Genomic DNA, 55,132 nt, shown 5'->3' on the forward strand with positions numbered 1-55,132 from the left:
TGCTTCCCGCAGCGAAATCAAGGAGGAGCCGAAGGCGGGGGACATTCGCGGAGGGAAGTACCCGGTGGCCTGTGCACACGCCCCGAACCACGGACCACCGAAATCCGTGGGCGATTCAACGCCGCACGCGCTCTCTTTCACTGCCAGAATCGACGCAAGCTTCGACGTCGAGCCTGACAGACAAGAAGAAGGAAAGAGAAGGACGCCATGCACCGAATCGTCGCCCAGGGCAGCAGCCTTGTCGCTGCCGGCTTGCTGGCCACCGCCGGTATCGCGGCCACGCCGGCCGCCGCGCCCGTTGCAGCCGTTGCACCAGCAGCCGCCCCCGCCAACCCCACCAATCCCGTCACCCACCTCGCCGAAGTGGAAACCGCCGTGCGCGCCTGGGCCGCCGCCTGGTCCGCGCGCGACGTGGAGCGCTACCTCGCGGCCTACGCGAGCGACTTCACCCCCGCGCGCGGCCAGACCCGCGAGCGCTGGGAGGCCGACCGGCGCGCCCGCATCACGGGCAAGTCGCGCATCAGCGTGGGCATCGAGGGGCTGGTGATCAGCGTCCAGGGCACCTCGGCCAGCGCGCAGTTCCGGCAGGTCTACAGCGCCGACGCGCTCACCGAGACCGACCGCAAGACCCTCGAGCTGCAGCGCGTGGGCACGCGCTGGCTGATCCGCAAGGAGAGCGCGGGCAACTGACGCGCACCCCCTTGTCCCTGTAAGGCAAATGGTTCACGAAGATGTCACCACTTGCAACGATGCTGCAGCCTTCGACCTCCGAAAGCTGTGGCCGCCATGTTCCCCACCAAGACCGAGAAGGCACGCGACGAACTCCAGGCCGGGCAGCGCACGCTCAGCCAGCGTGAGCGCGCCCTGCTGCTCATGGCCGACGGCCGGCGCTCGCTGACCGACTTCAGCCCGCTGTTCCCCAGCCGCGTCGAGGCCGAACAGGCGATCCACGGGCTGATGCAGCGCGGCTACCTGCAGGTCGCGCGCCCGGTCGCGCCGCCTCCCGCACCGGCCCCCACGCCCGTCCCCGCCGCCGAGCCGATCCAGGTCGCCACCTCGGCCGACAGCTTCGACGGCAAGCGCTCGCTGGCCACCACGCGCATGTTCCTGTTCGACATCTGCGAGCGCATGTTCGTGCGCCGCGACCCGCGCTTCGCCAACCAGATGCGCGACGCCCTGCGCGAGGCCCGCGACCGCGAGGCCATGCTGACCATCGCCGCGCTGATGCTCTCCGAGATCGAGAAGGCCGCCGGCCCCGAGCGCGCCGACTCGCTGCGCGAGCGCATCGACAAGCTGCTGCCGCCGGCCGAAACCGTGCACTGAGCCGCCAGCCCCGGCCCCGCGATCCACTACACTCGCCGGGTCAGGAGAGAGCCCCGCGCGACGGGGCCGCCGAAGGCGCAGGGGTTCCCCGAACGCTCAGGCAAAAGGACTGACAAGACGCCGGCAACCACCGGCGTTTCCTTGCTGGAGAGAGGCCGTGGCATTGCATGCGGCCCACCGAAGGAGCAAACCCCGATCGTGGGGCGAATCTCTCAGGTAAAGCGGACAGCAGGGGTGGCCCGTGGCGTTGCAGCCATGGATTTCGACTGCCCCTTTGGAGTGCCCCGTGGCTGCTTCCTCCGCTTCCGACGCCCAACTTCTCAAGACCCCGCTGTACGACCTCCACGTCGAGTTGGGCGCCCGCATGGTGCCCTTCGCCGGCTATTCGATGCCCGTGCAGTACCCCGCCGGCCTCATGGCCGAGCACAAGCACACGCGCGATGCGGCCGGCCTGTTCGACATCTCGCACATGGGCCAGCTGCGCCTGGTCGGCCCCGATGCCGCCGCCGCGTTCGAAACCCTGATGCCCGTCGACGTGGTCGATCTGCCCGCCGGCAAGCAGCGCTACGGCCTGCTGCTGAACGACGAGGGCGGCATCCTCGACGACCTGATGTTCTTCAACGAAGGCAACGGTTCGCTCTTCGTGATCGTGAACGGCGCCTGCAAGGTGGCCGACATCGCCCACATCCAGGCCAGGATCGGCGCGCGCTGCCAGGTGCAGCCCCTGCCCGACCACGCGCTGCTGGCACTGCAGGGCCCGCAGGCCGCCGTCACGCTGGCGCGCCTGTCGCCCGGCATCGAGCGCTTCGTGTTCATGACCGGCGGCGCGGTGCAGATCGGCGGCATCGCCGCCTTCGTCACCCGCAGCGGCTACACCGGCGAAGACGGCTTCGAGATTTCGGTGGCCGGCAAGGACGCCGACGCCCTCGCCCGCCTGCTGCTCGCACAGCCCGAGGTGAAGCCCGTCGGCCTGGGCGCGCGCAACTCGCTGCGGCTCGAAGCCGGCCTGTGCCTGTACGGCAACGACATCGACACCACCACCACCCCGGTCGAAGCCTCGCTCAACTGGGCCATCCAGAAGGTGCGCCGCGCGGGCGGTGCGCGCGAAGGCGGCTTCCCGGGCGCGGCCAAGGTGCTGGCCCAGCTGGCCGCCGTCGCCTCGGGCGCGGCCGGCCACACCGACCACAAGACGCTCACGCGCAAGCGCGTCGGCCTCGTGGCACTCGAACGCATCCCGGTGCGCGACGGCACGCTGCTGCAGTCGCTCGAAGGGCACGACATCGGCGCCGTCACCAGCGGCCTGCTCGGCCCCACGGCCGACCGCTGCGTGGCCATGGGCTACGTAGCCGCCGCCTTCGCCGAGCCCGGCACGCGCGTGCAGGCCATCGTGCGCGGCAAGCCGGTGCCGATGGAGGTCTCGACCATGCCTTTCGTGCCGACGCGCTACTACCGCGGCTGACCGCAACTCAACACCGCAGACCCGGCTAGGCTCTGCACCCCGATTCCATTTTTTCCACGAGGAGTTTTTTCATGAGCATCAAATACACCAAGGACCACGAATGGGTGGCGGCCGAAGGCGGCGCCGCCACCGTCGGCATCACCGTGCATGCGCAGGACGCGCTGGGCGACGTGGTGTTCGTCGACCTGCCTGAAGTGGGCAAGACCTTCGCGCAGGGCGAGGTCGCCGGTGTGGTCGAGTCGGTGAAGGCCGCCGCCGACGTGTTCATGCCCGTGTCGGGCGAGATCACCGAAGTGAACGAAGCGCTGCGCGCCGACCCGTCGCTGGCCAACAGCGACCCGCTGGCCGCCGGCTGGTTCTTCAAGGTCAAGCTGAGCGAGCCCGCGCAGCTCGACGCCCTGCTCGACGCCGCCAGCTACGACAAGTTCGCCGCCGAATCCTGATCCGCTGAACAGCAGCTTCCTCGCACCTTCGTTCCTTCTCCCCCGAGCCTTCACCGCCATGCCGATTCCCGCCCTTCCCTCTTTGCAAGAACTAGAGAACGCCGAAGAATTCCTCGCCCGCCACATCGGCATCGATGCGGCGGACGAGGCGCGCATGCTGCCGGTGATCGGCTCGGAAACGCGCGCGGAGCTCATCGACGGCATCGTGCCGGCGGCCATCCGCCGCGCCCGGCCGATGCGCCTGCCCGCGCCCGTCACCGAGGCCGACGCGCTGGCCGAGCTGAAGACGCTGGCGTCGAAGAACAAGGTGTTCAAGAGCTTCATCGGCCAGGGCTACTACGGCACGCACACGCCGGGCGTGATCCTGCGCAACATCCTGGAGAACCCCGCCTGGTACACCGCCTACACGCCCTACCAGGCCGAGATCTCGCAGGGCCGCATGGAAGCCCTGCTCAACTTCCAGACGATGGTGTGCGACCTCACGGGCATGGCCATCGCCAACGCCTCGATGCTCGACGAGGCCACGGCCGCCGCCGAGGCCATGACGCTCGCCAAGCGCAGCGTGAAGAGCAAGAGCAACGTCTTCCTCGTGTCGGGCGACTGCCACCCGCAGACCATCGAAGTCATCAAGACGCGCGCCGCGCCGCTGGGCATCGAGGTGAAGGTGAGCACCGTGTCGGAAACACTGCCGCACCTGATGGTGAGCGGCGAGTTCTTCGGCGTGCTCGCGCAGTACCCCGCCACCACCGGCCACGTGCACGATCTGCGCCCGCTCGCGGGCCACGCGCACCAGTGCGACGCCGCCTTCATCGTCGCGGCCGACCTGCTGGCGCTGACGCTGCTGGTCGCCCCCGGCGAGTTCGACGCCGACATCGTCTGCGGCACCACGCAGCGCTTCGGCATGCCGCTGTGCAACGGCGGCCCGCACGCCGCCTACCTGGCCTGCCGCGATTCGTTCAAGCGCTCGCTGCCCGGCCGCCTCGTCGGCGTGAGCGTCGATACGCACGGCCAGCCCGCCTACCGCCTTGCGCTGCAGACGCGCGAGCAGCACATCCGCCGCGAGAAGGCCACCTCGAACATCTGCACCGCGCAGGTGCTGCCGGCCGTGGTCGCCAGCATGTACGCCGTGTACCACGGCCCCGACGGCCTGACGCGCATCGCACAGCGCGTGGCCGTGCTCACCGCCATCCTCGCCAAGGGCCTGTCGCAGATGGGCCGCGAGCCGGTGAACACCACCGCCTTCGATTCGCTGACGATCCGCACCGGCGACGACACGGCCGCGATCATCGAGCGCGCACAGGCCGGCGGCGTCAACCTGCGCCAGCGCCTGCAGCAGCACCTGGGCATCTCGCTCGATGAAACCACGACGCGCGCCGACATCGAAACCCTGTGGGCCCTGTTCGTGCCCGCCGGCACCGCGATGCCGCGCTTCGACGAGCTGGCCGCCAACACCACGCCGCTGATTCCCGAAGACCTGCGCCGCACCAGCGCCTTCCTCACGCACCCGGTGTTCAACACCCACAAGAGCGAAACGGCGATGCTGCGCTACATCCGCAGCCTGTCGGACAAGGACCTCGCGCTCGACCGCAGCATGATCCCGCTGGGCAGCTGCACCATGAAGCTCAACGCGACCAGCGAGATGATCCCCATCACCTGGCCCGAGTTCGCCAACATCCACCCCTTCGCGCCCGCCGACCAGCTGCAGGGCTACGCCCAGCTCGACGCGCAGCTGCGCGCCTGGCTGTGCGAGGCCACCGGCTACGCGGGCATCAGCCTGCAGCCCAACGCGGGCTCGCAGGGCGAGTACGCGGGCCTGCTGGCCATCAAGTCCTTCCATGAAGCCAAGGGCCAGGGCCACCGCAACATCTGCCTGATTCCCTCCTCGGCGCACGGCACCAACCCGGCCAGCGCCCAGATGGTGGGCCTGCAGGTGGTGGTGACGGCCTGCGACGCGCAAGGCAACGTCGACATGGACGACCTCAAGCGCGCCTGCGAGAAGCACAGCGCCCACCTGGCCGCCGTGATGATCACTTACCCCAGCACGCACGGCGTGTTCGAGACCCGCGTGAAGGAGCTGTGCGAGCTCGTGCATGAACACGGTGGCCGCGTGTACGTCGACGGCGCCAACATGAACGCGCTGGTCGGCGTGGCCGCGCCGGGCGAGTTCGGCGGCGACGTGAGCCACCTGAACCTGCACAAGACCTTCTGCATCCCGCACGGCGGCGGCGGCCCGGGCGTCGGCCCGGTCTGCGTGGTCGAAGACCTCGTGCCCTACCTGCCGGGCCACGCCACGGCCGGCGTGCCCTCGAACGGCGTGGGCGCCGTGTCGGCCGCGCCGCTGGGCAATGCGGCCGTGCTGCCGATCAGCTGGATGTACTGCCGCATGATGGGCGCCAAGGGCCTGCAGGCCGCCACCGAAACGGCCATCCTCAGCGCCAACTACATCAGCGCCCGCCTGAAGGACCACTACCCCACGCTGTACGCGAGCCCCAACGGCCACGTCGCGCACGAGTGCATCCTCGACCTGCGTCCGCTCAAGGACACCAGCGGCGTCACCGCCGAAGACGTGGCCAAGCGCCTCATCGACTACGGCTTCCACGCGCCCACGCTGAGCTTCCCCGTGCCCGGCACGCTGATGGTGGAGCCCACCGAAAGCGAACCGCTGGCCGAGCTCGACCGTTTCGTCGACGCGATGATCGCCATCCGCGGCGAGATCCGCCGCGTGGAAGAAGGCGTCTGGTCGAAGGACGACAACCCGCTCAAGCACGCGCCGCACACCGCCGCCAGCCTGCTCGGCACGGAGTGGAGCCACCCCTACTCGCGCGAACTCGGCGCGTTCCCGCTGGCCGAACTCAAGCAGGCCAAGTACTGGCCGCCGATCGGGCGCGTCGACAACGTCTACGGCGACCGCAACCTGTTCTGCAGCTGCGTGCCGGTGGGCGAGTACCAGGAAACCGAAGAGGCCTGACGAAGGCGCGGCGGCGCAAGCCGCCCGCGTTCAGCCTTCGCGCCGGTACATCGCCCACTTCACGGTGAGCAGGTCCGCGGCGATCTTCGCGGCGTTCACGCCCGCGTAGGTTTCGGACGGATCGAACGCGAAGGCCGCCTGGTAGCGCTTGATGTGCGCGTAGTCCCGATCGAAGGTCATCGGGCCCATGAGTTCGGTCGGGTCGGTGCCGGCGGGAAGCGCCAGGAATTTCCCGGGGTCGGTGGTGCTCTGGTAAAGATCGACGCTCATCAGGTTCATGGCTTGCCCTCGAAGTCGTAGGCGCAAATCATCTCGACCCTTCGCGCCGCATGCAATCGGCCCGCGCCTACAGGGCGTGCAGGCGGGGCGCTGTCAGTGCATCACGCCTCAGGGCTGCTTCTTCTTCGCGATCTCGCCGGTGGCGATCTGCGCGCGCAGCCCGCGCAGGCTGGCCTTCATCTTGCGCTCGTTCTCGGGCCCCATGCGCACCAGGATCTTCTGGCCGGCCGAGAGCGATTCGAGCTTCGGGTCGGCGTATTCGTAGCGCACCCAGGGCCGCTGCGAGGGGATGTCGCCCTTCACCTCGACCAGCTTCACCTGCACCGGCCCCGTGGGCTCGGGCGCCTGCAGCAGGTGGTCGATCACGGCGATGAAGCGGTCGTTGAAGTAGCGGCCCGGATAGCCCAGCTCTTCGTACGCCTGCTGGAACAGCGGGTACAGCCGCGCATACACCGCCGCGGCCTTGGCCGGATCGACAGCCCCGGCCAGCATCACGATGCCGTTGTAGCGCGCGGAGTTGTTCGCCGCGATGGTCTGCACGCCGCCCTGCTGCGGCCCGTCGGTGATGAAGCGCTGCGGCGCGGGCTGCACCGGCCACTTGCTGGCGGGTGCCTGCTCGCGCGGCAGGTTGTCGACCGTGGCGACGAAGCGCCGCACCACGCCGTCGGACTGCAGGTAGGCCGCCACGGCCTTGCCGCCCAGCAGCTCGGTGAGCGCCTTCATCACGCGCGCATCGGAACTGGCCAGTGCGGGCAACGCGGCATCGGGCGGGGCCAGCGCCTCGACCGGGTTCTGCGGGCCCTTCGGCTCTTCCACCTTGGGCGGCTCGGGGGGCGCGTCGTTCGGGGCGACGGCCACGGGCGCGGTCGGCAGCGGCGCCAGTTGCTGCTGCTGGTACCAGCGCCAGCCGAAATACGCCGCCACCAGCACGACCAGCGCCAGGCCGACGATGGTGCCCATCGGCGCTTCCTTGCGGGGTCGGAATTCGGGGGTGTCGCGGGGGGAGTCGGCGTCGGACATGGGCGGTTTCCTTTTGCGGGATGGCAGTGGGGAGACGAAAGGCAATGGTGCACCAGGATGGCCTGCACGGCCCGCACGATCGCCACGTTCTCGTAACCCCCTGTGACGCCCCACCCGCGCCGAAGTTCAGTCGCCCAGCCCGTCACGCGCCGCCAATGCGCACCACATGCGCCTCGCGCGGATCGACGCGGCCCGCGTGCAGGTCGGCGATCACGGCCTGCGCATGCGCGAAGCCGCGGCCCTGCGCCAGCGTCATCCAGCGGTTGCCCGGCCGGCTCAGCTCGGCGATGAAGCGGCCCTGCGCGTCGTTGAAGCGGCGGTTGACCTCCTGCGGGCCCCAATCGGCATTGCGCTTGCGGATCTGCACGGGCGCGAAGTAGAGCTTGGGCGTGGGGCCGGGCAGCGCGCTGGTGTCGCCCAGGAATTCGGTCTTCTGCGCCGAGCCCGCATAGCAGTCGTACACCAGCGCGTCGCCGAAGTGGCGGTGCACGGTGGCGCGCAGGTCGTCGTGGCCCGCGAAGTCGACGTACAGCGTGGGCACGTCGGCCGCGAGCGTGGCGATCTCGCCGTAGGCCACCGTGCGGTCGTAGCAGCCCAGCGCCTCGACGAAGGCGCGGTTGCCTTCCGAGGTGGCGGCGATCAGCTGCAGGCCCTCGCGGCGGCCGAGGCAGAAGGCCGTGCCGAACGCCGTCTTGCTCGATGCGCTCGACACCACCACCTGCGTCGCGCCGAAGAAGGCGTTGTCTTCGAGAAAGTCGGCCAGCATGAACGAGGTGATGAACAGCGGGCGCACCAGCATCTGGTAGTCCTCCAGCGCGGCGACGTAGCCCGCGTCGTGGCTGCAGCGCATGTACTGGTTGTAGGCCGACACCAGTTCGCTGCGGTGCGCCGCGCCGTCGTAGAAGCCGCGCGGTGTCACGCGCACCGGCTGCATGCGCAGGTGGCTCGCAATGGGAAAGTAGCCGTAGAAGCGCTCGCCCACCGCCACGCCTTCCACGTTCGATGCCACCACGTCGGCAAAGCCCCAGGCCGGCATGTGGCCCCAGTCGGCATCGCCGGTGGGGAAGAACTGCCAGTACTTCATCACCGCATCGCCGAAGGCCGCGTAGGTGATGTTGTTGGTGGTGAGCGAGAAGCGCTCGATCTGCATCAGCACCTCGCCCGGCTGCAGGCTGCCGGCGTCTTCCGAAGTGACGATGCGGGTGGTTCCGAGTGCGTTCTTGCGCGTTTCGAGGCGGGTTAAAGTGAATGCGTTGTTCATTCGCAAACTGTAGGACGGCCCGCTTCGCCGCGGGTTCGGAAACCCGGTCCATGCCCGCCGCACCCCGCTCCAAGCCCCTGAAACGCCCCACGCAGGCGCGCGGCAAGTTCACCGTGCAGGCCATCTACGACGCCTTTGTTCGGATTTGGCGCACACAGGGCTGGGAGGGCGTGACCACGCGCGCCGTGGCGCTCGAAACCGGCATCGCGATCGGCACCTTCTACGACTACTTTCCCGACAAGGAAGCCCTGCTCTCGGGCTATGTGCGCCACTGCGTCGAGGCGCTGCTCGCGCGGCTCGACGCGGACGTGATCGCGCCACCCGACATCGACTGGCGCGAACGCACGCAGCGCCTCGTGCGCCTCACCTGCGACACGCGCATCGACGGCTTGCCCGCCTTCGACCACGAAATGCTGATGCTCGAGCACCGCGTGGCCGAGCCCAAGCACCACCGGCGCGTGTACGACGAACTGCTCGCACGCTGGACGCAGGCCTTCACCGCCTGCCGCGACCTGCAGCCGCCGCCCTCGCCCGCCACCGTGCAGGCGCTGCTGACCGCGGCCTGGGGCGGGCGCCGCTACCGGCTGCTGGTGCAGCCCGACGACGCGGCGGGGGATGCCTGGATCGACGAGATGGAAGCGATGGTCAGGGCGCGGCTGTTGGCGCGCTGAGCGCCTGCAGCCACGCCAGCGTGCCCTGCAGCTCGGCCGGGCGGATCTCGTGCGCGCCCGGGAAGTCCGAACCCGACAGCGCCAGCGGCAACCCGCGCGCCAGCTCGCGCGTGGCCTGTGCGGCGCTCGGCGGAATCACGTTGTCGGCGCTGCCGTGGCTCACCCACAGCGCCTTGCCCGCGAAGGCCTCGGGCGGCGCGATGTGCGGCACCACCTCGGGCAGCAGCCGGCTGTGCCACACCAGCGCGGCGCGCAGCTTCTCGGGCTGCGTGAGCAGCAGCGACAGCGACATGATCCCGCCCTGGCTGAAGCCGCCGACCACCACGCGCTCGGGCGGGATGCCCAGCTGCTGCGACGCCGACGTGACCATCTCGCCGATGAGGAAGCGGCTTTCGCGCTCCTGTTCTTCGTCGATGCGGCGCCCGCCGTCGGCCAGCACCTGGAACTCGAACCACGCGTAGGAACCGGGCGACAGCACATACGGCGCGCGCAGGCTCAGCACGTGGAACTGCGGCGGCATCATGCGCGCCAGGCCGAACAGGTCCTGCTCGTTGCTGCCCACGCCGTGCATCAGCACGAGCAGCCAGGGTTCAGGGCCGCCCGAGGGTGCGGGGTGGTGCAGGAACTGCAGGGGCAGATGGAGCGATGTCATGGGGCGGAAGGGTTTCGAAAAAATGACGGACGAATGGCGCGGCTCAGCGAAAGCCCTTGGCCAGCGCCCGCGTGACCTCGGCCGAGGACACCTCGCGGCAGCCGGTGGCGTTCTGCCCCGACCACAGCGGAGAAAAATCGCCGCTGCCCTGCGCCTCGGCCTTGGCGCGCAGCGGCGCGATGCCCGAGGTGGCGAGCGGAAATTCCGGCGCCGGACCGATGGACCCCAGCTCGCGCATCACGCGGTTGACGATGCCGCGCGCCGGCCGGCCGGTGAACAGGTTGGTGAGCGCCGTGTGGCGCGCGGCCTCGCTCTTCAGCGCCGCGCGGTGCAGCGCGCTGGTCATGGCCTCGGGCGTCAGCAGGTAGGCCGTGCCGACCTGCACGCCGGCCGCGCCCAGCGCCATGGCCGCGGCCACCCCGTCGGCATCCGCGATGCCGCCGGCGGCGATCACCGGCACCTTCAGCGCACGCACCAGCTGCGGCAGCAGCGCGAAGGTGCCGAGCTGCTTCGTGAGGTCGTGCGACAGGAAGTGGCCGCGGTGCCCGCCGGCCTCCAGCCCCTGCGCGATGACCGCGTCGACGCCCTTCGCCTCGAGCCACAGCGCCTCGTCGACGGTGGTGGCCGAAACCAGCACCTTCGCGCCCCAGCCGCGCACCTTGGCCAGCAGCGGCTCGGGCGGCAGCCCGAAATGGAAGCTCACCACCGGCGGCTTGAACTCGGCCAGCAGGTCGGCCACCTCGGCGCTGAAGGGGTTGCGCCCGGGGCCGGTCGGGATGCCCGCGGGGTCGATGCCGAACTCGGCGTAGTACGGCCCCAGCGCAGCGCGCCAGGCAGCCTCGCGTGCCTCGTCCGGCGTGGGCGGTGTGTGGGCGAAGAAATTGACGTTGAAGGGCTTGTCGGTGCCCGCGCGGATCGCCGCGAGTTCGCTGCGCATCGCGTCGGGGCCGAGCATCGCGCACGGCAGCGACCCCAGCGCGCCCTCGTTGCACACCGCGATCGCCATCGCGCTGGCCTGCGCGCCGGCCATCGGCGCCTGGATCAATGGAAGTTCGGTGCCGAGGATCTGTTGCAACGTCGTCATTCGGGGTGCGCTCCTGTGTCCGTGTGTCGAATGCACGGCATTGTCCGGCCAAGCCGTTGAGCGCGGCGCCCGCGGGGTCATCGCGGGCGCAGCCGCCCGCTGGCTCAGCGCGCCTTGCCGAAGTCCTTCAGCTTGAAATCGGTGTCGTCCTGGTAGCCGTACAGGCGGCACACCGCGCGGAAGTCGTCCACCGCAAAGCCGGCCCAGGTGTAGTTGCGGGCGCGGCGGCCCGTCTGGCGGTTCTGCACGTCGAAGGACAGCGAGGCCTTCGGCTCCGGCAGGTTGATCGTCTTGTGCAGGCTGGGCACGAACTTGAAATCTTGCGTCTCGAAGCGCTTGGAGGCACCGAGTGCCGTGCGCACGACGATGGCCTCGGGCGTGAACTCGTAGCGCGACACGAACAGGTAGTCGCGCCGCACCGCGACGATGACCACGAGCGCCAGCAGCAGCGTCACCGCATAGAACAGCGGCGTGTTGATCGTGCGGTCGACCAGGAAGCGGTAGGCGTAGTTGAACACCAGCGAGGTCAGGCCGACCATCAGCACCAGCTGCCCGAGCTGCATCAGCAGCCACTTGGCCTTGTTCGAGACGGAAACGATCACGGCCGCTTCACTCCTCGCTGGTCCACTCCACCTGCACGCCCAGGCTGCGCAGGTTTTCCACGAAGCGCGGATGCGCGCGCCGGATCGGCGTGGCGTTGCGGATCTCGGACTTGCCCTCGATGCTCGCGGCCACCATGAACAGCGCGATCGCCACGCGGATGATGTAGGGGCTCTCGACCACCGCCGGCGTGAGCGCGTGGCCGCCGAAGGTGATGAGCCGGTGCGGGTCGGACGAGAACACGTGCGCGCCGAACTTCGACAGCTCGCCGGTCCAGCCCAGCGCACCGTCGTACACCTTGTTCCAGAACATCGCGTTGCCCTGCGCGCGCACGCCCAGCGCAATGAAGATCGGCAGCAGGTCGACCGGGAAGTACGGCCACGGCGCGGCCTCCACCTTGGTGAGCACGTTGCTGGTGAACGGCGTCTGCACCTTCAGCGGGCCGCTGCGGATGGCGCGCGACCAGCCGTCGGCATGCTCGATCTGCACGCCGAACTTGGCAAAGGTGCGGTCGATGAGCGGAAAGTTGCCCGGCGCGCTGTTGCGCACCACGACGTCGCCGCCGGTGATCGCGCCCAGCGCCAGGAAGGTGGTGATCTCGTGGAAGTCTTCGTCGAAGCGGAACTCGCCGCCGCCCAGCGCGCCGCCGCCATGCACCGTGAGCCGCGAGGTGCCCATGCCCTCGATGCGCACGCCGATCATGGCCATGAAGCGGCAGAACTCCTGCACGTGCGGCTCCGAGGCCGCGTTGGTGAGCGTCGAGGTGCCGCCCGCGGCGGCCGCGCACAGCACGAAGTTCTCGGTGGTCGTCACCGAGGCGTAGTCGAGCCAGTGGTCGGTGGGCGTGAGGCGGCCGGGGGCGTACACCAGCAGCGAGCCCTCGGTGCGCTCCACCTGGCCGCCGAAGCGCTGGAACACCTCCACGTGCGGATCGATCTCGCGCACGCCCAGCGTGCAGCCCTTGACGTTGTCTTCCAGCCGCGCCACGCCGAAGCGCGCCAGCAGCGGCGGCACCAGCATGATCGACGAGCGCATTTCCTCGGGCAGGCGGTGGAGCGCCGCATCGAAGGTGGTGGCGCGGTGGTGCAGTTCGAGCGTGCCGCTCTCGTGGTCCATGCGGACCTCGCTGCCCAGCGTGCGGAAGATGTCGAGGATCTTGCGCACGTCGGTGATGTCGGGCACCCCGTGCAGCCGCAGCGGTTCGCCGGTGAGCAAGGTGGCGCACAGCACCGGCAGCACCGCGTTCTTGTTGGCGGAGGGAATGATGCGGCCGCGAAGGGGCGTACCGCCGTGCACGATGAGGTTGGACATGAAAGGGGGCGAACAGAGGGGCGAAGGCACGAACTGTTCGCGCCGGACGGCGGAACTTTACCGTTGGAAACGACGGGTTTCCGGGGGCTCAGTTGTAAGAATTTGGAAACGCCCGCGGCGCGCCGGTGCGGCCGCGGTGTTTGCCTGGGAGGCCCGTCAGGCCTTGCGCTGGAAACCTGGCGCCTGGTCGACTTCGGTCGGCTTGTAGATCTTGTGCGCTGCCGTCGCGCTGCCCGCGTCGGCCACCACCAGCAGGCGCCACAGCGGCTCGCGCACGGCGCACAGGCTTTCGTCGGGCGTGAGCGCGAAGGTCGGCAGCGCCGGGGCGGTGCCCTTCACGACCACCTTGAGCAGCATCGCGCCCTTGGCGTTCGACACCTCGATGTCGTAGCCCAGCGCCTTGCTGGTGACGTCTTCCGCGTTGTAGCCGTAGCCCTTGAAGTGGCCCATGACATAGGCCATGGCGGCGGCCTGCACGGCGTCCGTCGTGGTCGGGCCGGCCGGGGCCGCGTCGGCGTCGTCGGCCGCCGGCACGCCGCCACGGGCCTTCGCGGCCGTGATGTCGGCCTCGGTCGGCACCCAGCCGCGCGCACCGCGCACCAGCACGGCGAGCTGTTGTTCGGGCTCCCAGCTCGCGACGTGCCATTCGGCGTCGTCGCGCACGCGGGTCGACACCTTGGCGCTCTTGTTGCTCTCGAGCTCGGCGATGGCGACGCGGTTGGTCTGCAGCACGGCGCGGAAGCCCTGGCCGGCGTCGAAGGTGCGCTTGAGCAGGGCCAGGCGGTCCTTGGCGCGCTGCGCCTGCTGGGCGCTGCGCACGCCGCCGCCGGGGCGGCGCTGGGCGTCGAGCGATTCCAGGTAGAACCAGCGGCCACCGGCCGCCACGCTCACGTACTCGCCCCAGATGGTGGCGATGACGTTGTCGCCGGTGGCGAGCCAGGCGTGCTCGAACGGCTTGTCGCGTGCGTCGAACACCCCCATCTTGGCGACGATTTCGACCGGCGTGAGGCGCGGTCCGGAGAGCCGCATCTCATCGATGGCGGCGAGCACGGAGGGGTCGACTTCCTTGTCCATTCAGCGGAATTCTGGCGAGTTGGGAGGGGGTGGGAGTATGCCGCATCGGCCGTCGCTCCCCGGTGCCCGGCGCCGCGCCGCGTGTACCCTCCGTGCCTTGAAAGCCCCCGCATGCACGACCTGCTGACCTCCTATTTCTGGCACGGCGACACGCTGCGCAGCCGCAGCGTGAGCGGCATCGTGCACGCGGCCCTGCTCGACGTGCCCGAGCCCCCGGCGCGCCTCGTGGCCGACTGGCAGCGGGAGATCGCCACGAACGTGCCGCTCGAACCCGGCGATGTCGAGCCCATGCCGCTGGCCCGCGCACGCACGCGCTGGCCCGACTACGCGCAGTGCGTGCAGGCGATGTCCGGCTGGCTCGGCACGCTCGGCCTGCCCGCCTCGCTGCTGCCCGCCAGCGACGTCGCCCTGATGGCCTGCCGCGGCGCCCGCTACCACCACGACGGCGCACAGTACGGCGGCGCGGCCTTCTGCAATCTCTTTCTCAGCGAAGACAAGGGCCTGGACGTGCATTTCCCCGTCACGGGCCATCGCATCGCGCTCACGCGGGGCACGGCCCTGCTGTTCGACACGGGCCAGCCCCACGCGGTCGTGCCGCGCGGCAGCGACCACGGCTTCGATGCAGCCGATTTCCCGTCTTCGATCGATCGCACGCAGCTGTTCCTGACCTGGGAGCTGTCGATCGAAGACGCGCAGGTGGCACGCCTGCTGGGCGTCGGCTTCGATGTCGATCCGCTCACCGCGTCGCGGCTCGATGAAGAACAGGTGCGGGTGAACGGCGAACCGGCACAGGTCTGCGCGAACTCCGGCCGCTGGCTCAGCGGCACGTAGCGAACGAACGATCAATCACCCTGGCGGTAGTGAGTCCCCGGCCGCGCCGCCGAATCGATGATGTCCCGCCACGACTTTCCCGCGCTGCGCAGTTGCTCGATCGACGGGCCCAGCGTGTTGCCGTAGCGGCTGTGCGACCTGGCTTCGAGGGCCTGCAGCTCGTGCGAGGGCGTCAGCGCGCGGTAATGCAGCTTGAGATCGTCCCGCTGCGCGAAGATCCAGCGCGCCACCTGTTCTTCACTCACACCGTCGGCCAGCATCCGCGCAGCGGCAGGCCCCAGCTCGGCCACGGCCGCTTCGTAGGTCTTGCGTACGTTGAGGTCTGCCATGCGGACTCTGGAGTGGATGTGACGGGCGATTCGGCCCATTGTGCATACGACGAGGGCGCTACAGTGGCTGTCCCCTCATCTCTTTTCGTGCATGCCCGGAGCCCCGACGATGCGCCACCTCTTCAATGTGTTCGGCCGCACCCTGCGCGTCGAAATGACCGACGCCCGCTGGCGCAGCCACTGGGTCGGTGCCGACGGAAAACTGGGCCTCGCCCAGCTCGCGATTCCGCCGGACGTGGCGCCGGCCGACCTGGCGCAGTACCTCTACGACATCTACCACGAGAACGCGACGCCGACGAACGGCGATGTCTTCGAGATCGGGGCGAAGTGAGCCCGGCGCGGCTATCGCTGCGCGGCCTTCGATGACGCGCGCAACATCAGCCAGGCCACGCCGCCGAACGCCAGCACGAACACCAACAGCGGCCCCACCTCCCGGGCCCTGAAGCCCTCGCTCACGAGGTTGCCAAGCAAGGTCCACGGCACCAGCGGAAACGCGAGCAGCACCACCACCGCAGGCACATGCGCGTGCAGCGGAAAAAGAACCAGCGCAAGGCCGGTCGACAGCAGGCTCGCCACCAGGTACGCGAGCAGAAGCTTGAACACCACTTTCATGCGGCGATTCTGACCGCCTCCTTGCCCAAGCCGGGGTGACAGATGACACGGCAATCTGCTACACCTCGCGGTACCCACCCGTCCCCCTGCGCAAGGAGATCCGACCGATGGCCCCAGCCAAGAAGCGCGTCGCCGCGAAGAAGCAAACGCCCGCTGATACGAAAGTCCCCAGGATGCCGCACGGGGTGCTGACGCCGGCGCTGTCGTCCGGCAGCGTGCGGCTCCATGTGACCGGGCAGATCAAGCTGCTCAACAGCTGGGTCGACCTCCCGCCCGAGATGGCCGCCGCGATGGTGGCGCAGTCGGCCCACGCCGATGCGCCCGCCGCGGGCCACCTGCCGGGCGAAGCCTCCCCCGCCCTCACCGCCGCGCTTGCCGGCACGGCCGACGCGCTGTGCACGCGGCTCTCGCCGGTGTCGACCTTCGGGCTCGCGCAATTGCAGCGCCTGCCGATGGACGTCGAGACCTCGATGGACCCGCGCCTCCAACTGGCGGTGATGAACCGCCGCGCGGGCAAGCAGAGCATGCCCATCTCGTCCGCCGATGGCGATTCGGTGCCGGTGGTGGCGCGCGTGACCAGCCATGCCGAGTGGGCCGACATTCCCGACGTCGATGCGGGTTCCGACATCGGCACCGCCGACGACGGCACGGTGCTCGTCACGGGCCGCATTCCGCTGGGCAAGGCCGAGGCGATCCGCCAGCATCCGGCCGTGCTCAGCATGAAGGCCTCGCAGCCGGTGCTGCCGGCGCTGAACAACACCATCGCGTCGATGGGCGTGCAGGCCGACAACCCCGCGCTCGCCGGCACGGCGGGCGGCGCCGGCGTGGTGATCGGCGTGGTCGATTCGGGCGGCGACTTCGCGCACCAGAACTTCCTGAAGGCCAACGGCAAGACGCGCCTGCTGGCGCTGTGGCAGCAGGGCGCGCCGGCCAAGGCCAACAGCCCCTACGGCTACGGCCGGCTCTTCGAGGCGGCCGACATCGACAAGGCGCTGAAGAAGGCCGACCCGTACAAGGCGCTGGGCTACGACCCCGGCGCGGGCATGCCGGGCAGCCCGGGTTCGCACGGCACGCATGTGATGGACATCGCCGGCGGCAACGGCCGGGGCTCGCTGCAACCCGGCGTGGCGCCGAAGGCCGACCTGATCTTCGTCGAGATGTCGGCCCGCGACATCGCCTGGACCGGCCACAACGCCGTGTTCAGCTCCTTCGGCGATTCGGTGCAGATGCTCGAGGCGGTGAAGTTCATCTTCGACCGCGCCGGCGACAGGCCCTGCGTCGTCAACCTGAGCCTGGGCACCAACGGCGGCCCGCACGACGGCACCTCGCTGGTCGAGCAGGGCTTCGACGCGCTCGTGTCGCAAAAGCCCAACCGCGCGATCGTGCTGGCGGCCGGCAATTCGCAGGAAGACAACACGCACACGGCGGGCACCGTGCCCGGCAACGGGCACCTCGATGTGTCGTGGACCCTGGTCAACGGCAAGGGCGGCGAGTTCGAGCTCTGGTACGGCGGCAGCCAGCGCTTGCGCGCCGAGCTGCTGGGCCCCGACGGCGAGGTGCTGGCCAGCGTCGCACCGGGAGAAAACTTTCCGCTCGGCGCGGGCAACGGCGAGATCGCCGCGTTCCTCAGCAGCCGCATCACCGACCCGAACAACAAGGACAACGTGATCGGCATCTGGCTCGCACCCAACTGGCCCGACGGCGAGTTCAAGGTGCGGCTGCACGCCCTGGCCGCCGACGACGTGCCGTTCCACGCCTGGCTCGAGCGCCTGGACAGCGGCCAGTCGTACTTCGGCCAGCCGGTGAAGTCGCACCTGCTGGGCTCGCTGTCGACAGGAAAACTGTCGATCGTGGTCGGCGCGTACGACGCCCGCAAGACGGGCGAGCCCGCCGCCAGCTTCTCGAGCGCGGGCCCGACGCGCGACGGCCGGCCCAAGCCCGAGGTCAGCGCACCCGGCGTACAGGTGAAGGCCGCGCAGTCGCGCACGAAGGACGGCATGGTGAAGAAGTCGGGCACCAGCATGGCGGCGCCGGCGGTGACGGGGCTGGTCGCGCTGATGCTGGCCAAGGCTCACAAAGCGGGCAAGAAGCTGACCATCGCCGACATCCGCGCCAGGCTGAAGGCGGGCGTCAAGCCCGGCGCCGGTCCGGCCGGCTGGGACCCGCAACGCGGCGACGGCCGGGCCAGCAGCGGCGCGATCTGACGATCCACCCGAAGACCTCGCCATGACCCCCACGCCCGGTGCGGTTGTGCCGAACCCGAGCGGGGGGTGTAATCTGTGCTTTCGCCCCCATCTGCCCTCTCATGCCCATCGATTTGCGCTCGCTCAAGAAGCTCGACTTTTCGGCCGCCCCCGCGCCGGTGTCGGGCGAGCGCGTCGTCGTGCTGGTCAAGCTGTGCGAGGGCGCCGAGCGCCCGGACTACATCGCCGCGCGCGCCGACATCTCGCCGGGCCTGTTCTCGGCGGAGATTCCGCTGGACAAGCTCCAGCAGCTCGAAGCCGATCCGGCCGTCGAGTCGGTCGAGCTGTCGCGCCGGCTGCCCAACATATCCTGACACGCGCCCCACCCGGGTCGCTGCCTTCGCGCATGCCATGCCGGCAGGCGCCCGCACACGCGTGCCCCACCACCCAGCCCAAGGAGCTTCCATGAAAGTGCTCGACGATGCCGCGCGCGCGGCGGTCCGGTCGGTGATCGCCACCCACCAGGCGCAGTTGGCCGCCCTGCCCGGCTACGTGGCGGCGGAGCCGGGCTTTCCGCTGGTCGACGGCCGCTTCCTGCGCGAGCCCGCGGTGATCGTGCTGGTCGACCGCAAGCGGCCCTTGTCGGAGGTGCCCGTGGCCGAGCGCGCGCCCCGGCAGCTCGGCCCGTACCGCGTCTGCGTGATGCAGGCCGATCCCGCGCGGCAGCTGGCCGCCAGCGCGGACTTCGAGGACACGGTGAACGCGCTCGCCGAAGCGGCCGTCGGCCTCGTCTACAAGCCGCCTGCGGGCCAGCCCATCGACAAGGTCTACAACGTGAAACAGCCCTTCCTGTGCCACGTCGGCCCCGATGCGGGGTGGCCGGTGCTGCGGCCTTTTCTCGAAGGCACGACGCGTTCGCTGTCGGTGGCGATGTACGACTTCAACGCCGACCACATCGCGCAGGTCTTCATCGACCTCGTGCGCGACGGCGGCATCGCGGCGGCGCTGAGCTGGGACGACGGCATGACGAAAGAAGAACAGGTCATCCGCAAGAAGCTGCGCAAGCTGCAGCAGGAGGCCGACTTCACCGCCTGGCTCGTGCAGTGCGGCAAGGGCCGCCGCTTCGCCAGCGCGTACCACGAGAAAGTGGCGGTGCGCGACCACAAGGCCTTCTGGCTGTCGAGTGGCAACTGGAGCAAGCGCAGCCAGCCCGACATCGACCCCGTGGCCACGCCCGCGCAGGCCAAGGGCATGTTCAGCAAGGGCAACCGCGAGTGGCACGTGATCTGCAGCGACGGCGTGCTCTCGAAGGTGTTCGAGAAGTACATCCTGCACGACCTCAAGGCCTCCGAGAAGGAAGAAGCCGACGGCGCGGCCGACGCGGCGCTGGACGTGGCGCCCAAGCTCACATTGCCCGACGTGTTCGTGCCGCTGGACCACCTGCTGGAACAGGCCGTGGCCTTCGCGGGGCCGGTGGTGCCGGTCGAACCCGCACGGCTGCCCGCGGTGAAGACCACGGTGAAAGTGCAGCCCGTGCTCACGCCGGACAACTACCTGCCGCACATCAACGCGCTCATCGACAGCGCGCAGACCTCGCTGTACCTGCAGTTCGCGTACATCACCTGGAGCGATGCCGACAAGGACGCCGACTTTCGCGCGCTGCTGCGCAAGCTGGCGCAGCGCAGCACCGAGCCGGACCTCGACCTGCGCATCATCCTGGGCAGCACCAGCGCGGCCGACAACATCCGCAAGCTGGTCGAGGCAGGTTGCAACCAGGACGTGTTCCGCGTCCAGGGCAGCATCCACAACAAGGGCATCATCGTGGACGGCCAGGCGGTGCTGGTGAGCAGCACCAACTGGTCGGGCGACGGCGTGCTGCGCAACCGCGACGCCGGACTGATCATCCACAACGAAGAAGTGGCGCAGTACTACCAGCAGGTCTTTCTCGACGACTGGGACTCGCGCGCCAAAAGCCGCGTGGACGACGATCCGCCGGTGACGCTGGCCTCAGCCGGTGCGCCCACGCCACCGGGCATGGTGCGCATGTCGTGGAGCGACTATCACGGGTGAGGCAACGGGCCGTCCGGTGCCGCCTCGATGAAATCCACCGAGTGCAGCACCCGCCGCAGCTCCGGATCGTCCGAGGCCTGCCACGCCGGCAGTTGCGCCAGGAAGTGCGCGATGAAGCGCGCCGCCGCATGCGACGGCGCCTCCTGCGCGCGGCGCACGATGCCCACGACGTTGCTGTGGAAGCGCTCGCGCAGCTGCAGGGTCACGAGCGCATGGCGCAGGCTCTCGGTTTCCACCAGCGGCCAGGGGCAGAAGGTGAGCATGTCGGTCTTGCGCACGAGGCCCAGCATCATCGACGGCGAATGGGCCAGCTGGATGCGCTGCACCGGCGCGGCCAGGCCATGCTGGCGGAACAGGTTGTCCAGAAAGCTCGCGCCCTCGCCCGGCGTGAAGTTGAGCACCCAGTCGTCCTGCAGCAGCTCGGCCATCGACTGCGCACTGGCCCGCGGGTGGCCGCGGCGCGCCACCACCGTCATGTCGTAGCGGAACAGCGGTTGCGCCTGCAGCCCCTGCATGGCCTCGTCGGGGCCGATGCGGCCGATCAGCAGGTCCAGGCTGCCTTCGCGCAGCCGCGGGTAGCTGAGCGCCGACAGGCCGTCGAACATCTCGAGCTGCACGTGCGGCAGTTCCTCGCGAAACAGCGACACCACGCGCGGCAGCAGGGTCTGCGTGATCCAGGGCGTGATGGCCACGGTCAGGCGCTGCTGCGCGCCGGTGTCGCGGTGGCGTGAGAGCGTGTCTTCGGCCTGGCGCAGCTGCGCCAGCACGCGCTGCGCATGCTCCAGCAACTCCAGGCCGGCCGGCGTGAAGGCGATGCCGCCGCCGTGGCGCGTGAACAGCGCCACCTGCGCATGCGCCTCGAGTTCGCGCAGGCCCTGCGTGACCGTGGCCTGGGTGACGCCCAGTGCCCGCGCGGCGGCGCGGATGCTGCCTTCGGAGGCGACGGCGGCGAGATAGCGGAGCTGGTGCAGCTTCATGGCGGCCGATTATCCGCAGCCGCGCGCGGCGACAGGCTGCGCCCGCCCCCGCATGGCGGCGCCTGTCTGCCCCGGCGGGCAGCGAATTCCTAGACTCGCCGCAAGACAGCAAGGAGACAGATTCCCCCATGACGACCTACACCGTCGACAACGCCGCCGCCCTCGAGAGCGTGCTGCCCGCCGTGCGCGAGGTCGCGCCCGAGATGGTCGGCCTGCGCCACCGCATCCACGCCCACCCCGAGCTGGCCTACGAAGAGCACGTCACCAGCGAGCTGGTGGCCACGCGCCTGGCCGACTGGGGCTACGAGGTGCACCGCGGCCTGGCCGGCACCGGTGTGGTCGCCACGCTGCAATGCGGCACGGGCACGCGGCGCCTGGGCCTGCGCGCCGACATGGACGCGCTGCCGATCCAGGAAACGACCGGCCTGCCCTACGCCAGCCAGGTGCCCGGCAAGATGCACGCCTGCGGCCACGACGGCCACACCAGCATCCTGCTGGCCGCCGCGCGCGTCATCGCGCAGGAGCGCGGCTTCGACGGCACGTTGCACCTGATCTTCCAGCCGGCCGAGGAAGGCCTGGGCGGCGGGCGCCGCATGGTCGAAGAAGGCCTGTTCGAGCGTTTTCCCTGCGACGCCATCTTCGCGCTGCACAACATGCCCGGCTTTCCGGCCGGCAAGTTCGGCTTCAAGGAAGGCTCGTTCATGGCCTCGTCCGACTCGGTGACGATCACGGTGACGGGGCGCGGCGGACACGGCTCGGCGCCGCACCTGTCGGCCGACCCGGTGGTGGCGGCGGCGCACATCGTCGTGGCGCTGCAGACCATCGTGTCGCGCAACGTCGACCCGCGCGAGATGGCGGTGGTGTCGGTGGGCGCGATCCACGGCGGCGACGCCCCCAACGTGATTGCCGACAGCGTGCAGCTGCGCCTCACGGTGCGCGCCTACCGCCCCGAGATCCGCGCCATGCTGCGCGAACGCATCACCGAGCTTGCGCAGGCGCAGGCCGTCACGCTCGGCGTGAAGGCCGAGGTGGACTACCACTGGCGCTACCCCGCGCTGGTGAACGACGAGGAATCCACCCGCTTCGCACGGCAGGTCGCACGCGACTGGCTGGGCGACGACGGCCTGCTGCCGCCGCTGGCGCCGCTCACGGGCAGCGAAGACTTCTCCTTCATGCTGGAGCGCTGCCCCGGCAGCTACCTGATCGTGGGCAACGGCGAAGGCGAGCACCACCGCACCGGCGGCTGCATGGTCCACAACCCCGGCTACGACTTCAACGACGCGATCCTGCCGATCGCGGCCAGCTACTGGGTGCAGCTGGTACGCCGCTTCCTCGCCGCGCAGGCCTGAGCGGGCCTTTTCCTTTTCCCACTTCCCCGTACTGGAACCGCGATGACCCGTCTTGCTTCTTCCGTTTCGCGCCGCGTGGCTTTGAGTGCGCTCGGCGCCGCAGCCTTCTGTGCCGCCGCCCCCGCGTTCGCGCAGGGTACCTACCCCGCCAAGCCCATCAAGCTGCTCGTCGGCTACGCGCCGGGCGGCTCGGTCGACATGGCCGCGCGCGTGGCGGCGGACATCCTGTCGGCCAAGCTCGGCGCGACGGTGGTGGTCGAGAACGTGACCGGCGCCGCGGGCGTGGTCGCGGCGCAGCGCGCGGTGAGCAGCCCGGCCGACGGCTACACGCTGCTGGCCGGCTCCAGCAACGAGATGGCGGCCACGGTGCTGGTGAACCCGGCGCAGCGCTACGACCCGGTGAAAGACCTAACCCCGGTCAGCCTGCTCGCCTTCGCGCCCGTGCTGCTGGTGGCGAGTCCGAAGGTGGGCGTGAAGAACCTCGACGAGTTCATCGCGCTGGCCAAGCGCAACCCCGGCAAGTACAGCTACGGCAGCTCGGGCGTGGGCTCGACGCTGCACTTCGTGGGCGAGCAGATCAAGCAGCGCGCGGGCCTGTTCCTCACGCACATTCCCTACCGCGGCACCGCGCCGCTCACGAGCGACCTGGTCGGCGGCACGCTCGACTTCGCGATCGTGTCGCCCACCGCCGCGGCGCCCTTCCTGCAGGGCGGGCGGATCGTGCCGCTGGGTGTCTCGTCGGCCAAGCGCTTTCCCGGCCTGCCGCAGGTGCCGGCGCTCGGCGAGCATCCGCAGCTGAAGGGCTATGAGCTGAGCGGCTGGTTCGCGCTCGCGGGCCCGAAGGACCTGCCCGCGCCCATCGTGCAGAGCCTGCGCGCGGCGCTGCAGGCCGGCTTGGCCGACCCGGCGATCCGCCGACGGCTGGAAGAAGGCGGCTCCATTCCCGCCACGGGCAAGGAAGACCTCGGGCAGATCATGCGCGAGGACACGGCCAAGTACGCGACGCTGGTGAAGTTCGCGAACATGCGCGACTGAGGCCCGCCGGCCGTTTCAGCGCGGGGCATCGCCGCCCTGGCGCTCCTCCACCCACCACTTCGCCTGCGCGGCATTCATCGCGCGCGCGTTGACAATCATTTCCTCGATCTGCGCACGCGTGGCCGGTGAATCGACCATCCACGCGGTCTGCACGGCCTGCGCGGGCCCGCCTTCGGCGAGCCGGTATTCCAGACAAAAACGAACCTCATTGCTCATCGGTGATCGAACCCTCTCTCTTCGCCACCGATTCTGTCTGACTCAAGTGAAACAGAACGCTTCTTCGATGCGTCGCAGCCACAGGAATCGATGGCGTTTTGAAGCCATTCGTTCACAATGATTGCACCGTTGTTGCAGCGGAAAGGAGTGTGAAACCATGTTCGACTTCTTGTTTCGGCCCACCCACACGGCCTATTTGAAACGTGCCTCGGCACTGCTCGAAGAGGCGCAGATGGCACGCATCGAACACCAGGCTGCCGCAGAGCATCACAGCGCCCTCGCCCGCATGTACGCGGAACGTGCCCGGCGGCTCGAGAACGAGCTGTACCGGCAACCGCGCGCCGCGGAGCACGGCACCGAGGCAGTGGCGGTCGCGGTGGAAGACCGCCCGCAGCTGTACTCGCTGGATGGCAGCCGCAAGGCGACGACGCACCCGGCCGGCAGCTGACGCCGGCCCGCGCGATCGCCTCGAGGTCGCGCCCGGCGACAAGGGCGCGGCTGTGCCGATGCGGTGATCTGTGGTGATGTAATCCGGCTCCCCGGCCCTCACCGCGAGAACCCTATGCGCTTCATTGTCTGCATCGCCGCCTGCGCGGCCCTGGCCCTGTCCCAAGCCCACGGGCAAACCGCCGCGCCGTACGACGGCCCGCTGTTCGACACCCACCTGCACTACAACCAGGAAGCCTGGGACGGCACCGCCGGCCCCTTCCCGCCCACCGAAGCGCTCGCGCGCATGCAGCGCAACCAGGTGAAGGCCATCATCGCGAACTCGCGGCCCAATGCCGGCACGCAGACCCTGGCCGCCGCGCGCGAAACCCGCGCCGCCGGCGTCACCGTGGTGCCCTTCGTGCGCCTGTACCGCAACCGCGACGACTACAACAACTGGTTCCGCGACGAAAGCATCCACGAGATGGTGCTGGCCGAACTGGCGCGCGGCACGGCCAGCGGCCCCTACCGCGGGCTCGGCGAATTCCACCTGTACGAGAGCGCCAACGCCAACGGCCCCGTCGCGAAGAAATTGATCGCGCTGGCCGAGGAGAAAAAACTCGCCGTGCTCGCGCACGTGGACGACGTGGCCGTCGACCTGCTGATGGCGAACGCGCCGTCGAAGGGCCGCGCGCTGCGCCTCATCTGGGCCCACACCGGCATCGGCGGCACGCCGGTCGAGCGCGTGCAGGCGATGCTGGAGCGCTACCCGCTGCTGATGGGCGAACTCTCGTACCGCCCCGGCCTGACCTGCGAGGACGGTCGCCTGTGCCCCGAGTGGCGCGCGCTGATCCTCAAGCACCCCGATCGCTTCATGGTCGGCTCCGACACCTGGGTCAACCAGCGCTGGAGCGCCTACGACGAGATCATGCGCGGCTACCGCACCTGGCTGGGCGACCTGCCGCCCGCCGTGGCGCAGCGCATCGCCTGGGGCAACGCGGCGGCGCTGTTCGACCTGCGCTGAGGCATCGCCCGCGCAAGCGGGCTCAGGCGACCTGATCGCGCCGCGCGGCCACCTCGCGCAGCCGCTGGTGCGCGGCGCCGTCCCACGCCACCGGCTGCTGGTTCTTCGCGCACAGGTAGTGGTGCGTGAACACGCCCAGGTAGGCGTCCAGCGTCTGCTGCGCGGCCTGCTCGCCGGCCAGGTCCATGCACATCGCCGCCACCTCGCTGGTGCAGAAGTGGTCGCCGCGGCCGGAGTTGCGCAGCTTGTACTGCGTGATCTGCTCGGGCTGCAGGCTCAGCACCGGCAGCCGGTCGAGGTAAGGGCTGCGGCGAAACATCTTGCGGGCCTCGCCCCAGGTGGCGTCGAACAGGATGAAGAGCGGACGTTTCGCGCTGCCGCCACCAGCTGCATCAGGCGATGCAGGAACGCTCAGCACCACGCGCTCGGGCGCCGCGTACTGCCCCGGGAACACCACGTAGGGTTGCCATTGCGGGTCGTTCAACAGCGCCAGCAGCGCGGGATCGGTCTCGGTGCGGGCCCAGCCGAAGGCGAAGGTGTCGGGCACCACATCGGCCACCAGCCACCCCGTGTTGGTGGGCTTGAGCGGCTCGATGTCGGCCATGAGCAGGCACACCCCCGCGCGCGTGGCCACCGGAGGACGCACGGCGCACATGCAATGGCTGGGCACCAGCCGGCAGCCCGCACAGCGCTCGCGCTTGAAACCGCCACGGGCAAGAAAGGGCTTGGCGCTGCGCGCGAGGCGCGCGGCGCGAAGGAGGGAGACGGCGTGAGGCATGCGCCGATTCTCGGTGGCGTGGCCGTCGCAAGGCGGCCCCTGCCCTCACCGAGGCTGAGGCGATGCCTCGGGATCAGGGCGCGCGAGCCGGCGTGACCTTGCGGATCAGGTTGTTGAAGGTGTCGGCCAAGTACAGATTGCCAGCGGCATCCACCGTCACCCCATAAGGCTGCTTGAACGTGGCTGCCGTGCCGATGCCGTTCTGCGCGCCCAGCACACCAGGCTGGCCGGCGATCGTGGAGACCACGCCCGCCGGCGTGATCTTGCGCAGCAGGCTGTTGCCCGTGTCGGCCACGTAGATGATGCCGTCGCTGTCCACCGCCAGGCCGCCCGGCTGGTGGAAAGATGCCGAGTTGCCGGCCCCGTCGGCCGCCCCGGCCTGGCCCGAGCCCGCCAGCGTCGTGACCACGCCGCCGGGCGTGATCTTGCGGATGCGGTTGTTGCTGCTGTCAGCCACGTAGATGTTCCCGGCCGCGTCGGTCGCGATGCCGTAGGCCTGCCCGAAGGATGCCGCAGTCCCCGTGCCGTCAGCAAAGCCCGCGGTGCCCGAACCGGCCAGCGTGGTGACGTCGCCGGCCGGCGTGATCTTGCGGACAACGGCGCCGATGAATTCGAGCACGTAGATGTTGCCGGCGGCGTCCGTGGCCACCGATGAAGGGGTCTTGAACGTGGCAGAGGTGCCGTGGCCATCGAGCGACCCGATGGCGCCACTGCCCGCGAGCGTGGTCACGTCGGCCGCTGGCGTGATCTTGCGGATGCGGTTGCCGCCGAATTCCGCAGCATAGGCATTGCCCGTGGCGTCCAGCGCAAGACCGGACAGGCCCGAGAACGAGGCTGCCGCGCCGTTGCCGTCTTGCGAAGTGCCGTTGTTGCCACCGCCCGCAAAGGTCGTGACATCGCCAGCGGGCGAGATCTTTCGCACCAGGTTCGTTGCCGTGTCCGACACGAGCAGGCTGCCGCTCTTGTCGACGACCACGCTGTACGGGAGGTAGAACGATGCGGCGGTCCCGTTGCCATTGACCGAGCCGATCGTGCCGGAGCCGGCGAACGTGGACACCTGCGCCTGCACCGCCGAGCACGCGACCGCCACGTCACCGACGTCGGCCGCCGCCTTGCCGCTGCCCTTGCTGACGGTGCAGAACTGCCACAGGGGCTGGGTGCGCACGCTGACCTCGTAGGCCGCACCTTCGACGAGCGCGGCGGTGAAGGTGAACTTGCCATCGGCCGTGAGCTTCAGGTCGTCGCCCGCATTGTTCTGGAGCACCAAGCTGCCGGTGAGGCCAGTGACGGTGCCACCGACCGTGTGGATCACGACCACGGGAGGCGCCGGCTCGGGCTGCGGCTGTGCCGGCGCGACGATCGGCAGGAACCCCGCCCCACCGCCGCCTCCCCCACCACCGCCGCAAGCCGCCAGCAGCACGATCACACCGGCCATGGCGCTGCAGCGCCCGTAAGAACTCACTCGCTTGGAAAGCATCCGACGCCTCTTTGGAGAAACCCGCTCTCCGGCTGGAGCGCCCAATTGTTTCTGAATGTCTATTTTTGTAATTGCCGTGCGCCGGGACCATCCCCGAAAACAAGTAAATGCGGCGACGCTTGTCCGTGCGGCCGCGCGGTAGCGGGGACGAACGACGCGTCCGGAAAAGATCGGGAATGAGGGTTGCCCTCGGGGCCGTCAGACCAGCCGCAGGTCCTTCGTCGTCGCACCGCCGAACACCCGCGCCACCTGCGCCGTCGACAGCCCGTACATCCGCTGGAACAACCCGCCCAGCACCGCCCGGTACTCGTTGAGCACCGCGTGGTCGCGGTTCTGGAACAGCGTGGCCTGCGTCAGCGGCTGCTGTTCGCCCACGACGCGCCCGCCCGCCTGCGCGGCCAGGCCGCCGCCGAGCACCCAGTACACGGTGCCGTGCCCGTGGTCGGTGCCGCGGTTGCCGTTCTCGCGGAAGGTGCGGCCGAACTCGCTGACGACGACCACCACGGTCTGGCGCCAGGCGGCGTCGCCCATCTCCTGCGCGAAGCCGGCCACGCCGCGGCCCAGTTCTTCGAAACGGTTGGCCAGGTAGCCCTTGGCCGCGCCCTGCCCCACGTGGGTGTCCCAGCCGCCGACGTCGACAAAGCCGATGTCGAAGCGCTCGCGCATCAAGAGCGCCATGCGGCGCGCGACCTGCTCGAAGCCCTTGGGGCTCATGGCGTTGCGGCTGGCGGCGTCCATCTCGGCCTGCATGGCGCGCACCACCTCGTCGCGCACCTGGAAGCCCTCGGCCACGGGCTGCGCGAGCGCGGTGTTGCGGTACATCGACGCAATGATCTGGCTCTGCCGCGCATCGAGGGCCTGCCGCGCCACGCCCGCGAGCGCCATGTTGGCAGCCTTGGCGTCGTCGCCGCGCAGCACGATGGGCAGCTGGTCGGTGAAGGCGATGGGCGACACGTCGGCCAGCGGCCCGGCGCCGAGCACGCCGGCCAGCCGGTTGAGAAAGCCCGAGCGGTAGTCGCGCCGCGCGTTGTCGGGCGCCACGCCCAGCTCGATGGCGTCCTGCGTCTCGAAGTGGCTGCGCGTGAGGTCGTCGGTGCCGGCGAAGGCGATGAAGGCCGCCTGCTTGCGCTGGTACAGCGGCAGCACGCTCTGCGCGAGCGCGGGGTGCAGGCCCCAGTCGCCGCCCTCGAGCGGCAACGCGCCGTCGGGCGTGCCGGGCCGGGGGATGGCGATGTTGGGCCGCGAGGCGTAATAGAAGTCGCTGTTCGCGGTGGGCACCAGCAGGCTGGTGCTGTCGTAGGCGCCGCGCAGGAACACGACGAGCAGCTTGGTGCCCTCGGCAGCGGGCACGGCGACCGCGCGCGCGGCGGCGCCGACCAGCGGCGTGGCGGCGATGAGTTGCAGCAGGTGTCGACGTTGCATGACTGAGCCTTTCAACGCCGCATCAGCTCGGGCGATGCGAGCAGGAAGGTGTTCCACTCCGGCGGGTTCTTCGCCTGCGCGAGCGCCTGCTGCGTGTCGGCGCTCAGGCCGGGTTGCAGCGCATGCACGGCGCGCGACTCGGCCAGCGGCGGAAACGGCGGCTTCTCGAGCGGGGCCTTGTCGTCGGTGCGGAACAGCACGGCGCCGCCGGTGCCGATGGCGCGCGCAATCTCGAAGCGGGTGTTCATCTGGCCCGCGCTGGCCCAGGCGGCTTCGTTGAGCGGGTAGCCGTCGGGCGTCTCGTGGGCGTACAGGGTCTCGCCCATGCGGTTGATCCAGCCGATCATCGGCGTGGTGTTGAGCACCACGCGCTCGTCGTAGGCCAGCCGCACGCCCGCCACCACGTAGTGCACGGGGTCGCGGAACTTGCGGCCCAGCGAGGCCGCGAACTCGCGCGATTCGAACAGCGTCTGCAAGGTGGCCGCAATGTCGCCGTCGCTGCGCGTGAAGGTGGCGGCCATGCGATCGACCAGCGCGGGCGGCGGCTCGTCGGCCACGAAGTACACGGCGAGCTTGCGCGAGATGAAGCGCGCGGTGGCCGGCGCGCGCGCCAGGCGGTCGAGCGCCTCGTCGGTCTCGGCCAGGCCGCGCGCCTGGATGGGCTGGCCCAGGAAGGTCTTCGGGCCGTAGTCGTGCCGGTTCGGGTGGAACTCGAACAGGCCCTGGCGCACGTAGTCGGCGCGCACGGCCGGGCGCACCGCGGGCGGCGCCGCGTCGGGCGGCTGCACGCTGACGCCCACGCCGGTCAGCACGCGCGCCAGCTCCTGCACGTCGGCCTGCGTGTAGCCGCCGCCCACGCCCAGCGTGTGCAGCTCCATGAGCTCGCGCGCGTAGTTCTCGTTGATGCGGTTGGCGGCGTTCTGCGCGTTGTCGAGGTAGCGCAGCATGGCCGGATGCCGCGCGGTGGCGCCCAGCAGGTCGCGGAACTTGCCGAGCGCGTGCGGGCGGATGGCGTTCTCTTCGTAGTCGCCGACCATCGCGCGCACCAGGTCCTTGCGGATGCTGACGCTGAAGTGGTTCATCCAGAACCAGGTCATCTGCTCCTGCAGCTGGTTGGGCGAGTACAGCGCGCGCAGCAGGAAGCGCTGCTGCGCCTCGCGCGCGAGGGTGTTGAGTTCCTGCTGGTAGGCCGTGCGTGCGGCCTTCTTCGCTTCTTCGTCGGGCAAGGCGTCGGCGGCCTTGCGCCGGGCATCGAGCGCGAAGACGAGCTGGTCGAGCGGCGTGCGCGAGATGGCCATGGCGTCGATCTGTGCCTGCGCCGCCGCGGGCAGCGGGCGCGGCGCGGGACGCAGCTGGCGGCCCATCCAGCGCGGCAGGCCGTCGCGCGCCAGTTCGGCCTGGCTGCCGGCGTTGGCGCCCCAGCTCACACGGTCGAGCCAGCGCAGTTGCGCGGCGGGCGTGTCGGCGGCGTGGCCGAGCGCCGTGAGCGGCGGGCCCTCGGGACGCAGCAGGCCAGTGGAACAGGCGGTGAGCGCCAGCACGGCGGCCAGCGTCACGGCGATCGCGCGCGAGCGGTGCAGCTTCGGAGACGGCATGCGGTCGATCATGAACCGATCAACCGCTTCGCGATGTAGGCGGTTGACCGACCTCGGCCCGCGCTCAGGTAAAGCTGAAGGTCAGCTTCGTTTCAGGACGAAACGGCAGGGCCGAGGCCCCGCACGTTCAGGCCACGGCCGTGCTGCTGGGCTGTGCGCCCGCAATCTGCCGCAGCGCGCGCTCGAACACCTCGACCGGCTGGCCGCCGGAGATCAGGTGCTGGTCGTTGATGATGATCGCGGGCACCGAGTGGATGCCGGCGTCGGTGTACAGGCGCTCGCGTTCGCGGGTCTCGGCCGCGAACTCGTCGCCGGCCAGGATCTCGCGGGCCCGCGCCGCGTCGAGCCCCGCCTCGGTCGCCGCGCGCACCAGCACGTCGGTATCCGAAGGGTTCTGGCTGTCGGTGAAGTAGGCCTTCAGCAGCAGCTTCTTGAGCGCCACCTGCTTGACCGGGTCTTCCAGTTCGGCCCAGTGCAGCAGGCGGTGGGCGTTGAAGGTGTTGTACACGCGGGGCCGGCCCCCGGCGCTGAACTCGAAGCCGACGGCCGCGCCGCGTTGGCGGATCGCCTCGCGGGCCTGGGCCTGCTGCTCGCGCGAGGAGCCGTACTTCTGGTTCAGGTGCTCGAAGGTGTCCTGGCCTTCGGGCGGCATCTGCGGGTTCAGCTCGAAGGGCTGGAAATGCAGCTCGGCCGTGACCTCCGGCGCCACCCGTTTCAGGGCGGCCTCGAGCGAGCCGAGGCCCACGGCGCACCAGGGGCAGGACACATCGGAAACGAAATCGATCTTGAGATGGGCGGTCATGGCGCCATTCTTCATGGCGCCACAACCCCTTTGTGCGCGCGGGGTCTTCGCCCCTCGAGCTCAGGCCATGGCCTTGCGGCGCTCGCGCTCCGTGCGGGCGCTGGCCAGCGTTTCTTCGCGCAGCCGGTCGTACTCGGCCTTGTCGACCGGCACGGCGTTCGGGTTGCCCAGGTCGTGCATGTGGACGCGGTAGGTCTCGCGGGCGCTCATGGCGGCCAGCGCGGCCAGCACGGTCACGGCGAAGGTGATGGCACCCACGGTGAACCAGATGTTGGTCGAGCCCGGAGGCGCCACGGCGGCGAACAGCGCGGGCAGCAGCGCGGTGAAGGTGGTGCCGATGTTCTGCGAGATGGCCATGGCCGACACGCGGTTGCGGGTGCGGAACAGCTCCGGGTAGAAGCTCGGGAAGGTCGCGTTGTAGCCCTGGTACACGATGCCCCACATCAAGAGCGACATGCAGATGGCCAGCGGCACGTTCTTGATGCTGATGGCGTACAGGTACACGAACGACAGCAGGCCCGACGCCAGTGCGCCCACGATGATCGGCGGCTTGCGGCCGATGCGGTCCGACAGGTTGCCCACGAACGGGATCACCAGCACGGCCAGGATGTTGCCCAGCACGGGAATCCACAGGTACACGTCTTTCTGGAAGCCGATGCCATAGGCGGCCTGCACCGCGTAGGCCGCGCCGAACACGGTGGCGACCACGGGAATCACGTTCATCAGCGCCATGCAGATCACGCGCAGCATGTCGCCCCAGCTGTCGGTCAGCGCCTGGACGATCGGCGCCTTGGCCACTTCGCCCTTCTGGTCGACTTCGGCGAAGGCCGGCGTCTCGTCGACCTCGCGGCGGATGATGTAGCCGGCCACGATCACGATGAAGCTCAGCAGGAACGGAATGCGCCAGCCCCACGAGTTGAAGGACTCTTCAGGCATGTAGTGCGCCAGCGGCAGGAACACGGCGGCCGCCAGGATCTGGCCGGCCTGCACGCCCTGCAAGGTGAAGCTCGCGAAGAAGCCGCGGCGCCCGAACGGCGCGTGCTCCAGGATCATCGAGCTCGCGCCCGAAATTTCGCCGGCCACCGCGAAGCCCTGCACCAGGCGCAGGAACACCAGCAGCGCCGGGGCCAGCAGGCCGACCTGGTCGTAGGTCGGCAGCAGGCCCACGGCCACGGTCGAGAAGCCCATCAGGAACATGCACAGCACCAGCACCTGCTTGCGCCCGTGCGTGTCGCCCCAGTGGCCGAGCACGAAGGCGCCGATGGGGCGCGCGACATAGCCCACGCCGTAGGTCGCGAGCGACGCGATGATGGCCGTGGTCGGGTCGCCCTTGGGAAAGAAGATCTGCGGAAAGATCAGCGCCGCGGCGGTGGCGTAGATGAAGAAGTCGTAGTACTCCAGCGCCGAGCCGATCCAGCCGCTGGCGGCGGCTTTCCTCGACTGGTGCTTGCCTTGCGGCTCTTTGGCGGATGGGTGGGCCATGGGTTGTCTCCAGTGGTGTGACGAAGGTGTCGGATGCGAGGGGAAAAAGTCAGTCTTGTTGTTGGGGCTGCTGCGCCTGCGACGCCATGCGCGCGGGTGCGTTGAGCGCGCCGTAGGCGTCGTAGCCGCCCACGCGCTGCGCGACCTCGAAGAAGAGGCCGCCGTCGAAACTCTCGGTGTAGATGTGCAGGTAGTCGCCGGCCGCCGAGCGGTCGAACAGCACGCCGGCTTCGCGCATGCGCGCCAGCAGTTCGGGCGCCACGTCGATGCGCGTGGCCAGGTCGTCGTAGTAGTTGTCCGAGATCGGCACGAAGCGCGTGCCGTTGGCGCGCAGCCGGGCCACGGTGTCGAAGATGTCGTCGCAGTCGAGCGCGATGTGGTGCACGGCGCCGCCGCCGGTCACGCTCAGCGTGCGCGCGGTGCGCGTGCGCTGGCTCAGCGACACGTTCAGCACCAGGCGCAGGCTGCGGTCGGCATTGGCCACGCCGCGGCTGCGGATCAGGCCGAAGGGGTCGGCCAGCTCCAGGCTCTCGCCGGGCTCTAGGCCGAGCACGGCGCGCGTGAACAGCACCCAGGTGTCGAGCTGGTCGAGCGCCAGGCCCAGCGCCACGTGGTCGATGCGCGTGAGGCCCGCATCGCTGTCGCCCGCCCCTGCGTCCTCGAGGATGAAGTCGGTCTCGTACAGCCCGTTGGCGCCCAGCGCCTCGGGCACGAAATGGATCAGGTTGCCGCCCGGCGCCACGATGGCCGGCACGCGCAGCTCGTTCGGCCCGACCGGGCTGTCGTGGCGCTGCGAACGCATGGCGCTGGCGCGGCCCACGGCCGCGAGCGGGTCGGCGCAGCGCACGCCCAGCGCGCACACCGAGGTGCCGTGCGCCTCGAAACGCTGGCGCGCGAACGAATCGGGCTGCGCGTTGACGATGAAGTGGATGCCGCCCTGGCGGTACAGCGTGACGGCCTTGGAGCGATGGCGCCCCACGCGGCGAAAGCCCAGCTGCCCGAGCAGCGCACCGAGCGTGACGGCCGAGGCCTCGTCGGCCGCGAACTCGATGAACGACAGCCCCGAGAGCGCCGGCGCGGGCGGCGGGTTGAACAGCTCCACGCGCTGCGGCTGCACGGGGGCATTCCCGTTGGCGAGCCGCTCGCGCGTTTCGCTTTCGAGGTACAGCAGCGAGCGCATCGCATCGACGGCGGTGCGGCGGTTCGGCGTCTCGCGGAAGATGTCGTTGAAGATCTCCAGCGACAGCGGCCCCGTGTAGCCCGCGCGCAGCACCTGTTCGAAGAAGCCGACCACGTCGAAGTCGCCCTGCCCCGGGAACGAGCGGTGGTGGCGCGCCCACTGCAGCACGTCCATCGACAACAGCGGCGCATCGGCCATCTGCACGAAGAAGATCTTCTCGCCCGGAATGGCGGCGATGCCCGCCGGATCGTCCTTCAGCGACAGCGTGTGGAAGCTGTCGAGGATCAGCCCGAGGTGCGGGTGGTCGGCGCGCTGCACGATGTCCCAGGCCTGGGCGTAGCGCGAGGTGTGGCGGCCCCAGGCCAGCGCCTCGAAGCCCACGCGCAGGTTGCGGCGCGCGGCGCGTTCGGCCAACTCGTGCAGCTGGGCGGCGGCGCGCGCCGGGTCGTTCACCGACAGCGGCGATGTGTTGGAGCAGCACAGCACCAGCGGCGCGCCCATGGCTTCCATGAGGTCGAACTTGCGTTCGGCGCGCTCCAGGCTGCGGTGGAACTGCGCCTCGGGCATGCCTTCGAAGTCGCGGAACGGCTGGTACAGGTCGATCGACAGGCCCAGGTCGGCCACGATGCGGCGCAGCTCGGCGGCGGTGCCGCGGAAGTTGACGAAGTCGGCTTCGAACAGCTCGATGCCGTCGAAGCCCGCGGCCGCAATGGCTTCGAGCTTCTGGCGGAGGGTGCCGCTGAGCGAGACGGTGGCAATGGCGCGGTGCATGGGGATGGACTGTAGAAAGAGCCCGGGCGCGCCACAACGCAAATCAGCCCCTTCTGATCGATGATCGCACGCTGCCGATCATCATTCGAACGAAATAGGGGTTACACCTAGCCCGCACAGGGGTGTGGGCCAGGCGTTTTTTCAGAGGCTGCGCCAGTAATCGATCAGCATCTGCGCGAACTCGACCGGGCGCTCCACCGCGCTCAGGTGCGCGGCGTCGATGGTCGCCAGCCGCGCGCCCGGGATCTGCGCCACCATGGCCTCGGACATGGCCAGGGGCGTGGCCTCGTCCTGCAGCCCGCCGATCACCAGCGTGGGCGTGGCGATGCGGCGGTTGCTGTCGCGAAAGTCGATGGCGGCCACGGCGTTGCAGCTCTCGATGTAGCCCTGCGCGTCGGTGCGCACCAGCGTGTCGTGCAAGGTGCGCGCGGCCACCGCGCCCTCGGGCGTGGCGACGTAGGCCGGCGTGAGCCAGCGCGCCACGGCGCCCGGGGCGATGGCGGCCACGCCCTTGGCGGCCACGGTTTCCGCGCGCAGGCGCCACGCGGCCTGGTCGGGGTAGTGCGCGGCCGAATTGGCGATCACCACGGTCTTGAGCTGCGCGGCGTGCCGCACCGCCAGAGCCTGCGCGGTCATGCCGCCCATCGACAGGCCCACGAAGTGCACGGGCTCGCCGCCCGTCTCGCGCGCAATCAGCTCGGACGCGTCCTGCGCCAGCGTTTCCACGCGCAGCACGCCGGGCACCACCTCGGAGCCGCCGTGGTTGCGGTGGTCGTAGCGGATCACCGTGTGGGCGCGCGCGAGCTGCGCGGCCACGCCGTCCCACATGTGCAGGTCGCAGCCGAGCGCATGGCTGAGCACGACGAAGGGGCCGTCGCCTTCGCGCACGACATTCAGGCGGGGGGAGGAAGTGGTCATGGTGTGGAGTCCTTCTGGGGGGAGGATGGAGAAGCAGGTTGCGCAAGGCGCGGCAGCCACAGGAACGCGATGGCCAGCAGCACGGTGCCGGCCATCAGCATCGGCACGACCATCGGCCAGGCGCCGTACGAAAAGCGCGTGTCGACGAACAGCGCGGCGACCTGCCCCACGCAGAACGCGACCATCATCATGCCGAAACCGGACCACGACACGGCCCGCCCCGCCAGGTGCGGCAGGTCACCCACGGCGCCGGCCTGCCCGCAGGGCTGGTGGATGCCGTGGCCGAGGCAGTACACGGCGTGGCCCGCCAGCAGCGGCACCGCGCTGTACGGCATCAGCCAGCAGCCCAGCGCCTGGATCACGGCGCCGGTGATGCTCAGCACCGCGCCCAGGCGCACCGTGCGCATCGGCCCGAAGCGGCGCAGCAGGCTGCGGCACATCGTGGTGCTGAAGATGTAGACCAGCGAGCCGCCGGCCGGAATCCAGCCGTACCACGCAGGCGACCAGCCGAGGTAGCCGATGTAGACCATCGGCGAGAGCAGCAAAAAGCAGAACAGCCCGCCGTAGGTGGCGGCCGCCACCGAGGCCCAGGCGCGGAAGGCGCGGCTCGCGAACACGGCGCGCGTGCTGCCGCGCGGCGCGGACGATTCGCCCTCGCCCCACGGCCGGCGGGTTTCGCCGAACGAGCGCCAGCACAGCGCGAACAGCACCACGGCATAGAGCGCCATCGCCACCATCACCCAGCGCCAGCCCGCGCCCTGCACCAGCCAGGCGCCGAGCAGCGGCGCCATGAGGCCGACCACGCCCAGCCCCGTGAGGCCGCGCGCCATGACATGCGGGCCTTCGTGCGCCGGGTACAGGTCGCGCACCGCGGCACGCGCGCACACGAGGATCGCCGCCATCGAAAAACCCTGCAGCGTGCGCCAGCCCGCGAGCACCGCCACGCTGCCGGCGAACGCGCCGCCGAAGGCCGCGATGGCGTAGCAGCCCAGGCCCGCGAGCAGCACCGGCCGGCGACCGAAGCGGTCGGCCAGCGGACCGCACAGCAGCTGCGCAAAGCCGAAGGCCAGCACGAACAGCGTGAGGCTGGTGCTGGCCGAACCGAGTTCGCCCGCGATGGCGGGCAGCGCGGGCAGATAGCTGTCGGTGGCGACCGGCTGTGCTGCGAGCAGCAGCGGCAGCAGCAAGGTGAAGCCGACGTCGAAGCGGCCCTTGCCGCCCCGGCCTTCCGTCGCGCTCACTGCGCCGCCACTGGCGGCAGCAGGCCCTTCTCGCGCAGGATGTTCGTCGCGATGCCGAAGGCGTGGTTGGCCACCGGCACGCCGCAGTAGATCGCGGCCATCATGATCACTTCCTTGATCTCGTCGGGCGTGAGGCGCGACTCGGGCGGGCCGTCGAGCGCGGCGCGCACGTGCATGGCGAACTCTTCGTAGGCGTGGATGCCCAGCATCATCGACAGCACCATGAAGCGGCGCGTCTTGTCGCCCAGCGCGGGGCGACCCCAGATGTCGTTCCACGCGTGGCGCGTGATGAGCTCCTGGAACTCGGCGTTGAAGCCGTTGCGGTTGGCGAGCGACTTGTCGACCCAGGCGTCGCCGAGCACGCGGCGGCGGTTGACGAGCCCGTCTTCGTAGGGGTTGCTCGGGGTGTCGGGGGCGGTCATGGCGAGAGTTCCTTGTCGGATGAGAGTTGGGCTTGCAGGGCTTTCACCTCTGCCACAGCGATCTGCCCCGCGTTCACGGCGAGCGCGGGGTCGAACCATTCGTCGGCCGCGTCGCGCGGCAGCTCGGCGCGCAGCCGGTCGATGTTGGCGCGCATGCGCGCCGCATCGACCTGCAGGCCGGGCAAGGCGCCGGCCATGGCGCGCACGCTGCCGTGCGCCGACATCAACAGCTGCGGCCATTCGGCCAGCTCGGCCTGCCAGGCGCCGAGCGCGCGTTCGTGCTGTTGCGGCATGGCGCCGAGCAAGGCGGCCACGCGCTGCGGCGCGCGGTGCGCCGCGGCGATGGCGACCATCGAGGCCACGGGGTTGCGCTTGTGCGGCATCGCCGACGAGCCGCCGCGCCCGGGTTCGCTCGGCTCGGCGACCTCGGCCACTTCGTACTGGCCGAGCAGCGAAATGTCGACCGCGACCTTGCCCAGGCTGCCCGTGAGCAGGCCGAGTTCGCAGCCGAGCGCGACCCATTCGTCGCGCTGCGTGTGCCACGTGGCGCCGGGGTCGCCCAGGCCGAGTTCCTTGGCCATGCGCTGGCGCACCGCGGCGCCCTGCCCCTTCATCTGCGCCAGCGTGCCGACGGCGCCGCCGAGCTGCAGCTGCAGCGCGTGCTTCGCGGCGGCGCGCAGGCGGGTGCGGCTGCGCACCAGCGGCGCGGCCCAGCCGGCGCACTTGAAGCCGAAGCTGGTGACCGAGGCCGGCTGCATCAGCGTGCGCGCGAGCATCGGCGTGTCGGCGTGCTGCACCGCCAGGCGCAGCAGCGCGTCGGCGGCCTTGGCCAGGTCGGCCTCGACCAGCGCGACGGCTTCGCGCGTGACCAGCGCCATCGCGCTGTCGATCACGTCCTGGCTGGTGCTGCCGAAGTGCACGAAGGGCACGGCCTCGGCATTGAACAGGCCCACCGCTTCGCGCAGCGCCTTCACCAGCGGGATGGCGACGCTGCCGGCGCGTCCGCTCTCGCGCACGATCTTGGCCACGTCGAACAGCTCGACCTTGCAGCTGCCGACGATCGAATGCGCGGCGCTCTCGGGAATCAGCCCCTCGGCCGCCTGGGCGCGCGCGAGCGCGGCCTCGAAGCGCAGCATGGCGTCGACGAAGGCGCGGTCGCTGAAGGCGCCCAGCGTTTCGGAGGTGGAAAGGAAGCCTTCAAAAATGCTCATGCGTGTTCCGGTGTTTTCAGTATTTCAATTGCGCCACGGCGCGCAGTTCTTCGGGCGAGGCGGTGCCGAAGCCGAAGAACTCGAGGTAGGCCGGGATCATTTCGAACAGCATGTCGGTGCCGACCTGCACCTGGCAGCCCTTGGCTTTGGCGGCCTGCAGCAGCGGCGTGTACTCGGTCTTCATGACGACCTCGCCGACGAAGGTGTCGGGCGCGATGCGGTCCACGTCGAAGGGCAGCGGGTCGGTGTCCTTCATGCCCAGCGGCGTGGCGTTGACGACCACGTCGTAGCCGGCCGGGTCCTTCGAACCGGTGGAGACCTTCATCTGCGGATAGTGCTCGCGCAGCCGCGCGCCCAGTGCCTGCGCGGAGGCGTCGCTCATGTCGAACAGCATCAGCTCGGCCGCGCCGGCCGCCGCAATCGATGCCGCAATGGCCGACCCGACGCCGCCCGTGCCCGACACCAGCACGCGCGTGCCCTTGAACAGGCGCCCCTTGCGCTCCACGCCGCGCACGAAACCCGCGCCGTCGAACTGGTCGCCCAGCAGGCTGCCGTCGGGCCGCTTGAGCACGGCGTTGCAGGCGCCCGCGACGCGCGCGGTCGGCGTGACCTCGTCGACCAGCGACATCGTCGTGACCTTGTGCGGCATCGTGACCAACGCGCCGCGCAGGTTCGAGAACTTGAAGACCTGCGCGAGCGACACCGCGTAGTCCTCGGGCTTCACGCCCATGGGCACGACGACCGCGTCGATGCCTTGCTTGTCGAACCAGGGGTTGTAGATCATCGGCGCCTTGAAGGCCTCGGTGGGGTAGCCGATGTGGGCGATGAGCGTGGTCTTGCCGGAGATCATGGGAAGTCGTCTTGTTCAGGAAGGAGCGGGATCAGGCCACGCTCGGGGATTGGTAGCGCAACGGGGTTGCGATCTCGGCGTGCATCGCCGGCGGATAGATGAGCTCGCGCAAAAAGTCGGCGTCGGCCTGCATCGCATCGGCCGCGTCGATGTGGCCGAAGTAGCGGAAGTAGTGCGGCATCTGCTGCACCAGCATCTCGAAGCCGGCCTGCGCGTTGAGCCCCCGCGCCCGCGCCGCGCGCACCAGCGGCGTGGGCTGGTTGCGCAGCAGGATGTCGAACAGCGCCGCGTGCGGTTCCATGCGTGCCACGTCCAGCGGCAGCACGTCGTCTTCGGCCAGGCCCAGCGGCGTGGCGTTGATGACGAGGTCGTAGCCCTCGGGCGCGTTGCTGTCCACGGCAACCACGGTCGCGTCGAAAAAAGCGTCGAGCTTGGCGGCCACGCCCGCGGCCTTGCCGGAGGCGGTGTCGAAGAAGGCGATGTGCTCGGCGCCGTTCACCGTGCCGCCTTCGGCCAGCGCCACGCCGATGGCGGCGGCGCTCACGCCCGCGCCGAGGATCAGCACGCGCTTGCCGCGAAACGGCACGTTGCAGCGGTCGAGCGCGCCGATCAGGCCTTCGCCGTCGAACAGGTCGCCCTCGAGCTGGTCGCCCTCGGTGCGGCGCACCACGTTGACCGAGCCTGCCACGCGACCGAACAGGCCACAGCCGTCGAGCAGGTCGACCACGCGCGGCTTGTGCGGCGGCGCGATCACCATGCCGCGCACGTTGCGCGCCAGGAAGGCCGACTTCATGAACACCGCGAAGTCGCGCACCGGCACCTGCATGGGCACCAGCACGGCGTCGATGCCGTAGCGCGCGAAGGCCGCGTTGAACATGCGCGGCAGCCGCACGTTGCGGACCGGGTCGCCGGGGATGAGGTAGGCCTGGGTGCTGCCAGTGATGAATGGGCTCATGGGCGTGCTTCCGTTCGTCAATCGCTCGTTTCGGGGCGGAACTGCGGGCTTTATAGTCCCTTCGCGCGCGGCCTGCTGGCACATGGAGCGCCAAACGTTCGATGATCGATCTTTAAAGTACGTCAATCGATCAAAATGCGGGTTTTTACTTAGCCATTCGAGCCCCGCCGCCGCGCCGGACGCGGGCACACTTCCGCCCATGAACAGCACCAGCCCCGACGACTCGACGCCGCCCGCCGGCCTGGACAAGCGCGACTGGATCGCCGGGCTGGAGCGCGGCGTGAGCATCATCGAGGCCTTCGACGACGCCAACCCGCGCCTCACGGCCAGCCAGGCCGGCCAGCGCACGAACATGACGCGCACCGCCGCGCGGCGCTACCTGCTCACCCTGCAGCACATGGGCTACGTGGCCAGCGACGGCAAGCTCTTCTGGCTCACGCCGCGCGTGCTGCGCCTGGGGCAGTCGTACCTCGAATCGGCCCGGCTGCCGCGCGTGGTGCAGCCTTTCCTGCAGCGCGTGGCGGCCGGCACCAACGAGATCGCCTACTTGAGCGTGATGGACGGCGACGAGGTGGTCTACATCGCGCGCAACGGCCCCAACCGCAGCATGAGCACCGGCTACGTGCTCGGTGCGCGCGTGCCGGCGCAGGTCACGGCCTCGGGCATGCTGATGCTGGCGCTGCGCAGCGACGCCGAGCTGAACGACTGGCTGGCCACGCGCCAGCTCACGGTGTTCACCTCGCACACCATCGCGAGCATGGAGCGCATGAAGCTCGAGCTGGCGCGCATCCGCGCCCAGGGCTGGGCGCTGTCGGAGCAGCAGCTCGACCTGAACTCGCGTGGCATCGCCGTGCCGCTGCGCGACCGCCACGGCACGCTGGTGGGCGCGCTGAACATCACGATGCCGATGGGGCACGAGAGTTCGGAAGACGCGGTGGCCCGCGTGCTGCCGGTGCTGCGCGAGACGGCACAGGCGATGCGCAACCTGATCTGAGCTGAACCGGTGGCGCGCGTCGGTCATGCCGACGCTTTCTTTCGAAGCGGCCGCGACAGGCAGTTCCGTCGCGCCGCCTCACTTCACCTGCTCACCACTTCACTCGCACGCCCGCCGCCGCATTGATGGAGCTGCCCACCCGCGCCCCGCCACCCGTGGCCCACTGCTTGCCGAGTTCGCCGTAGAGGCTCGTGCGCTGGCTCACCGCCAGCGTGAAGCCCGCAGCCAGCTCGGTGCTGGTGCCACCAATCGGCGCGCCGACAGGCGTGATGGCCGCCGGGTTCACGAAGCGAGCAACGTCGTTGCCCTTGGCGCTGCGATAGACATTCAGGCGCGCATAGGGCTGCAGCGTGCCGGCGCCGGTCGCGAAGCTGCCCTTGATGCGAACGCCCGCGCGGCCGATCCAGCCGCTGTCCGCGTCCTGCTGCACGAGTGCGCCCGGGATGGACACGTCGTCAAGCCGCAGCCGTTGATGGATCAGCTGCAGTTGCGGCTCCACCGACCAGCCGCTCGCACCGATCGCGAAGGCCTTGCCTACTTCGATCGATGCCAGGAAGCTGTTGCCCTTGCCCGAGACGCCCGCACTCAGGAGCGGCTGCACCGTGTAGCGGTGGCGACCGGCCTGCAGCACCGCATCGGCATAGAAGCCATCCTCAGTGGTGAAGGTGCCGTAGAGACCCAGGTATTGGCTGCGCAGATCGTTGCTGCCTGCGGCGGTGTTCAGAAGGCCGCCGCTGAAGCCGCTCGTGCGGGCGTTGCCGTCGAGCTGGCCCACGTAGATGCCAGCGCGCCAATCCGGGTTGGCCCACAGGTCGGTGCCGGCCTGCAGTCCGGTCAGACGGCCCTCGCCGTGCGGCGAGACGGTGCCGCCCTGGCGGATGTCCATGTCGGTGGAGATCAGCCGGCCCCAGGCGCGACGGTTGTTGCCGTCGGTGCCCGGCGTTGCTCCCGCACCGCCGCGCACATCGTCGTCGCCGACGCGTTGGCTGCGGCTCGCGAGCATGCCCAGGTTGCCCTGGCGCAGCTGATGGGGCAGCGCCGCGAACAGCGAAGCCTCGGTGCGGTAGGTCGGCAGCCCGGCACCGCCGGAAGTGCCTGGAACGCCCGGAGCGCCCAGTTCGGCCTCGGTGCGCAGATACCAGTTCTCGCCACCGCCGCTGGCGTCGCCCGCGTACAGCCGGTACTCGAAGGCCCCGGCATCGACATGGCCGCCCGAGAGCACGAAGGCGTCCTTGGTGGTCTGCGCGGTGGTGGTCGCGCCGTTGCGTGCACTGATCAGCTCGATACCCGCGCCGCTGGTGCGTGCGCCCAGGCCGCCGAGGTTGGAAACCTGCACCGTCGTGCGACCACTCGCGCTGGCGGCAGCACCGTCGAGCACGAGACGGTCGGCGGTGCCGGGGTTGTCCAGCTTCGCGGCCAGCCGCAGCACGCCGTTGTTGCCGACGTAGGGGCCGGTCAACGTGAGTGTGGTGCCGGGCGTGCTGCCCAGCAGCGAGACCGTGCCTGCGTTGTTCAGGCCTGCCATCTTCTGGCTGAAGCCCGCCAGATCGAGCGTGGCGCCGCTGGCTACGATGCCGCTCGAAGCAGCGCTGAAGGCGTTGGCCGAGCCGGCCTTGAAGGTGCCTGCGACGACGCGCGTTTCGCCGCTGTAGCTGGCCGTACCCGCGAGCGTGAGCGTGCCTGCTCCGACCTTCACGAGCGAACCGCCGGCGCCGCTGATGGCGCCCGAGATCGTGCTGTCGCTGCCGACTGCGCCGGTGGTCAGCGCCTTCGCGCCGAGCACCACGTCGCCCCCACCGCCGAGCGAGCCGATGCTCGCGCCGGTAGTGGCCAGGTCGATGCGCACCTGCGCGCCAGCCGCATTGGTCACCGTGGCGCTGGCGGCATTCGCGCCGTCCTGCAGCCGCAGCGTGCCCTGGTTGGCAATGACCAGCGTGCCCGCGTCGGCCTTGCCGCCGAACTGCAGCGCCGCGCCCGAGGCGATGCCGACAGCGCCCGTGCCCAGCGCGCCGCTGGTGTCGGTGGCGAGCGTGCCCGCATCGACCAGCGTGCCGCCGCTGTAGCTGTTGGCACTGGCCAGCGTCAGCGTGCCGGCGCCGATCTTGCGCAGCTTGCCGGTGCCGCTCATCACGCCGGCGTAGGTGCCAGCGGTCTTGTCCTGATCGAACGCGACCTCAGCGTTGTTGACGATGTTGCCCTGCAGGCTGGTGGCGCTGCCCTGCAGCACGCCGCCCTTCACGGTGGTGCCACCGGTGTAGGTGTTGATACCGCCGAGGATCAGCCGACCCGCATCTTCCTTCGAGATGCCGCCTGCGCCCGAGAGCGCGACATTCACCGTGGCGGTCATGGCCGCGCCCCCGGCCATGCCGTCGCCCACGCGCACCACCGAGTTGGCGTTGTCCAGCGTGAGGCCGTCGCCCTGGACCGTGTAGCCGTCGACCGCGAACTGCGCGCCCGCGATGCGCACCGCGCCACCGGCCCCGTCGACCGTCACGGTGCCGGCCTTGCCCCCGAACACCGCGAACTGGCCCTGCGCCCAGTTGGCGTTGAGCTTGCCGTCCACGTCGGTCCAGCCGTCCTTCGAGGGCTGGGGGTTGCCCGCGCGCCAGGTGCCGCTGCCGCCGGCCACCTGGTTGTCGTGGTACTTGGTGCTGTCGCCGCCGTCCCAGAATCTCAGCTCAAGGCCCGCGCGGTTGACCAGGTTGACCTGGTTCGCCACCGAGGTCTGCACCTGCAGGTCGGCCAGCTTGGTGCCGGCCGGTGCGGTGCCGATGTCCAGGCCAAAGTCGGTCAGCGTGCCGCCGTAGCTCATGAGGCGATACAACCCTGGCCCGAAAGTGCCGCCGGCCGACTGCGCGACGTTCAGCGTGCCATTCAACTGCAGGTTGCCCGTGACATTGATCAGGTCGTTGAGCGCGCCGCCGGGCACGCCGGCCTGGCCGAGTTCGTAGTTCAGCGTGGCGCCGCCGCCCAGTGCGAGCGCACCGAGCGTCAGCGTGCCTGGGCTGTTGCCCGCGGCGAGGATGCCGCCGTCGGCAACGAAGACCGTGCCCGCGATGGTGCCGCTGCCCGCGAGCGTGGCGCCCGTTTGCACCTGCACGCTGCCCGTGCCCGTGGCACTGCCGCTCTTGTTGTTCACGCTCAACGTGCCGGCGGTCACCCGGGTGCCGCCGGTGTAGGTGTTGGCGCCCGACAGCGTGAGCGTGCCGCCGCCCACCTTGACGATCGAGCCCCCGGCACCGCCGGTGCCGCTGATCGTGCCCGACAAGGTGCTGTCGCCGCCGCTGCCGCCGAGCGTGAGTGCGCTGCCGCCGAGCACCAGATCGCCCGCGCCGCTGAGCGAACCGAAGCTCACGCCGATGACCGCCTGGTCGATGCGCACCTGCGCGCCGGCCTGGTTGATCACCGTGGCCTTGTCGGCCGAGGCGTAGTCGGCAAAGTCCAGCACCCCGCCCGCGGCGTTGGTGATGGTCGACGTGCCGGCGCTTGCCTTTGTCTGGAAGCGCACCGAGCCCTGGTTGTAGATGGCCGCGCCGCCCGCATCGGCGTTGATGCCGAACAGCAGCCTGCCGGGGGCCGCGACGCTCACCGGGCCGCTGCCCAGGGCGCCGGTGACATCGGTGGAGAGCAAGCCGCCATCGACGAAGGTGCCGCCCGTGTAGCTGTTCGCGCTGCCCAGCAGCAGAATGCCGCCACCGATCTTGCGCAGCCGGCCGCTGCCGCTCATCGCGCCGTTGTAGCTACCAACGATGAACAGGTTCGGATCGAAGACGACCTCGGCGTTGTTGACGATGTTGCCTCGCAGGCTCAGCGTGTCGCCCACCAGCACGCCGGCCTTGACGGTGGTGCCGCCGGTGTAGGTGTTGGTGCCGCGCAGCACCAGCGTGCCCACGTCGTCCTTGACCAGGCCGCCCGTGCCGGTCAGCGCGACATTCACCGTCGCGCTGCGCGTGGTGTCGGTGCCCGAGCCATCGCCCACGCGCACCACCGTACCCGAGGCGCCGAGTTCGATCGCATCGCCCTGCACCACATAGCCATCGGCCGCGAACTGCGCGCCGATGATGCGCACCGTGCCCCCCGCGTTGCTGACATTGACGGTGCCGCCCGTGCCGCCGAACACCGCGAGCTGGTCCTGCGCCCAGGCCGCGTTGATCTTGCCGTCGGCGCCGGTCCAGCCGTCGCCGGGCACGCCCACGCGCCAGGTGCCCGCGCCGCCGGCGATCTTGCCGTCGTTGTACTTGCCGGCGTCGCCGCCGTCCCAGAATTTCAGCTCAAGGCCCGCGCGGTTGACCAGGTTGACCTGCTGGGCCACCGAGGTCTGCACCTGAAGGTCCGTGGCCGCAACCGGCACGCTGCCGATGTCCAAGCCGTTGTTGGTGAGCGTGCCGGTGTAGTCGATCAGGCGGTAAATGCCCGCACCGAACTGGCCGCCCTTGGACTGCGCCACGTTGAGCGTGCCGTCCAGCAGCAGGTTGCCGTTGACCTTGACCAGGTCGTTGAGCGAACCGCCGTCAGTGCCGGCCTGGCCGAGGTCGTAGTTGAGCACCGCGCCCTCGAAGAGGCTCAGGCTGCCAAGCGTCAGCGTGCCGGCACCACCGTTGCCGGCCGACAACACGCCGGCCTTGGAGATGGTGACCGCGCCCGCGATGCTGCCGTTGCCCGCCAGCGTCCCGCCGCCGAACACTCGCACCGCGCCGCTGCCGGTCGCACTGCCGCTCACGTTGTTCACGTTCAGCGTGCCGGCTGCAATGGTGGTGCCACCGGTATAGGTATTGGCGCCATTCAACGTGAGCGTGCCTGCACCCACCTTGACGATCGAGCCGCCTGTGCCCGAACCTGGTTGCGAGAAGATGCTGCCCTTGTCGCTGACGGTGCCCGAGATCGTGTCGTTGCGGCCCAGGCCGCCGAGCGCGAGCTGCGTGGCGCCCAGGACGACGGCGCCGCCACCCGAAACCGCACCGAGTTCAAGCGGGGGCTTGCCCGTCGCGCCCGACACGTCGAGCGTGGCGCCTGTGGCGTTGGCGACTGAGGCACTCGTGCCCGTCGCGGCATCGACGAAGCGCACCAGCCCGCCGGCCGTGTTGACGATCTGCGCACTGCCGGCCGTGGACGTCTGGCCGAAGGCCAACAGGCTGTTGCTTCCGTTGGTGATCGTCGCCGCCCCGGCGCTGGCGCTCTCGAAGAAGTTGATCGCCCCGCCCGCGTTGGTGATGGTCGATGCATCGGCACTTGAATTGCCGCCGAACTGCAACGCGTTCGCGCCGCCCATCTGCCAGGTCGCGCCATTGAGCGTGATCTTCGAGGAAGCGGCCGTGGCGCCCTGGGCGAACGACAGCGTGTTGCCGCTGTCCCCGCCTGCGGCGCGGCCCACCGTGTACGCGTTGCCGCCGGCGCTCGCCTTGTCGCTGAAGATCAACTGCGAGCCGACGCCCTGCTGCTGCACCGCGCCGCTTCCGAACACGCCGCTCACGGTGGTGAAGATGCTCACGCGGTCCTGCAGCACCGTGCCGCCGCTGTAGTTATTGGCCCCCATGAGGCTCAGGGAGCCGCCCTTGCCAGTGACGGTGAGCGAACCGTTGCCGGTAATGGCGCCGGCCACGCCGAAGAAGTTGTCGCCCAGATCGATCGTGCCACCGCCGGAGCCGAGCGCGACGTTGCGCATGCTGAAGGACGGCGCGGAACCCGCGGCGATGCGCAGGGTGCCACCATCCAGCGCCAGGCCCGTGCCGAACGCGCCGAGGTTGGCGTCGCCCGATATCTGCAGGATGCCGCCCTTGATCGTCGTGCCGCCGAAGAAGTTGTTGTTGCCCCTCAGCGTGAGCGTGCCGGCGCCGTTCTTGATGAGGCCACCGATGCCGCTGACGGTGCCGCCCAACGTGAAGTTGTTGTTGCCCTGCACGGTCAGGCTGCCGACAAGGTTCACGTTCTGGGCCAGCGTGAGGCCGTTCGCCGCGGCCTGGATCGCGCCGCCGTTGCCCATCAGCGTGCCGGTGCCGAAGGCGCCTGCGTCATCGAAGATCGCGACGCCGCCGTTGAGCAGGGCGCTGCCGCTGACCACCGGGCCGTTCAGGGTCCAGGTGCCGCTGTTGACCTGGAGGTTCTCGAAGTTCAGGTACTGCGCGGCCTTGATCTCGCCCGAGCCAGCACCACCGCCGGCGTTGCGCAGCACCAACGTGTCGGTGCCACCAACGCCCGCATCGACCGTGCCGGCGGCCGCGAAGTTCAGCGTGCCGCCCGACGGCGCCGCCACCGCAGTGGCCGACACCAGGCTCGGTCCGCCGTTGATGGACGAGCCGGTGGCCGCGATGAAGGTGTCGTTGCGCGCCCCGGTACCGAGCGAAACGCTGCCGTTGATCGTGCCCGCGTTGGTGAAACTGTTGCCGCTGGAAGTCGGGCTCTCGAACGCGATGCGGCCGGTGATCGTGCCGGTGTTCACCATGTTGATCTGGCCGCCACCATAGACGGCGACCGCCGCTGCATCGGCCTCGGCCAGTGTCGCTTTGGCGATAGCCCCGGTGGTCATCGTTCCGTTGTTGGTGATCGTCGTGATGCCGCCGCCGTTCTGCAGCGCGAGCGCCAGGCCGGCCAGGCCGACGGACGCATCCCTGGTGCCACTGATCGTCCCGTTGTTGATGACGGTGGCCGTACTGGCCCCGCCGTTGCCCATCACGACGCCCGTGGACAGGTTCGCGGTGCCGTTGCCGAACAGCAGCGGATCGATCTGGCCGTTGTTCGTGAGCTTGATGTCGGAACCCGTCAGCGTCATTGCGCTGCCGCTTCCACCCGGCAGCACGCCGACGGTCGCCCCGGCGTTCACCGTGACGTTCAGGTTGCTGGCGCCGTTCGCATAGTCCGGCGCCAGCAGGGGGGCGGCACCGTCGCAGGTCACGTCGTTGAATGCAACCGTGCACACCGCCTGCGCCGGAAAGAAGCTGGTCGCCAAAAACGCGAGCGCAGCGCCCGCCACTGTCGCCGTGCCGCTGCCCTTGCCGCAGCCCTTCGCCAGTTCCGATGCAACGCGAAACCGGCCCAGCCGACGGTCGAAGATCACGCGGTAGATGTGATTCAAAGGTCTCTCCTCCAATTTTGTAAACCGATGTTATCTAGCCGATGAACTCGAGGTCCCGTGAACGCGAGAAATCGGTGAAGGACCAAATGGAAGGCGAGGAAGTGTCTTGAAGCCACAACATTCCGAAGCCCGCGCCATTGATTGCGAGTTCGCGACCGGCAGCGCGACGCCATCCCGTTCGACCACCGGGCTCCATCCAGAGAGGCACTGACAGCATTCCGACAGCATCCGCCCGGCAGGATGCGGGCTTCCATCCAAAAAACACTGGAGACAAGCCATGTCCGACCGCTTCCCCACCGACGTTCCCCTGAGCCGCCGCCACTGGCTGCAAGCCGGCGGCGCCCTCACCCTCGGCGGCCTGCTGCCTTCGATGGCCTGCGCGCAAGATGCCTGGCCCAGCAAGTCGATCCGCTTCGTCGTGCCCTTCGCGCCGGGCGGCAGCTCGGAGATCGTGGCGCGTTCCACCGCCGCCGAGCTGTCGCGCACGCTGGGTCAGAGCGTGTTCGTGGACAACAAGCCCGGCGCGGCCGGCAACATCGCCATGAGCGAGGTGGCGCGCGCCACCGACCAGCACACGCTGATCCTCGGCCACATCGGCACGCTGGCCGTGAACCCCTACATCTTCGCCAAGCTGCCCTACGACGCGAACAAGGACTTCAAGCCCGTGAGCCTGCTGGCCAAGGTGCCCAGCCTCTACGTGGTACACCCCGACGTGCCGGCCAAGAACCTCAAGGAGTTCATCGCCTACGCCAAGAGCAAGCCCGGCAAGCTGAGCTACGGCTCGGCCGGCAACGGCAGCGCGGGCCACCTGGCCTTCGAGTACCTGAAGATGACGGCCGAAGTCTTCATGCTGCACGTGCCCTACCGCGGCACCGGCCCGATGGTGACCGACCTGCTCTCGGGCCGGCTCGACGCCTCGGCCATCGGCGCGGCGGCGATCATTCCGTTCATCAAGGCCGGCAAGGTGCGCTGCATCGCCACCGGCTCGGCCAAGCGCCTAGCGCAGCTGCCCGACGTGCCGACCGTGGCCGAGCAAGGCTTCCCCGGCTTCGAGATGACGCAGTGGTACGGCATGCTCGCGCCCGCCAGCATCACGCCCGCGCAGATGGCCAAGCTCTCGGCCGAAACGATGAAGGCCGTGAAGTCGCCCGACTCGATGCAGCGGCTCACGGCCGATGCGGCCGAGGCCGTGGGCGGCACGCCGGAGCAGTTCGCGCAGTTCATCACCGCCGAACAGAACCGCTGGCAGAAAGTGATCGCCCGGGCAAACATCAAGCCAGACTGATCGCCGCAGGCCCTAGCATCGGCGCCATGCGCATCCTGCTGGCCGAAGACGAACACACCCTGGGCACCTGGCTCTGCAAGGCGCTGGAGCATGCGGGCATCCAGGTCGAATGGGTGGACGACGGCCGGCTGGCCGACCGGGCGCTGCAGCAGCGCGACCACGACGCGCTGGTGCTCGACCTGGGCCTGCCCGGCATGGACGGTCACACGGTGCTGCAGCGGCTGCGCGAACGCGACCAGCGGCTGCCGGCGCTGATCCTCACGGCGCGCGACTCGCTGGACGAGCGCGTCGCCTCCCTCAACGCGGGCGCGGACGACTTCCTCGCCAAGCCCTTCGCGCTGGCCGAGCTGGAAGCGCGGCTGCACGCGCTGGTGCGCCGCGCGCGCGGCGTGGAGCATCCGCGCCTGGCCTGCGGGCCGCTGGTATACGACGGCGCACGCCGGCAGTTCACGCTGGGCGGCGAGGCGCTCGCCCTGTCGCCGCGCGAACAGGCCGTGCTGCGCGCGCTGGTGCAGCGCAGCGGCGAGCCGCTGTCGAAGCAGCAGATCCTCGACCGCGTGTTCTCCGACGACGACGAGGTGCACCTCGAAGCGATCGAGGTGCTGGTGTACCGGCTGCGCAAGCGGCTCGATGGCAGCGGCGTGCGCATCGTCACGCTGCGCGGCCTGGGCTACGTGCTGGAAGCGGACTGAGTGAGCGCGCTGCGCCGCTTCACCGACCGCCTGCGCCGCACCAGCCTGTGGCAGCGGCTCGCGCTGCTGCTGTTCCCCGCCCTGCTGCTGGTGACGGGCATCGAGCTGTGGATGACGCGGCACGACGCGCTGGCCGCCGCCAACGCGGCGTATGACCGCTCGCTACTGGGCGCACTCAAGTCGATCGACGCGAACATCTCCACGGCCTCGGGCGGGCTGTCGGTCGAGCTGCCGTACACGATGTTCGAGTTCTTCGAGCTCACGGCCAGCGGACAGGTGTTCTTTCGCGTCGCGACCTCCGACGGGCTGGTGGAGCTGGGCAGCGCCGACCTGCCCGCGCCGCCGGTCGAGCCGGCGATGGGCGTGCCGGCCTTCTACGACGCCACCTACTTCGGCGAGGCCGTGCGGCTCGCGGCCTACCGGCGCGACCTGGACCGCGCGCCGGCCGGCAGCACCGGGCGCAGCGTGCTGATCCAGGTCGGCGAGAGCACGCGCTCGCGCCAGGAGTTCACAAGCCGCTTCGTGCGCAGCGCCGCGCTGCGCGACGGGCTGATCCTCGCGATGCTGTTGTGCGGCACCGCGCTGGCGCTGGCGGCGGCGCTGCGGCCGCTGTCGCGGCTGGCGCGCGAGGTGCAGGCGCGCACGCCCGACGACCTCACGCGCATCGCCGAGACCGACCTGCCCGCCGAGGTGCGCCCGCTGGTCGCCGCCGTGAACCAGCAGATGGCGCGCACACAGGAACTGGTCGCACAACAACGGCAGTTTCTGGACGACGCCTCGCACCAGCTGCGCACGCACCTGACCACACTGCAGATGCAGGCCGACTACGCGCGCCGCGAGGACGACCCGACGCAGGTGCGCGCCGCGCTCGACGCGCTGGGCGCCGAGATCGGCCGCGCCACGCGCAGCGCGCAGCAGCTGCTGGCGCTGGGCCGCAGCGACACCGTGGCCGTGGCACCGGCCGACTTCGACACCGCCGAGCTGCTGCGCGAGGTGGCGGTCGACCTGCTGCCGCTGGCGCGCGCCAAGCGCATCGACCTGGGCATCCACACGCCCTCGCCCGAGCTGCACGCGGTGGGCGACCGCGGCCTGCTGCGCGAGGCGCTGAGCAACCTCGTGGCCAATGCCATCGCCTACACGCCGGCGGCCGGCACCATCACGCTCTTCGCGGCCGGCGACGCCGCGGGCTGGAGCCTCAACGTGGAGGACGACGGCCCCGGCCTGAGCGAGGACGAGCGCGCCACCTTGGGCCAGCGCTTCCGGCGCGGCGCGCGCGCGGACCAGGGCGGCTTCGGCCTCGGCCTGGCGATCGTGCGTTCCATCGCGCAGCGGCACCGTGGCGACTTGCGGCTGGAAGCGCGCGGCGCCGGCCCGGGCCTGCATGCCATCATCTGGTGGCCCCGGCCTGCGGGGTGAACCGCCGCCCTCCTTCTTCTTCGATGCCACGCCCCCTCGCCTTCACCCGTCGCCATGTGCTGCGCGCGCTGTCCGCGTGGCTCACGCCTGTCGCGCTGCAGGCGACGGCGGCCGCGGGCGATGTGTCCGAGGGCCCGGCGGAATGCGTGATTCCCGCCAAGGCCGGCGGCGGCTTCGCGCTGACCTGCGCGCTGGCGCGCGATGCGCTGCAGGCCGTGCGCCCCGCGCGCACGCCGCTCGCGCAGCGCTACCTGCCGGGCGGCATCGGCGCGGTGGCCTTCGACCGCATCGCGAGCGGCCAGCTCGGCGGGCCGGGCACGCTGGTTGCGTTCTCCAGCGGCTCGCTGCTCAACCTCGCGCAGGGCCGCTTCGGGCCGCACCCGCCCTCGGCCGTGCGCTGGATCGCCACGCTGGGCACCGACTACGGCGTGGTCGCCGTGCACCGCGACTCGCCCTACCGGCGCCTGCAGGACCTGATCGCCGCGCTGCGCCAGGACCCGTCGCGCGTGGTCTTCGGCGCGGGCGGTACGGTCGGCAGCCAGGACTGGGTGAAGGCCGCGCTGCTGGTGCGCGCGGCCGGCGGCGCGCCGAAGGCGATGCGCTTCGTGTCCTTCGAAGGCGGCGGCGATGCGCTGGGCGCGCTGCAGGGCAAGCACGTCGATGCGTTCCCCGGCGACGCCGCCGAGGCGCTGCAGGCCATCGCCGGCGGTGCGCCGCTGCGCCTGCTCGCGGTGCTGTCCGAAGCACGGCTGGGCGGCGCGCTCACCGGCGTGCCCACCGCGCGCGAGCAAGGCGCGGACATCGTCTGGCCGACCGTGCGCGGCGTCTACCTGAGCGCCAACGTGCCCGACGCCGCCGTGCGCGCCTGGACCGCCGCCTTCGCCGAGGCCACGGCTGCGCCGGGCTATGCGGCGCTGCGCGAACGGCACGGCCTTTATCCTTTCGCGCTCACCGGCGCCGCACTCGACGACTACGTGCAGGCGCGCATCAAGGCCTACCAGGCACTGGCCGACGAGCTCGGCCTGCGACGCTGGAAGCCTTGACCTCATCCAATCCCCATGACCGAAGACGACATCACCCAACACCTCATCGACATGCTCGGCGGCGGCCATTTCGAAGTGGCCGACGACAACACCTTCTTTTTCCACGGCGCGGACAACAAGTTCCCCTTCGTCACGATCGTGACGAAGGACAACGAGTTCGACAGCGCCTCGAAGCTGAACCGGCCCGGCGTGTTCCGCCTGAACGTCGGCGTGGGCAAGGACACCTTTCGCGCGCTGTTCGGCGAGCAGCCGCCAGTCGACATCGACTACACCGCAATCGACCGGCTGATGCCGCACCCGGTGTACGCCAAGATGTATTGGGTGAGCGTGATCAACCCGAGCGCCGCGACCTTCGAGACCGTGAAGCCGCTGCTGGCGGAAGCCCGCAACCTGCTGGTCACGCGGGACAAGAGCGCGTAGACCGGCTCCCAACACCCGACCACATGAAACGCATACAATCCATATACGTTTCATACAGAAGTGACCCATGGGCATCGTCAAGATTTCGGACCTGATGCACGAGAACCTGCGCGTGGCGGGCAACGCCCTGAGCCGGTCGATCAATGCGCAGGCAGAGCACTGGATGCGGGTCGGCATGCTGACCGAGATGCATCCCGACCTGGACTACCGGGAGGTCTGCCAGCTGCTGATCCAGGCCGAGCTCTCGGGCGGGCTGGACATTGCCGCGACAGTCACTGCGGCGCCACCCGGCAAGCCCCGCGCCCCCACGAACGGCAAGCAGCACTGATGGCACACGACGTTCCCCTCCGGTCGGCCGAAGAACTGGTGATGGCACGCCATGCCGCTCAGCTCGCGGCGCAGGTCCTGGCGATGATCGAGCCCCATGTCGTGCCCGGCGTGAGCACCGAAGCGCTCGACCGCCTCTGCCACGCACACATCGTGAAGGTGCAAGGCGCCATTCCCGCCAACGTGGGCTACCTGGGCTATCCGAAGACCATCCTCACCTCGGTGAACCAGGTGGTGTGCCACGGCATTCCCTCGGCCGACAAGATCCTGAAGGCGGGCGACATCGTCAACATCGACGTCGCCGTCAACAAGGATGGCTGGTTCGGCGACACCAGCCGCATGTTCTTCGTCGGTGCGCCCAGCGTGCTCGCGCGCCGGCTGGTGGAGACGACCTACGAAGCCCTGTGCGCCGGCATCCGCCAGGTGAAGCCCGGCGCGACGCTGGGCGACGTGGGCCACGCCATCCAGTCGGTCGCGCAGCGCGAGCACTTCAGCGTGGTGCGCGAATACTGCGGACACGGCATCGGCCGCATCTACCACGACGAACCGCAGGTGCTGCACTTCGGGCGGCGCGGAGCGGGCCTGGTGCTCGAGCCGGGCATGGTCTTCACCATCGAGCCGATGCTCAACGCGGGCCGCGCCGAAACGAAGCAGCTGGCCGACGGCTGGACCGTCGTGACCAAGGACCGCTCGCTGTCGGCGCAGTGGGAGCACATGGTGGCGGTGACGGCCGAGGGGTACGAGGTGCTGACGGCCTGGCCGGACGGCACGGGGACTTACGCGCCGATCTGATGCGCGGCCCGGCCCCGGGGCGATGGCGATTCTTCAGTAGGTCACGGTGACAGTGATCGTGTCGCTGTAGCTGCCCGGCGTCACATTGGTCTGGGCCGGCACCCGCCCATAGACCGGAATGCTGCTGCCGGGATTGCCGCTGCCGTCGACCGTGTCCGTGCCGACGGTGTTGCCCCAGCGCAGCGAACGCGCGGCATCGCGGTACAGCTCGTACTGGATGTAGTCACCGGTGCCGCCCGCCATGCGCCGCTGCGTCCCTGCCACGTTCACGCCATTGCTCAGTCCCACCTTCCAGGCGGTGCTGGGCGGACAGGCCATGGTGATGGCGGCCGTGCCGTTGACCGCGGCGCTGAGCGAGCTGGCACTGCCGAAGTCCAGGTCGGTGGCCGCCACGCTGACGGTGCAGGCGTTGGAATAGAGGGCCGTGACCTGCGTGTAGAAGTTCGTCCTGCCGATGTACTTGGCCGAACTCGCGGTGCAGCTGTCGGGCGCATTGCCGCTCTTCATGCCCCAGACGACCTCGGAGTTGTAGATGTTGGCCTGGTAGCTGCCCGCCGCCAGCGATTGCCCGGACGGCACGCGGCCATACAGCGGGATGTTCAACGCGACGTTGCCGCCGCTGGCCGGCAGCACGAAGGTGCCACCCGCGCTGGCGTAGGTGCCGCCGCCCGGCGGCGGGCCGACGATGCCGCTGCGGGCCGCGTCGGCGTAGATGTTGTAGGCCATCTGCGAACCGTTCCAGTTGGTCATGTAGCGCGGGGCGTAGCCGGCGATCTCGTTGCCCTGGGAGACG

Annotated in this window: 50 protein-coding genes and 2 riboswitches (1 of these 52 cut by a window edge); of the genes, 23 read left to right on the forward strand and 27 right to left on the reverse strand. The window is 69.9% G+C overall.

The features are described 5' to 3' along the window. Positions 1 to 207: 207 nt before the first annotated feature. The 5 genes from AC07SQ_RS28080 (at position 208) to gcvP (ending at position 6,193) form a co-directional block, all read left to right on the forward strand. Positions 208 to 690 (forward strand): L,D-transpeptidase Cds6 family protein, encoded by a 483-nt coding sequence (locus tag AC07SQ_RS28080; RefSeq protein ID WP_495273022.1) that lies wholly within the window; start codon positions 208 to 210, stop codon positions 688 to 690. A 96-nt stretch (positions 691 to 786) separates the two neighbouring features. Then, positions 787 to 1,323 (forward strand): hypothetical protein, encoded by a 537-nt coding sequence (locus AC07SQ_RS28085; protein WP_495273021.1) that lies wholly within the window; start codon positions 787 to 789, stop codon positions 1,321 to 1,323. Positions 1,324 to 1,354: 31 nt separating this feature from the next. Continuing rightward, positions 1,355 to 1,445, forward strand: a riboswitch (glycine riboswitch). A 12-nt stretch (positions 1,446 to 1,457) separates the two neighbouring features. Then, a riboswitch (glycine riboswitch) is annotated at positions 1,458 to 1,562 on the forward strand. A 47-nt stretch (positions 1,563 to 1,609) separates the two neighbouring features. Further along, entirely contained in the window at positions 1,610 to 2,782 is a 1,173-nt protein-coding gene (gene gcvT / locus AC07SQ_RS28090; RefSeq protein WP_495273020.1) for a glycine cleavage system aminomethyltransferase GcvT, read from the forward strand. A 71-nt stretch (positions 2,783 to 2,853) separates the two neighbouring features. Next, entirely contained in the window at positions 2,854 to 3,225 is a 372-nt protein-coding gene (gene gcvH / locus AC07SQ_RS28095; protein ID WP_062474411.1) for a glycine cleavage system protein GcvH, read from the forward strand. 58 nt (positions 3,226 to 3,283) lie between these two features. Continuing rightward, positions 3,284 to 6,193, forward strand: coding sequence for an aminomethyl-transferring glycine dehydrogenase (gene gcvP / locus AC07SQ_RS28100; RefSeq protein WP_492726007.1), 2,910 nt, complete (start codon positions 3,284 to 3,286; stop codon positions 6,191 to 6,193). Positions 6,194 to 6,223: 30 nt separating this feature from the next. Here gcvP and AC07SQ_RS28105 read toward each other — a convergent pair whose 3' ends face one another. From AC07SQ_RS28105 to AC07SQ_RS28115, 3 genes are all read right to left on the reverse strand, one after another. Next, the gene (locus tag AC07SQ_RS28105; RefSeq protein WP_062474407.1) at positions 6,224 to 6,472 is read right to left on the reverse strand and encodes a hypothetical protein; all 249 of its coding nucleotides are present in this window, start codon (positions 6,470 to 6,472) and stop codon (positions 6,224 to 6,226) included. Positions 6,473 to 6,580: 108 nt separating this feature from the next. Next, positions 6,581 to 7,492 carry a DUF3014 domain-containing protein gene (locus AC07SQ_RS28110; protein WP_495273019.1) on the reverse strand — a complete coding sequence of 304 codons (912 nt, stop codon included), beginning with the start codon at positions 7,490 to 7,492 and terminating at the stop codon, positions 6,581 to 6,583. A gap of 142 nt (positions 7,493 to 7,634) precedes the next feature. Continuing rightward, on the reverse strand, positions 7,635 to 8,753 hold the full coding sequence (locus tag AC07SQ_RS28115; RefSeq protein WP_495273018.1) for a DUF2855 family protein: 1,119 nt from the start codon (positions 8,751 to 8,753) through the stop codon (positions 7,635 to 7,637). A gap of 50 nt (positions 8,754 to 8,803) precedes the next feature. Here AC07SQ_RS28115 and AC07SQ_RS28120 point away from each other — a divergent pair, with 50 nt between their 5' ends. Then, the gene (locus AC07SQ_RS28120; protein ID WP_495273017.1) at positions 8,804 to 9,424 is read left to right on the forward strand and encodes a TetR/AcrR family transcriptional regulator; all 621 of its coding nucleotides are present in this window, start codon (positions 8,804 to 8,806) and stop codon (positions 9,422 to 9,424) included. Here AC07SQ_RS28120 and AC07SQ_RS28125 read toward each other — a convergent pair. From AC07SQ_RS28125 to AC07SQ_RS28145, 5 genes are all read right to left on the reverse strand, one after another. After that, positions 9,399 to 10,076 carry an alpha/beta hydrolase gene (locus AC07SQ_RS28125; protein ID WP_070059384.1) on the reverse strand — a complete coding sequence of 226 codons (678 nt, stop codon included), beginning with the start codon at positions 10,074 to 10,076 and terminating at the stop codon, positions 9,399 to 9,401. The two genes, AC07SQ_RS28120 and AC07SQ_RS28125, sit on opposite strands and share 26 nt — an antisense overlap. 43 nt (positions 10,077 to 10,119) lie before the next feature. Continuing rightward, positions 10,120 to 11,160, reverse strand: coding sequence for an NAD(P)H-dependent flavin oxidoreductase (locus AC07SQ_RS28130; protein ID WP_495273016.1), 1,041 nt, complete (start codon positions 11,158 to 11,160; stop codon positions 10,120 to 10,122). Positions 11,161 to 11,264: 104 nt separating this feature from the next. After that, complete coding sequence (locus AC07SQ_RS28135) at positions 11,265 to 11,762, reverse strand: hypothetical protein (RefSeq protein ID WP_495273015.1); 498 nt, start codon at positions 11,760 to 11,762, stop codon at positions 11,265 to 11,267. Between the two features lie 7 nt (positions 11,763 to 11,769). Next, positions 11,770 to 13,071: a UDP-N-acetylglucosamine 1-carboxyvinyltransferase gene (locus tag AC07SQ_RS28140; RefSeq protein ID WP_062474398.1), complete on the reverse strand. Its 1,302-nt coding sequence runs from the start codon at positions 13,069 to 13,071 to the stop codon at positions 11,770 to 11,772. Between the two features lie 156 nt (positions 13,072 to 13,227). Continuing rightward, positions 13,228 to 14,145, reverse strand: coding sequence for a protein NO VEIN domain-containing protein (locus AC07SQ_RS28145; protein ID WP_495273014.1), 918 nt, complete (start codon positions 14,143 to 14,145; stop codon positions 13,228 to 13,230). Positions 14,146 to 14,256: 111 nt separating this feature from the next. Between AC07SQ_RS28145 and AC07SQ_RS28150 the strand changes: the two genes are divergently transcribed. Beyond that, complete coding sequence (locus AC07SQ_RS28150; RefSeq protein ID WP_495273013.1) at positions 14,257 to 14,976, forward strand: hypothetical protein; 720 nt, start codon at positions 14,257 to 14,259, stop codon at positions 14,974 to 14,976. Positions 14,977 to 14,987: 11 nt separating this feature from the next. On the opposite strand, the gene AC07SQ_RS28155 is transcribed toward AC07SQ_RS28150, so the two are convergent. Beyond that, the gene (locus AC07SQ_RS28155; RefSeq protein WP_447743386.1) at positions 14,988 to 15,305 is read right to left on the reverse strand and encodes a hemagglutinin; all 318 of its coding nucleotides are present in this window, start codon (positions 15,303 to 15,305) and stop codon (positions 14,988 to 14,990) included. Positions 15,306 to 15,414: 109 nt separating this feature from the next. Here AC07SQ_RS28155 and AC07SQ_RS28160 point away from each other — a divergent pair, with 109 nt between their 5' ends. Then, positions 15,415 to 15,636, forward strand: a complete 222-nt coding sequence (locus tag AC07SQ_RS28160) for a DUF7661 family protein (RefSeq protein WP_143599026.1) — start codon at positions 15,415 to 15,417, stop codon at positions 15,634 to 15,636. Between the two features lie 11 nt (positions 15,637 to 15,647). On the opposite strand, the gene AC07SQ_RS28165 is transcribed toward AC07SQ_RS28160, so the two are convergent. After that, positions 15,648 to 15,917, reverse strand: a complete 270-nt coding sequence (locus tag AC07SQ_RS28165) for a hypothetical protein (protein WP_495273012.1) — start codon at positions 15,915 to 15,917, stop codon at positions 15,648 to 15,650. A gap of 107 nt (positions 15,918 to 16,024) precedes the next feature. Here AC07SQ_RS28165 and AC07SQ_RS28170 point away from each other — a divergent pair, with 107 nt between their 5' ends. The 3 genes from AC07SQ_RS28170 to AC07SQ_RS28180 all read left to right on the forward strand — a co-directional run bounded on the left by AC07SQ_RS28170 (position 16,025) and on the right by AC07SQ_RS28180 (position 20,170). Then, complete coding sequence (locus AC07SQ_RS28170) at positions 16,025 to 18,121, forward strand: S8 family serine peptidase (protein ID WP_495273011.1); 2,097 nt, start codon at positions 16,025 to 16,027, stop codon at positions 18,119 to 18,121. Positions 18,122 to 18,222: 101 nt separating this feature from the next. After that, positions 18,223 to 18,474: a cell division protein FtsQ/DivIB gene (locus tag AC07SQ_RS28175; protein WP_070095020.1), complete on the forward strand. Its 252-nt coding sequence runs from the start codon at positions 18,223 to 18,225 to the stop codon at positions 18,472 to 18,474. Positions 18,475 to 18,565: 91 nt separating this feature from the next. Beyond that, a complete protein-coding gene (locus AC07SQ_RS28180; protein WP_495273010.1) occupies positions 18,566 to 20,170 on the forward strand; it encodes a phospholipase D-like domain-containing protein in 1,605 nt (534 codons plus the stop codon). On the opposite strand, the gene AC07SQ_RS28185 is transcribed toward AC07SQ_RS28180, so the two are convergent. Continuing rightward, complete coding sequence (locus AC07SQ_RS28185) at positions 20,161 to 21,147, reverse strand: LysR family transcriptional regulator (protein ID WP_495273009.1); 987 nt, start codon at positions 21,145 to 21,147, stop codon at positions 20,161 to 20,163. The two genes, AC07SQ_RS28180 and AC07SQ_RS28185, sit on opposite strands and share 10 nt — an antisense overlap. A gap of 128 nt (positions 21,148 to 21,275) precedes the next feature. Between AC07SQ_RS28185 and AC07SQ_RS28190 the strand changes: the two genes are divergently transcribed. After that, positions 21,276 to 22,496: a M20 aminoacylase family protein gene (locus tag AC07SQ_RS28190; protein WP_495273008.1), complete on the forward strand. Its 1,221-nt coding sequence runs from the start codon at positions 21,276 to 21,278 to the stop codon at positions 22,494 to 22,496. A 42-nt stretch (positions 22,497 to 22,538) separates the two neighbouring features. Continuing rightward, complete coding sequence (locus AC07SQ_RS28195; RefSeq protein ID WP_493192662.1) at positions 22,539 to 23,531, forward strand: Bug family tripartite tricarboxylate transporter substrate binding protein; 993 nt, start codon at positions 22,539 to 22,541, stop codon at positions 23,529 to 23,531. Positions 23,532 to 23,546: 15 nt separating this feature from the next. On the opposite strand, the gene AC07SQ_RS28200 is transcribed toward AC07SQ_RS28195, so the two are convergent. Then, positions 23,547 to 23,747 (reverse strand): hypothetical protein, encoded by a 201-nt coding sequence (locus tag AC07SQ_RS28200; RefSeq protein WP_489057232.1) that lies wholly within the window; start codon positions 23,745 to 23,747, stop codon positions 23,547 to 23,549. Positions 23,748 to 23,904: 157 nt separating this feature from the next. Here AC07SQ_RS28200 and AC07SQ_RS28205 point away from each other — a divergent pair, with 157 nt between their 5' ends. Together AC07SQ_RS28205 and AC07SQ_RS28210 are read left to right on the forward strand one after the other, a co-directional pair. Further along, positions 23,905 to 24,195, forward strand: a complete 291-nt coding sequence (locus AC07SQ_RS28205) for a hypothetical protein (protein ID WP_062474377.1) — start codon at positions 23,905 to 23,907, stop codon at positions 24,193 to 24,195. Between the two features lie 114 nt (positions 24,196 to 24,309). Continuing rightward, entirely contained in the window at positions 24,310 to 25,197 is an 888-nt protein-coding gene (locus tag AC07SQ_RS28210) for an amidohydrolase family protein (protein WP_369647512.1), read from the forward strand. Between the two features lie 22 nt (positions 25,198 to 25,219). Here AC07SQ_RS28210 and AC07SQ_RS28215 read toward each other — a convergent pair whose 3' ends face one another. From AC07SQ_RS28215 to AC07SQ_RS28275, 13 genes are all read right to left on the reverse strand, one after another. After that, positions 25,220 to 25,975: a tRNA-uridine aminocarboxypropyltransferase gene (locus AC07SQ_RS28215; protein ID WP_495273007.1), complete on the reverse strand. Its 756-nt coding sequence runs from the start codon at positions 25,973 to 25,975 to the stop codon at positions 25,220 to 25,222. A 73-nt stretch (positions 25,976 to 26,048) separates the two neighbouring features. After that, positions 26,049 to 27,452, reverse strand: a complete 1,404-nt coding sequence (locus AC07SQ_RS28220; protein ID WP_495273006.1) for an NHL repeat-containing protein — start codon at positions 27,450 to 27,452, stop codon at positions 26,049 to 26,051. Positions 27,453 to 27,650: 198 nt separating this feature from the next. Beyond that, on the reverse strand, positions 27,651 to 28,874 hold the full coding sequence (locus tag AC07SQ_RS28225; RefSeq protein WP_495273005.1) for a DUF1501 domain-containing protein: 1,224 nt from the start codon (positions 28,872 to 28,874) through the stop codon (positions 27,651 to 27,653). 11 nt (positions 28,875 to 28,885) lie between these two features. After that, positions 28,886 to 30,469 carry a DUF1800 domain-containing protein gene (locus AC07SQ_RS28230; protein ID WP_495273004.1) on the reverse strand — a complete coding sequence of 528 codons (1,584 nt, stop codon included), beginning with the start codon at positions 30,467 to 30,469 and terminating at the stop codon, positions 28,886 to 28,888. Positions 30,470 to 30,596: 127 nt separating this feature from the next. Then, positions 30,597 to 31,271 carry a DsbA family oxidoreductase gene (locus AC07SQ_RS28235; RefSeq protein ID WP_495273003.1) on the reverse strand — a complete coding sequence of 225 codons (675 nt, stop codon included), beginning with the start codon at positions 31,269 to 31,271 and terminating at the stop codon, positions 30,597 to 30,599. A 60-nt stretch (positions 31,272 to 31,331) separates the two neighbouring features. After that, a complete protein-coding gene (locus tag AC07SQ_RS28240) occupies positions 31,332 to 32,753 on the reverse strand; it encodes an MFS transporter (protein WP_095744853.1) in 1,422 nt (473 codons plus the stop codon). 49 nt (positions 32,754 to 32,802) lie between these two features. Then, positions 32,803 to 34,704, reverse strand: coding sequence for a bifunctional sugar phosphate isomerase/epimerase/4-hydroxyphenylpyruvate dioxygenase family protein (locus tag AC07SQ_RS28245; protein ID WP_495273002.1), 1,902 nt, complete (start codon positions 34,702 to 34,704; stop codon positions 32,803 to 32,805). A 141-nt stretch (positions 34,705 to 34,845) separates the two neighbouring features. Next, complete coding sequence (locus AC07SQ_RS28250) at positions 34,846 to 35,622, reverse strand: alpha/beta fold hydrolase (protein ID WP_495273001.1); 777 nt, start codon at positions 35,620 to 35,622, stop codon at positions 34,846 to 34,848. Then, a complete protein-coding gene (locus tag AC07SQ_RS28255) occupies positions 35,619 to 36,863 on the reverse strand; it encodes an MFS transporter (RefSeq protein ID WP_495273000.1) in 1,245 nt (414 codons plus the stop codon). Before AC07SQ_RS28255 ends, AC07SQ_RS28250 begins: the two co-directional genes overlap by 4 nt. Continuing rightward, positions 36,860 to 37,285, reverse strand: a complete 426-nt coding sequence (locus tag AC07SQ_RS28260; protein WP_095947412.1) for a carboxymuconolactone decarboxylase family protein — start codon at positions 37,283 to 37,285, stop codon at positions 36,860 to 36,862. The genes AC07SQ_RS28255 and AC07SQ_RS28260 overlap by 4 nt, the downstream gene beginning before the upstream one ends. Then, entirely contained in the window at positions 37,282 to 38,496 is a 1,215-nt protein-coding gene (pcaB, locus tag AC07SQ_RS28265) for a 3-carboxy-cis,cis-muconate cycloisomerase (protein ID WP_159277419.1), read from the reverse strand. Before pcaB ends, AC07SQ_RS28260 begins: the two co-directional genes overlap by 4 nt. A 16-nt stretch (positions 38,497 to 38,512) precedes the next feature. Next, entirely contained in the window at positions 38,513 to 39,346 is an 834-nt protein-coding gene (locus AC07SQ_RS28270; RefSeq protein ID WP_495272999.1) for a shikimate dehydrogenase family protein, read from the reverse strand. Positions 39,347 to 39,377: 31 nt separating this feature from the next. Next, a complete protein-coding gene (locus tag AC07SQ_RS28275) occupies positions 39,378 to 40,301 on the reverse strand; it encodes a shikimate dehydrogenase family protein (protein ID WP_495272998.1) in 924 nt (307 codons plus the stop codon). A gap of 199 nt (positions 40,302 to 40,500) precedes the next feature. On the opposite strand from AC07SQ_RS28275, the gene AC07SQ_RS28280 reads away from it, so the two are divergent. Continuing rightward, a complete protein-coding gene (locus AC07SQ_RS28280; RefSeq protein WP_056573982.1) occupies positions 40,501 to 41,295 on the forward strand; it encodes an IclR family transcriptional regulator domain-containing protein in 795 nt (264 codons plus the stop codon). A 91-nt stretch (positions 41,296 to 41,386) separates the two neighbouring features. Here AC07SQ_RS28280 and AC07SQ_RS28285 read toward each other — a convergent pair whose 3' ends face one another. Further along, positions 41,387 to 48,364 (reverse strand): autotransporter outer membrane beta-barrel domain-containing protein, encoded by a 6,978-nt coding sequence (locus AC07SQ_RS28285; protein WP_495272997.1) that lies wholly within the window; start codon positions 48,362 to 48,364, stop codon positions 41,387 to 41,389. Positions 48,365 to 48,641: 277 nt separating this feature from the next. Between AC07SQ_RS28285 and AC07SQ_RS28290 the strand changes: the two genes are divergently transcribed. The 7 genes from AC07SQ_RS28290 to map all read left to right on the forward strand — a co-directional run bounded on the left by AC07SQ_RS28290 (position 48,642) and on the right by map (position 54,339). Next, a complete protein-coding gene (locus AC07SQ_RS28290; RefSeq protein ID WP_492685306.1) occupies positions 48,642 to 49,649 on the forward strand; it encodes a Bug family tripartite tricarboxylate transporter substrate binding protein in 1,008 nt (335 codons plus the stop codon). 26 nt (positions 49,650 to 49,675) lie between these two features. After that, positions 49,676 to 50,341, forward strand: a complete 666-nt coding sequence (locus tag AC07SQ_RS28295) for a response regulator (RefSeq protein ID WP_062482520.1) — start codon at positions 49,676 to 49,678, stop codon at positions 50,339 to 50,341. Continuing rightward, positions 50,342 to 51,757 carry a sensor histidine kinase gene (locus tag AC07SQ_RS28300; protein ID WP_495272996.1) on the forward strand — a complete coding sequence of 472 codons (1,416 nt, stop codon included), beginning with the start codon at positions 50,342 to 50,344 and terminating at the stop codon, positions 51,755 to 51,757. Between the two features lie 23 nt (positions 51,758 to 51,780). Next, positions 51,781 to 52,800: a Bug family tripartite tricarboxylate transporter substrate binding protein gene (locus AC07SQ_RS28305; protein ID WP_495272995.1), complete on the forward strand. Its 1,020-nt coding sequence runs from the start codon at positions 51,781 to 51,783 to the stop codon at positions 52,798 to 52,800. A 15-nt stretch (positions 52,801 to 52,815) separates the two neighbouring features. Next, positions 52,816 to 53,220 (forward strand): DUF6194 family protein, encoded by a 405-nt coding sequence (locus AC07SQ_RS28310; RefSeq protein WP_495272994.1) that lies wholly within the window; start codon positions 52,816 to 52,818, stop codon positions 53,218 to 53,220. A gap of 67 nt (positions 53,221 to 53,287) precedes the next feature. Then, a complete protein-coding gene (locus AC07SQ_RS28315) occupies positions 53,288 to 53,548 on the forward strand; it encodes a ParD-like family protein (protein WP_495272993.1) in 261 nt (86 codons plus the stop codon). Then, positions 53,548 to 54,339, forward strand: a complete 792-nt coding sequence (gene map, locus AC07SQ_RS28320; RefSeq protein WP_495272992.1) for a type I methionyl aminopeptidase — start codon at positions 53,548 to 53,550, stop codon at positions 54,337 to 54,339. Before AC07SQ_RS28315 ends, map begins: the two co-directional genes overlap by 1 nt. 33 nt (positions 54,340 to 54,372) lie before the next feature. On the opposite strand, the gene AC07SQ_RS28325 is transcribed toward map, so the two are convergent. Continuing rightward, on the reverse strand, positions 54,373 to 55,132 hold the 3' portion of the coding sequence (locus AC07SQ_RS28325; RefSeq protein ID WP_369647528.1) for a Csu type fimbrial protein. The gene runs 215 nt beyond the window's last position; only the last 760 of its 975 coding nucleotides appear in the window; its start codon lies off the right edge, out of view; it ends in the stop codon at positions 54,373 to 54,375.

Source organism: Variovorax sp. GW821-FHT06D12, from assembly GCF_059419205.1.

What these genes read in the sequence shown, in the direction of transcription:
- AC07SQ_RS28080 (WP_495273022.1), top strand. Translation starts at nt 208, where the DNA reads ATGCACCGAATCGTCGCCCAGGGCAGCAGCCTTGTCGCTGCCGGCTTG.
- AC07SQ_RS28085 (WP_495273021.1), top strand. Translation starts at nt 787, where the DNA reads ATGTTCCCCACCAAGACCGAGAAGGCACGCGACGAACTCCAGGCCGGG.
- gcvH (WP_062474411.1), top strand. Translation starts at nt 2,854, where the DNA reads ATGAGCATCAAATACACCAAGGACCACGAATGGGTGGCGGCCGAAGGC.
- gcvP (WP_492726007.1), top strand. Translation starts at nt 3,284, where the DNA reads ATGCCGATTCCCGCCCTTCCCTCTTTGCAAGAACTAGAGAACGCCGAA.
- AC07SQ_RS28105 (WP_062474407.1), bottom strand. Translation starts at nt 6,472, where the DNA reads ATGAACCTGATGAGCGTCGATCTTTACCAGAGCACCACCGACCCCGGG.
- AC07SQ_RS28110 (WP_495273019.1), bottom strand. Translation starts at nt 7,492, where the DNA reads ATGTCCGACGCCGACTCCCCCCGCGACACCCCCGAATTCCGACCCCGC.
- AC07SQ_RS28115 (WP_495273018.1), bottom strand. Translation starts at nt 8,753, where the DNA reads ATGAACAACGCATTCACTTTAACCCGCCTCGAAACGCGCAAGAACGCA.
- AC07SQ_RS28120 (WP_495273017.1), top strand. Translation starts at nt 8,804, where the DNA reads ATGCCCGCCGCACCCCGCTCCAAGCCCCTGAAACGCCCCACGCAGGCG.
- AC07SQ_RS28125 (WP_070059384.1), bottom strand. Translation starts at nt 10,076, where the DNA reads ATGACATCGCTCCATCTGCCCCTGCAGTTCCTGCACCACCCCGCACCC.
- AC07SQ_RS28130 (WP_495273016.1), bottom strand. Translation starts at nt 11,160, where the DNA reads ATGACGACGTTGCAACAGATCCTCGGCACCGAACTTCCATTGATCCAG.
- AC07SQ_RS28140 (WP_062474398.1), bottom strand. Translation starts at nt 13,071, where the DNA reads ATGTCCAACCTCATCGTGCACGGCGGTACGCCCCTTCGCGGCCGCATC.
- AC07SQ_RS28145 (WP_495273014.1), bottom strand. Translation starts at nt 14,145, where the DNA reads ATGGACAAGGAAGTCGACCCCTCCGTGCTCGCCGCCATCGATGAGATG.
- AC07SQ_RS28150 (WP_495273013.1), top strand. Translation starts at nt 14,257, where the DNA reads ATGCACGACCTGCTGACCTCCTATTTCTGGCACGGCGACACGCTGCGC.
- AC07SQ_RS28155 (WP_447743386.1), bottom strand. Translation starts at nt 15,305, where the DNA reads ATGGCAGACCTCAACGTACGCAAGACCTACGAAGCGGCCGTGGCCGAG.
- AC07SQ_RS28160 (WP_143599026.1), top strand. Translation starts at nt 15,415, where the DNA reads ATGCGCCACCTCTTCAATGTGTTCGGCCGCACCCTGCGCGTCGAAATG.
- AC07SQ_RS28165 (WP_495273012.1), bottom strand. Translation starts at nt 15,917, where the DNA reads ATGAAAGTGGTGTTCAAGCTTCTGCTCGCGTACCTGGTGGCGAGCCTG.
- AC07SQ_RS28170 (WP_495273011.1), top strand. Translation starts at nt 16,025, where the DNA reads ATGGCCCCAGCCAAGAAGCGCGTCGCCGCGAAGAAGCAAACGCCCGCT.
- AC07SQ_RS28175 (WP_070095020.1), top strand. Translation starts at nt 18,223, where the DNA reads ATGCCCATCGATTTGCGCTCGCTCAAGAAGCTCGACTTTTCGGCCGCC.
- AC07SQ_RS28180 (WP_495273010.1), top strand. Translation starts at nt 18,566, where the DNA reads ATGAAAGTGCTCGACGATGCCGCGCGCGCGGCGGTCCGGTCGGTGATC.
- AC07SQ_RS28185 (WP_495273009.1), bottom strand. Translation starts at nt 21,147, where the DNA reads ATGAAGCTGCACCAGCTCCGCTATCTCGCCGCCGTCGCCTCCGAAGGC.
- AC07SQ_RS28190 (WP_495273008.1), top strand. Translation starts at nt 21,276, where the DNA reads ATGACGACCTACACCGTCGACAACGCCGCCGCCCTCGAGAGCGTGCTG.
- AC07SQ_RS28195 (WP_493192662.1), top strand. Translation starts at nt 22,539, where the DNA reads ATGACCCGTCTTGCTTCTTCCGTTTCGCGCCGCGTGGCTTTGAGTGCG.
- AC07SQ_RS28200 (WP_489057232.1), bottom strand. Translation starts at nt 23,747, where the DNA reads ATGAGCAATGAGGTTCGTTTTTGTCTGGAATACCGGCTCGCCGAAGGC.
- AC07SQ_RS28205 (WP_062474377.1), top strand. Translation starts at nt 23,905, where the DNA reads ATGTTCGACTTCTTGTTTCGGCCCACCCACACGGCCTATTTGAAACGT.
- AC07SQ_RS28210 (WP_369647512.1), top strand. Translation starts at nt 24,310, where the DNA reads ATGCGCTTCATTGTCTGCATCGCCGCCTGCGCGGCCCTGGCCCTGTCC.
- AC07SQ_RS28215 (WP_495273007.1), bottom strand. Translation starts at nt 25,975, where the DNA reads ATGCCTCACGCCGTCTCCCTCCTTCGCGCCGCGCGCCTCGCGCGCAGC.
- AC07SQ_RS28220 (WP_495273006.1), bottom strand. Translation starts at nt 27,452, where the DNA reads ATGCTTTCCAAGCGAGTGAGTTCTTACGGGCGCTGCAGCGCCATGGCC.
- AC07SQ_RS28225 (WP_495273005.1), bottom strand. Translation starts at nt 28,874, where the DNA reads ATGCAACGTCGACACCTGCTGCAACTCATCGCCGCCACGCCGCTGGTC.
- AC07SQ_RS28230 (WP_495273004.1), bottom strand. Translation starts at nt 30,469, where the DNA reads ATGCCGTCTCCGAAGCTGCACCGCTCGCGCGCGATCGCCGTGACGCTG.
- AC07SQ_RS28235 (WP_495273003.1), bottom strand. Translation starts at nt 31,271, where the DNA reads ATGACCGCCCATCTCAAGATCGATTTCGTTTCCGATGTGTCCTGCCCC.
- AC07SQ_RS28240 (WP_095744853.1), bottom strand. Translation starts at nt 32,753, where the DNA reads ATGGCCCACCCATCCGCCAAAGAGCCGCAAGGCAAGCACCAGTCGAGG.
- AC07SQ_RS28245 (WP_495273002.1), bottom strand. Translation starts at nt 34,704, where the DNA reads ATGCACCGCGCCATTGCCACCGTCTCGCTCAGCGGCACCCTCCGCCAG.
- AC07SQ_RS28250 (WP_495273001.1), bottom strand. Translation starts at nt 35,622, where the DNA reads ATGACCACTTCCTCCCCCCGCCTGAATGTCGTGCGCGAAGGCGACGGC.
- AC07SQ_RS28260 (WP_095947412.1), bottom strand. Translation starts at nt 37,285, where the DNA reads ATGACCGCCCCCGACACCCCGAGCAACCCCTACGAAGACGGGCTCGTC.
- pcaB (WP_159277419.1), bottom strand. Translation starts at nt 38,496, where the DNA reads ATGAGCATTTTTGAAGGCTTCCTTTCCACCTCCGAAACGCTGGGCGCC.
- AC07SQ_RS28270 (WP_495272999.1), bottom strand. Translation starts at nt 39,346, where the DNA reads ATGATCTCCGGCAAGACCACGCTCATCGCCCACATCGGCTACCCCACC.
- AC07SQ_RS28275 (WP_495272998.1), bottom strand. Translation starts at nt 40,301, where the DNA reads ATGAGCCCATTCATCACTGGCAGCACCCAGGCCTACCTCATCCCCGGC.
- AC07SQ_RS28280 (WP_056573982.1), top strand. Translation starts at nt 40,501, where the DNA reads ATGAACAGCACCAGCCCCGACGACTCGACGCCGCCCGCCGGCCTGGAC.
- AC07SQ_RS28290 (WP_492685306.1), top strand. Translation starts at nt 48,642, where the DNA reads ATGTCCGACCGCTTCCCCACCGACGTTCCCCTGAGCCGCCGCCACTGG.
- AC07SQ_RS28295 (WP_062482520.1), top strand. Translation starts at nt 49,676, where the DNA reads ATGCGCATCCTGCTGGCCGAAGACGAACACACCCTGGGCACCTGGCTC.
- AC07SQ_RS28305 (WP_495272995.1), top strand. Translation starts at nt 51,781, where the DNA reads ATGCCACGCCCCCTCGCCTTCACCCGTCGCCATGTGCTGCGCGCGCTG.
- AC07SQ_RS28310 (WP_495272994.1), top strand. Translation starts at nt 52,816, where the DNA reads ATGACCGAAGACGACATCACCCAACACCTCATCGACATGCTCGGCGGC.
- AC07SQ_RS28315 (WP_495272993.1), top strand. Translation starts at nt 53,288, where the DNA reads ATGGGCATCGTCAAGATTTCGGACCTGATGCACGAGAACCTGCGCGTG.
- map (WP_495272992.1), top strand. Translation starts at nt 53,548, where the DNA reads ATGGCACACGACGTTCCCCTCCGGTCGGCCGAAGAACTGGTGATGGCA.